Annotated in this window: 62 protein-coding genes; 36 read left to right on the top strand and 26 right to left on the bottom strand. The window is 63.7% G+C overall.

What is annotated here, in order from left to right; all coding sequences use genetic code 11:
- Positions 1-456: tetratricopeptide repeat protein (locus ACLNEE_RS13615; RefSeq protein WP_412007225.1), on the bottom strand; the 456-nt coding region annotated here is incomplete at its 3' end.
- 206 nt (positions 457-662) lie between these two features.
- On the opposite strand from ACLNEE_RS13615, the gene ACLNEE_RS13620 reads away from it, so the two are divergent.
- The 9 genes from ACLNEE_RS13620 (at position 663) to ACLNEE_RS13660 (ending at position 11,630) form a co-directional block, all read left to right on the top strand.
- Positions 663-1,946, top strand: a complete 1,284-nt coding sequence (locus ACLNEE_RS13620; protein ID WP_411423410.1) for a hypothetical protein — start codon at positions 663-665, stop codon at positions 1,944-1,946.
- Positions 1,943-3,040 (top strand): hypothetical protein, encoded by a 1,098-nt coding sequence (locus ACLNEE_RS13625; protein ID WP_411423411.1) that lies wholly within the window; start codon positions 1,943-1,945, stop codon positions 3,038-3,040. Before ACLNEE_RS13620 ends, ACLNEE_RS13625 begins: the two co-directional genes overlap by 4 nt.
- Position 3,041: 1 nt before the next feature.
- Positions 3,042-5,180: a CHAT domain-containing protein gene (locus ACLNEE_RS13630; protein ID WP_412007226.1), complete on the top strand. Its 2,139-nt coding sequence runs from the start codon at positions 3,042-3,044 to the stop codon at positions 5,178-5,180.
- Between the two features lies 1 nt (position 5,181).
- Positions 5,182-5,877: a hypothetical protein gene (locus tag ACLNEE_RS13635; protein WP_411424719.1), complete on the top strand. Its 696-nt coding sequence runs from the start codon at positions 5,182-5,184 to the stop codon at positions 5,875-5,877.
- A 1,135-nt stretch (positions 5,878-7,012) separates the two neighbouring features.
- Positions 7,013-8,050 carry an ATP-binding domain-containing protein gene (locus ACLNEE_RS13640; protein WP_412007227.1) on the top strand — a complete coding sequence of 346 codons (1,038 nt, stop codon included), beginning with the start codon at positions 7,013-7,015 and terminating at the stop codon, positions 8,048-8,050.
- Positions 8,051-8,060: 10 nt separating this feature from the next.
- Positions 8,061-9,662, top strand: coding sequence for a hypothetical protein (locus ACLNEE_RS13645; RefSeq protein WP_411424003.1), 1,602 nt, complete (start codon positions 8,061-8,063; stop codon positions 9,660-9,662).
- Between the two features lie 194 nt (positions 9,663-9,856).
- A complete protein-coding gene (locus ACLNEE_RS13650) occupies positions 9,857-10,216 on the top strand; it encodes a hypothetical protein (RefSeq protein WP_411424004.1) in 360 nt (119 codons plus the stop codon).
- 7 nt (positions 10,217-10,223) lie between these two features.
- Positions 10,224-10,796, top strand: a complete 573-nt coding sequence (locus ACLNEE_RS13655; protein WP_411424005.1) for a 3'-5' exonuclease — start codon at positions 10,224-10,226, stop codon at positions 10,794-10,796.
- A 57-nt stretch (positions 10,797-10,853) separates the two neighbouring features.
- Positions 10,854-11,630, top strand: coding sequence for a hypothetical protein (locus ACLNEE_RS13660; protein ID WP_411424006.1), 777 nt, complete (start codon positions 10,854-10,856; stop codon positions 11,628-11,630).
- Here ACLNEE_RS13660 and ACLNEE_RS13665 read toward each other — a convergent pair.
- Positions 11,516-12,037 carry an SDR family NAD(P)-dependent oxidoreductase gene (locus ACLNEE_RS13665; protein WP_412007228.1) on the bottom strand — a complete coding sequence of 174 codons (522 nt, stop codon included), beginning with the start codon at positions 12,035-12,037 and terminating at the stop codon, positions 11,516-11,518. The two genes, ACLNEE_RS13660 and ACLNEE_RS13665, sit on opposite strands and share 115 nt — an antisense overlap.
- A gap of 366 nt (positions 12,038-12,403) precedes the next feature.
- Between ACLNEE_RS13665 and ACLNEE_RS13670 the strand changes: the two genes are divergently transcribed.
- Entirely contained in the window at positions 12,404-12,820 is a 417-nt protein-coding gene (locus ACLNEE_RS13670; protein WP_411424008.1) for a hypothetical protein, read from the top strand.
- A gap of 148 nt (positions 12,821-12,968) precedes the next feature.
- Here the strand turns inward: ACLNEE_RS13670 and ACLNEE_RS13675 are convergent, their stop codons facing one another.
- The 4 genes from ACLNEE_RS13675 to ACLNEE_RS13690 all read right to left on the bottom strand — a co-directional run bounded on the left by ACLNEE_RS13675 (position 12,969) and on the right by ACLNEE_RS13690 (position 15,177).
- Positions 12,969-13,316: a hypothetical protein gene (locus ACLNEE_RS13675; RefSeq protein ID WP_411424009.1), complete on the bottom strand. Its 348-nt coding sequence runs from the start codon at positions 13,314-13,316 to the stop codon at positions 12,969-12,971.
- A 192-nt stretch (positions 13,317-13,508) separates the two neighbouring features.
- Entirely contained in the window at positions 13,509-13,886 is a 378-nt protein-coding gene (locus tag ACLNEE_RS13680; protein WP_411424010.1) for a hypothetical protein, read from the bottom strand.
- Between the two features lie 108 nt (positions 13,887-13,994).
- Positions 13,995-14,216, bottom strand: a complete 222-nt coding sequence (locus ACLNEE_RS13685; RefSeq protein WP_412007229.1) for a hypothetical protein — start codon at positions 14,214-14,216, stop codon at positions 13,995-13,997.
- Positions 14,217-14,511: 295 nt separating this feature from the next.
- The gene (locus ACLNEE_RS13690; RefSeq protein ID WP_412007230.1) at positions 14,512-15,177 is read right to left on the bottom strand and encodes a hypothetical protein; all 666 of its coding nucleotides are present in this window, start codon (positions 15,175-15,177) and stop codon (positions 14,512-14,514) included.
- 168 nt (positions 15,178-15,345) lie between these two features.
- On the opposite strand from ACLNEE_RS13690, the gene ACLNEE_RS13695 reads away from it, so the two are divergent.
- The 6 genes from ACLNEE_RS13695 (at position 15,346) to ACLNEE_RS13720 (ending at position 18,223) form a co-directional block, all read left to right on the top strand.
- Positions 15,346-15,591: a GlsB/YeaQ/YmgE family stress response membrane protein gene (locus ACLNEE_RS13695; protein ID WP_411424013.1), complete on the top strand. Its 246-nt coding sequence runs from the start codon at positions 15,346-15,348 to the stop codon at positions 15,589-15,591.
- An 84-nt stretch (positions 15,592-15,675) separates the two neighbouring features.
- Positions 15,676-15,900 carry a CsbD family protein gene (locus ACLNEE_RS13700; RefSeq protein ID WP_411424014.1) on the top strand — a complete coding sequence of 75 codons (225 nt, stop codon included), beginning with the start codon at positions 15,676-15,678 and terminating at the stop codon, positions 15,898-15,900.
- Positions 15,901-15,922: 22 nt separating this feature from the next.
- The gene (locus ACLNEE_RS13705; protein ID WP_412007231.1) at positions 15,923-16,633 is read left to right on the top strand and encodes a lysozyme inhibitor LprI family protein; all 711 of its coding nucleotides are present in this window, start codon (positions 15,923-15,925) and stop codon (positions 16,631-16,633) included.
- Positions 16,608-17,099 carry a hypothetical protein gene (locus ACLNEE_RS13710; protein WP_411424016.1) on the top strand — a complete coding sequence of 164 codons (492 nt, stop codon included), beginning with the start codon at positions 16,608-16,610 and terminating at the stop codon, positions 17,097-17,099. Before ACLNEE_RS13705 ends, ACLNEE_RS13710 begins: the two co-directional genes overlap by 26 nt.
- A complete protein-coding gene (locus tag ACLNEE_RS13715) occupies positions 17,099-17,797 on the top strand; it encodes a hypothetical protein (RefSeq protein WP_411424017.1) in 699 nt (232 codons plus the stop codon). The genes ACLNEE_RS13710 and ACLNEE_RS13715 overlap by 1 nt, the downstream gene beginning before the upstream one ends.
- Before the next feature lie 24 nt (positions 17,798-17,821).
- Positions 17,822-18,223: a hypothetical protein gene (locus ACLNEE_RS13720; protein ID WP_411424018.1), complete on the top strand. Its 402-nt coding sequence runs from the start codon at positions 17,822-17,824 to the stop codon at positions 18,221-18,223.
- A gap of 235 nt (positions 18,224-18,458) precedes the next feature.
- On the opposite strand, the gene ACLNEE_RS13725 is transcribed toward ACLNEE_RS13720, so the two are convergent.
- Both ACLNEE_RS13725 and ACLNEE_RS13730 read right to left on the bottom strand, forming a co-directional pair.
- Entirely contained in the window at positions 18,459-18,587 is a 129-nt protein-coding gene (locus ACLNEE_RS13725; protein ID WP_412007232.1) for a hypothetical protein, read from the bottom strand.
- Positions 18,588-19,376: 789 nt separating this feature from the next.
- Positions 19,377-20,180 carry a 3'-5' exonuclease gene (locus ACLNEE_RS13730; protein ID WP_411424020.1) on the bottom strand — a complete coding sequence of 268 codons (804 nt, stop codon included), beginning with the start codon at positions 20,178-20,180 and terminating at the stop codon, positions 19,377-19,379.
- Positions 20,181-20,592: 412 nt separating this feature from the next.
- On the opposite strand from ACLNEE_RS13730, the gene ACLNEE_RS13735 reads away from it, so the two are divergent.
- From ACLNEE_RS13735 to ACLNEE_RS13745, 3 genes are all read left to right on the top strand, one after another.
- Positions 20,593-21,366 (top strand): LuxR C-terminal-related transcriptional regulator, encoded by a 774-nt coding sequence (locus ACLNEE_RS13735; protein WP_411424021.1) that lies wholly within the window; start codon positions 20,593-20,595, stop codon positions 21,364-21,366.
- 160 nt (positions 21,367-21,526) lie between these two features.
- Complete coding sequence (locus ACLNEE_RS13740; RefSeq protein WP_411424022.1) at positions 21,527-22,087, top strand: hypothetical protein; 561 nt, start codon at positions 21,527-21,529, stop codon at positions 22,085-22,087.
- A 216-nt stretch (positions 22,088-22,303) separates the two neighbouring features.
- A complete protein-coding gene (locus tag ACLNEE_RS13745; protein ID WP_411424023.1) occupies positions 22,304-22,567 on the top strand; it encodes a hypothetical protein in 264 nt (87 codons plus the stop codon).
- A 134-nt stretch (positions 22,568-22,701) separates the two neighbouring features.
- Here the strand turns inward: ACLNEE_RS13745 and ACLNEE_RS13750 are convergent, their stop codons facing one another.
- The 9 genes from ACLNEE_RS13750 to ACLNEE_RS13790 all read right to left on the bottom strand — a co-directional run bounded on the left by ACLNEE_RS13750 (position 22,702) and on the right by ACLNEE_RS13790 (position 26,963).
- A complete protein-coding gene (locus tag ACLNEE_RS13750) occupies positions 22,702-22,938 on the bottom strand; it encodes a helix-turn-helix domain-containing protein (RefSeq protein WP_411424024.1) in 237 nt (78 codons plus the stop codon).
- Complete coding sequence (locus ACLNEE_RS13755; protein WP_412007233.1) at positions 22,938-23,180, bottom strand: hypothetical protein; 243 nt, start codon at positions 23,178-23,180, stop codon at positions 22,938-22,940. The genes ACLNEE_RS13750 and ACLNEE_RS13755 overlap by 1 nt, the downstream gene beginning before the upstream one ends.
- A 44-nt stretch (positions 23,181-23,224) precedes the next feature.
- Positions 23,225-23,545 carry a hypothetical protein gene (locus tag ACLNEE_RS13760; protein WP_411424026.1) on the bottom strand — a complete coding sequence of 107 codons (321 nt, stop codon included), beginning with the start codon at positions 23,543-23,545 and terminating at the stop codon, positions 23,225-23,227.
- Positions 23,545-24,138 carry a hypothetical protein gene (locus tag ACLNEE_RS13765; protein WP_411424027.1) on the bottom strand — a complete coding sequence of 198 codons (594 nt, stop codon included), beginning with the start codon at positions 24,136-24,138 and terminating at the stop codon, positions 23,545-23,547. Before ACLNEE_RS13765 ends, ACLNEE_RS13760 begins: the two co-directional genes overlap by 1 nt.
- Entirely contained in the window at positions 24,131-24,376 is a 246-nt protein-coding gene (locus ACLNEE_RS13770) for a hypothetical protein (protein ID WP_411424028.1), read from the bottom strand. Before ACLNEE_RS13770 ends, ACLNEE_RS13765 begins: the two co-directional genes overlap by 8 nt.
- Positions 24,373-25,131, bottom strand: coding sequence for a hypothetical protein (locus ACLNEE_RS13775; RefSeq protein ID WP_412007234.1), 759 nt, complete (start codon positions 25,129-25,131; stop codon positions 24,373-24,375). The genes ACLNEE_RS13770 and ACLNEE_RS13775 overlap by 4 nt, the downstream gene beginning before the upstream one ends.
- Before the next feature lie 114 nt (positions 25,132-25,245).
- Positions 25,246-25,965: a hypothetical protein gene (locus ACLNEE_RS13780; protein ID WP_412007235.1), complete on the bottom strand. Its 720-nt coding sequence runs from the start codon at positions 25,963-25,965 to the stop codon at positions 25,246-25,248.
- A gap of 244 nt (positions 25,966-26,209) precedes the next feature.
- Positions 26,210-26,590, bottom strand: coding sequence for a VRR-NUC domain-containing protein (locus ACLNEE_RS13785; protein ID WP_411424031.1), 381 nt, complete (start codon positions 26,588-26,590; stop codon positions 26,210-26,212).
- 130 nt (positions 26,591-26,720) lie between these two features.
- Complete coding sequence (locus tag ACLNEE_RS13790) at positions 26,721-26,963, bottom strand: type II toxin-antitoxin system Phd/YefM family antitoxin (protein WP_411424223.1); 243 nt, start codon at positions 26,961-26,963, stop codon at positions 26,721-26,723.
- A gap of 107 nt (positions 26,964-27,070) precedes the next feature.
- On the opposite strand from ACLNEE_RS13790, the gene ACLNEE_RS13795 reads away from it, so the two are divergent.
- On the top strand, positions 27,071-27,370 hold the full coding sequence (locus ACLNEE_RS13795; RefSeq protein WP_411424224.1) for a type II toxin-antitoxin system TacA family antitoxin: 300 nt from the start codon (positions 27,071-27,073) through the stop codon (positions 27,368-27,370).
- A 38-nt stretch (positions 27,371-27,408) separates the two neighbouring features.
- Positions 27,409-27,867: a GNAT family N-acetyltransferase gene (locus ACLNEE_RS13800; RefSeq protein ID WP_411424225.1), complete on the top strand. Its 459-nt coding sequence runs from the start codon at positions 27,409-27,411 to the stop codon at positions 27,865-27,867.
- Here the strand turns inward: ACLNEE_RS13800 and ACLNEE_RS13805 are convergent.
- Complete coding sequence (locus ACLNEE_RS13805; protein ID WP_411424226.1) at positions 27,864-28,103, bottom strand: FitA-like ribbon-helix-helix domain-containing protein; 240 nt, start codon at positions 28,101-28,103, stop codon at positions 27,864-27,866. The two genes, ACLNEE_RS13800 and ACLNEE_RS13805, sit on opposite strands and share 4 nt — an antisense overlap.
- Positions 28,104-28,306: 203 nt before the next feature.
- On the opposite strand from ACLNEE_RS13805, the gene ACLNEE_RS13810 reads away from it, so the two are divergent.
- Entirely contained in the window at positions 28,307-28,543 is a 237-nt protein-coding gene (locus tag ACLNEE_RS13810; protein ID WP_411424227.1) for a type II toxin-antitoxin system Phd/YefM family antitoxin, read from the top strand.
- A complete protein-coding gene (locus ACLNEE_RS13815) occupies positions 28,543-28,989 on the top strand; it encodes a type II toxin-antitoxin system VapC family toxin (protein ID WP_411424228.1) in 447 nt (148 codons plus the stop codon). The genes ACLNEE_RS13810 and ACLNEE_RS13815 overlap by 1 nt, the downstream gene beginning before the upstream one ends.
- On the opposite strand, the gene ACLNEE_RS13820 is transcribed toward ACLNEE_RS13815, so the two are convergent.
- Entirely contained in the window at positions 28,986-30,404 is a 1,419-nt protein-coding gene (locus ACLNEE_RS13820) for a DEAD/DEAH box helicase (RefSeq protein ID WP_411424229.1), read from the bottom strand. The two genes, ACLNEE_RS13815 and ACLNEE_RS13820, sit on opposite strands and share 4 nt — an antisense overlap.
- A gap of 103 nt (positions 30,405-30,507) precedes the next feature.
- On the opposite strand from ACLNEE_RS13820, the gene ACLNEE_RS13825 reads away from it, so the two are divergent.
- The 7 genes from ACLNEE_RS13825 to ACLNEE_RS13855 all read left to right on the top strand — a co-directional run bounded on the left by ACLNEE_RS13825 (position 30,508) and on the right by ACLNEE_RS13855 (position 37,705).
- Positions 30,508-30,702 (top strand): hypothetical protein, encoded by a 195-nt coding sequence (locus ACLNEE_RS13825; protein WP_411424230.1) that lies wholly within the window; start codon positions 30,508-30,510, stop codon positions 30,700-30,702.
- Positions 30,703-30,717: 15 nt separating this feature from the next.
- On the top strand, positions 30,718-33,408 hold the full coding sequence (locus ACLNEE_RS13830; RefSeq protein ID WP_411424231.1) for a primase-helicase zinc-binding domain-containing protein: 2,691 nt from the start codon (positions 30,718-30,720) through the stop codon (positions 33,406-33,408).
- 291 nt (positions 33,409-33,699) lie between these two features.
- Positions 33,700-34,386 carry a hypothetical protein gene (locus tag ACLNEE_RS13835; RefSeq protein ID WP_411424232.1) on the top strand — a complete coding sequence of 229 codons (687 nt, stop codon included), beginning with the start codon at positions 33,700-33,702 and terminating at the stop codon, positions 34,384-34,386.
- Between the two features lie 122 nt (positions 34,387-34,508).
- A complete protein-coding gene (locus ACLNEE_RS13840; RefSeq protein WP_411424233.1) occupies positions 34,509-34,889 on the top strand; it encodes a hypothetical protein in 381 nt (126 codons plus the stop codon).
- 4 nt (positions 34,890-34,893) lie between these two features.
- Positions 34,894-35,415, top strand: a complete 522-nt coding sequence (locus ACLNEE_RS13845) for a hypothetical protein (protein ID WP_411424234.1) — start codon at positions 34,894-34,896, stop codon at positions 35,413-35,415.
- The gene (locus tag ACLNEE_RS13850) at positions 35,412-37,007 is read left to right on the top strand and encodes a phage terminase large subunit family protein (protein WP_412007236.1); all 1,596 of its coding nucleotides are present in this window, start codon (positions 35,412-35,414) and stop codon (positions 37,005-37,007) included. Before ACLNEE_RS13845 ends, ACLNEE_RS13850 begins: the two co-directional genes overlap by 4 nt.
- Entirely contained in the window at positions 37,004-37,705 is a 702-nt protein-coding gene (locus tag ACLNEE_RS13855; RefSeq protein ID WP_411424236.1) for a sigma-70 family RNA polymerase sigma factor, read from the top strand. The genes ACLNEE_RS13850 and ACLNEE_RS13855 overlap by 4 nt, the downstream gene beginning before the upstream one ends.
- A 115-nt stretch (positions 37,706-37,820) precedes the next feature.
- Here ACLNEE_RS13855 and ACLNEE_RS13860 read toward each other — a convergent pair whose 3' ends face one another.
- Both ACLNEE_RS13860 and ACLNEE_RS13865 read right to left on the bottom strand, forming a co-directional pair.
- Positions 37,821-38,768, bottom strand: a complete 948-nt coding sequence (locus ACLNEE_RS13860) for a hypothetical protein (RefSeq protein WP_411424237.1) — start codon at positions 38,766-38,768, stop codon at positions 37,821-37,823.
- A 126-nt stretch (positions 38,769-38,894) separates the two neighbouring features.
- Entirely contained in the window at positions 38,895-39,878 is a 984-nt protein-coding gene (locus ACLNEE_RS13865) for a hypothetical protein (RefSeq protein WP_411424238.1), read from the bottom strand.
- Between the two features lie 309 nt (positions 39,879-40,187).
- Between ACLNEE_RS13865 and ACLNEE_RS13870 the strand changes: the two genes are divergently transcribed.
- From ACLNEE_RS13870 to ACLNEE_RS13895, 6 genes are all read left to right on the top strand, one after another.
- Positions 40,188-41,777 carry a DUF4055 domain-containing protein gene (locus tag ACLNEE_RS13870; protein ID WP_412007237.1) on the top strand — a complete coding sequence of 530 codons (1,590 nt, stop codon included), beginning with the start codon at positions 40,188-40,190 and terminating at the stop codon, positions 41,775-41,777.
- Between the two features lie 16 nt (positions 41,778-41,793).
- Positions 41,794-42,291, top strand: a complete 498-nt coding sequence (locus tag ACLNEE_RS13875) for a hypothetical protein (RefSeq protein ID WP_411424470.1) — start codon at positions 41,794-41,796, stop codon at positions 42,289-42,291.
- 3 nt (positions 42,292-42,294) lie between these two features.
- Entirely contained in the window at positions 42,295-43,467 is a 1,173-nt protein-coding gene (locus ACLNEE_RS13880) for a lytic transglycosylase (RefSeq protein ID WP_411424471.1), read from the top strand.
- Between the two features lie 174 nt (positions 43,468-43,641).
- Complete coding sequence (locus tag ACLNEE_RS13885) at positions 43,642-44,457, top strand: hypothetical protein (RefSeq protein ID WP_412007238.1); 816 nt, start codon at positions 43,642-43,644, stop codon at positions 44,455-44,457.
- Positions 44,458-44,476: 19 nt separating this feature from the next.
- Complete coding sequence (locus tag ACLNEE_RS13890; RefSeq protein WP_411424473.1) at positions 44,477-44,764, top strand: hypothetical protein; 288 nt, start codon at positions 44,477-44,479, stop codon at positions 44,762-44,764.
- A 129-nt stretch (positions 44,765-44,893) separates the two neighbouring features.
- On the top strand, positions 44,894-45,082 hold the full coding sequence (locus tag ACLNEE_RS13895) for a hypothetical protein (RefSeq protein ID WP_254942891.1): 189 nt from the start codon (positions 44,894-44,896) through the stop codon (positions 45,080-45,082).
- A 114-nt stretch (positions 45,083-45,196) separates the two neighbouring features.
- Here the strand turns inward: ACLNEE_RS13895 and ACLNEE_RS13900 are convergent, their stop codons facing one another.
- From ACLNEE_RS13900 to ACLNEE_RS13920, 5 genes are all read right to left on the bottom strand, one after another.
- On the bottom strand, positions 45,197-45,415 hold the full coding sequence (locus ACLNEE_RS13900) for a hypothetical protein (RefSeq protein WP_412007239.1): 219 nt from the start codon (positions 45,413-45,415) through the stop codon (positions 45,197-45,199).
- A 274-nt stretch (positions 45,416-45,689) separates the two neighbouring features.
- Positions 45,690-46,025: a hypothetical protein gene (locus ACLNEE_RS13905; RefSeq protein ID WP_411424476.1), complete on the bottom strand. Its 336-nt coding sequence runs from the start codon at positions 46,023-46,025 to the stop codon at positions 45,690-45,692.
- Between the two features lie 115 nt (positions 46,026-46,140).
- On the bottom strand, positions 46,141-46,407 hold the full coding sequence (locus tag ACLNEE_RS13910; protein WP_411424477.1) for a hypothetical protein: 267 nt from the start codon (positions 46,405-46,407) through the stop codon (positions 46,141-46,143).
- 54 nt (positions 46,408-46,461) lie between these two features.
- The gene (locus tag ACLNEE_RS13915; RefSeq protein WP_411424478.1) at positions 46,462-47,205 is read right to left on the bottom strand and encodes a L,D-transpeptidase; all 744 of its coding nucleotides are present in this window, start codon (positions 47,203-47,205) and stop codon (positions 46,462-46,464) included.
- Between the two features lie 110 nt (positions 47,206-47,315).
- The gene (locus ACLNEE_RS13920; RefSeq protein ID WP_411424479.1) at positions 47,316-47,513 is read right to left on the bottom strand and encodes a hypothetical protein; all 198 of its coding nucleotides are present in this window, start codon (positions 47,511-47,513) and stop codon (positions 47,316-47,318) included.
- Between the last annotated feature and the right edge of the window lie 296 nt (positions 47,514-47,809).

The following is a 47,809-nucleotide window of genomic DNA, read 5'->3' on the forward strand; positions in this document are numbered from 1 at the left end:
GCCCAGGGCTTTCTCCCTGATCGCCAGCGCACGCTTAGTGAGCGGTTCAGCCTGGCTGAAGAGACCCTGGTTGGAGTAGAGCAAAGCCAGGTTGTTGAGACTAGTCGCAGTATCGGGGTGATCGGGGCCCAGGGCCTTTTCGTTGATCGCCAGCGCACGCTTGTAGAGCGGCTCAGCTTGGCTGTAGAGACCCTGACTCCTGTAGAGACCAGCCAGGTTGTTGAGGCTGGCCGCAGTATCCGGGTGATCGGGGCCGAATATCTTCACTGCATATTTCAACAATCGCCCCCAGATTGCTGCTGCCTCCGCATAGCTCCCTTTGGCTTTCAGCTCCCCGGCCTGGTCGATAAGGGCCTTGACATCCCCATCGCTCAACGCGTCAGCTGCGTTGATGGTGCTGGGCGCTGGCTGCTCAGGCTTGTTGTCCTGAGCCATCGCGACCAGCGGGATCGGCAACTGCAGGGCTCCCGCAAGCACAACCGCAGCCCCACTCCGCCTCAGAGTTCGGCGCTGGAGCCTGGTGGGGAACCATTGGGCCATCTCAACACTGCGCTGCAGTCGTCTTCACCCTAGAAATCAACGCTTCAGGCGCACGTCCCCCGGACAGGGGATGCTTTCGATCCCGTTTCCTTGTCAACCTGGCGGACAAGGGAACGACGAGCGTGATCAGCAGCTACCGCCAGCTCAGAGGCCTCCTGGCAACCACGTCCGGGCCTGAGTCCGTCACGATCGGCAATCTCCACGCTCCCGCCGCCACGGCCGCTGCAGCCGCTGAGCGCCATCACCTCGCCGAACCCTGCGCCCAGAGTGACCGGTTGCTGCTGGCCGCCTGCCAGGACAACGACGACGGTGCCTTCCTTTGCCTCCGCTGCCACGTGAGCCATCCGCTCGAGCAGAAGATCCGCGGCCTGCACCGCCAGTTCGGCAGCCATTACGGGCTGGATCTGATCGAACTGGCCGGCTACGCCCTCGACGATGACGGCCGCCCGCTCGACTACCTCCAGCTGCCCGATCAACCCAAGGCGGCCACGGCTCCCTTCACGGCGGAGGTGATCTGCAGCTACGACCCCAGCCGTGGCGCCGGGCTGCCCCACTGGGCCCGCACCAAACTCCAGGCCAGCAACGACCTCAAGGCCCACCTCCTGGAGCACGGCCTGCTGATGATCTCCGACTGGGCCTTGCTGGCAGACTCCAGTGCCCGTCGCATCCGCCAGGCCTGGGACGTGTTCGGTTCAGGGGCCCTGACTGCCGATCAGGCCCAGGCCCTGCATGCCGCCTACTGCGACCACTACCGCACAGCCAAGGCAGAGCACCGCCTCAGGAACGGGCGCAGTTCCGGCTGGCAGCCCAACGCCGACTTTCTTCGGCGGATCGCCCCTGAGCAGCCCGCGGCTACCACCTGGAGCCAGCTGGAGGCCATGGCCAACACCGTGCGGCTGGTGCTTACCCAGCAGTGGCAGCGCAACGGCTGGCCCGAGGCTGGCGACCAGCCGCTCGAGGTGGCCGATCCAGCCAGCCTCGACGAGGTGTTCGAGGACGACGGTGCCTCCCCTGCCGATCAGTTGGCCCTGATCAGCACCGCTCTCGATCGCGCTTTGACTGCCGTGATGCCGGCCGTGCTGGCCCCGGCCGCCAGCGATCCTCAGCTGCATTGCCTCTGGCAGGGCTTTGGCGAGGGGCTTACCAACACCCCCTTATCCGAACGCTGTGGATGCTCCCGCGGCACCGTGAGCAAGAAGCTGCGGCCCGAGCAGCACGCCACCGCCATCGCCCGCCAGGCCGCCGGCGAACTGCTGCGCCAGCCGGCGTTCTCCGCCCTGAGCGGCTCTGTGGAGGATGTCGAACGCATGGTGGAAGCGCTGCGGAATCACCTGCTCAACCCGGAACGAGAAGGTGACATCCCCCCCCTGCGCCGCTGGGTGCACCAGCATCTGCCCGTGCCATGACCGCCTTCTCCCCAGCCCCCCCCGTGCCCATCGAGCCGCTCGAGGCCTTTCCCCTTCCGCCCGGCGCCATCGTGCTGCCGACCCAGCTCTGGGAGCAGGCGCAGGAGGATGGTGAACGGCAGCTGCGGCGGCTGGCGCTGGCGGCGCTGCGGCAGGCCATGGCCGAGCGCCAGCTCCATCTGCCCCTCGGCCCTGAAACCGACCCCACCGATCCCTCCCGCCTGCTGGCGCTCAACCGCTTCGCCGTGCAGCTGGCCGTCACCGGCCTGCTCAGCGACGAGGTGGCCGTGCCGGCAGCGCCCTGGCGTGACGCCGCCACGGCTCCCCAGCTGCTGCTGGTGGCCGCCATCGATCCGGAGAACGGCGTCGTGCACGTTCCCGGCGTGCTCACCGCCAGCGAATTCATCGCCACCGTGGGGTCTGGCGATCCCCAGGCGGAGCGGTTGGTGCTGCCCGTCGCCGCGTTCCGCAGCGGCATCGAGCGGCTGTTCACCCTCACCGCCCTGCTCGATCCAGCCGCCCTTCCCCGCCAGGCCCTGCGTCCGCAGCCCGCCGGCCCCGCCATGCGCGTGCGCGACTGGCTGGAGGGCCTGCTGCCGCCCGCACTGGGGGATCTGGGCGCCGAGCTGGTGCCCGTCACCGCCGGTGCGTTCCGGCAATCCGGGTTCCTGGCTGCTGATGGTGTGATGGGGGGCCTTGCCAAGGCTGATTCCCGCTGGCCCAGTGCTCTGGCGGTGCTCTCGATCCCCCTGGGCCTCACCGGCGATGGCGCGCTGGTCTGTGGAGAGGCCTCCCAGCGCTGCATCGAGCGCTTCCGTCTGCTGCTGATCCCGATCAGCATGCCTGCCGCGGGGCGGGAGCCCACCCCCGATTGGCTCAGGCTGCAGCTGGTGGGTGAGCTGGAGGGGGATCTGCTGCCCGATGGTCTGCTGCTCAGCGCCAGCCAGGGCAGCAGGCGCTCCAGCGTCAGCTCCGCCAATTCCTCCCAGCTCGAGCTGGAGCTGCCCGCATCCCCGGATCTGATCGAGGTCACCCTCACGCCACCGGACGGCGCACCCCTGGTGCTGCCGCCCCTGCAGCTGCCGGGCGGGTGAGATGGCCAGCATCGACCTCACCCTCCAGCCCGCCCCGGCCCCGGATCAGCTGACGGCCTTTCTGAACAGCCCCGCCGGCAACGCGGCCTTCACCGTGACGGTCCCACCGGATCTGGCCCGCCTGCACCAGCTCTGGCTGCGGCGGTTCATGGCCCATCACGATCCGGCTCCGCCGGCGCTGCCGGCAGCGGTGCTGCAGAACTACGGCGACCAGCTGGGGGCTGCCATGACCGCCTGGCTGCAGCAGAGCGACTGGGAGCCGTTGCGCCGCCTGCTGGCCCACTTGCCGGCCATGCCGCTGCGCCTGCGCTGCCAGGCCACCCCCGCCCTGATCGAGCGTCTGCCCTGGGAGGTGCTGGAGCTGGAGCTGGAGCGGCCGATCTGGCGTGTCGCTGACTCCGGCCACTTCCCCAGCGATGCACACGCCCGGCGTGGTGTGCGCTCTCCCCGCCTGCTGCTGCTGGTGGGCCGCGAGGAGGGGCTCGATCTGGAAGCCGACATCGCCGAGCTGCAGCGTCTCGATCGCCAGGGCCGCATCGCCCTGCACACCCTGCGCGGGTCGGACTCCTGCCTCAGCCGCCTGCGCGCCGCACTCGGCGACAAGCGCGGCTGGGACGTGCTGGTGTTCCTGGGCCATTCCGCCGGTGATCCCCAGGGCGGCGGCCGTCTGCAGCTCGGCGATGGCCACTGGCTCGGCGGCAGCGCCCTGGCCCAGGAGTTCCAGCAGGCCAAGGGCCACGGCCTCTCGCTGGTGCTGCTCAACAGCTGCTCGGGTCTGGACCTGGCCCACTGCTGCACCGCCGCCGGCATCCCCTGGGCCCTCTGCTTCCGCGAGGCCGTTCCCACCACCGCCGCCTCCCTGGCCTTTTCGCAGCTGCTGGGGGCGATGGAGCGCGGCCGCAGCTTCCCCGCCGCCCTGCAGCACACCCGCCAGGCCCTGCAGGAGAGCGGTCCGGCCGGCTGTCACCTGCTGCTCAGCGGCATGTGCGCCGGAGGTGCTCCTGAGCTGCATCTGCCCCTCAGTGCCCGCCGCCGCTTCCGCCTGCGGCTCGCCAGCAGCACGCGCCGCCAGGCCATCGCCGCCGCGGCGCTGCTGGCAGCGGCCGCCGCCGCTGAGCTGCTGCCGGCCAATCCCCTCAGCACCTATCTGCTCGATCGCCGCCTCCATGTGCAGCGCCTCTGGCGGGGGGCCACCGGCCAGCCCGGCCCCCTCAGGCCCTCCCTGCCGGTGCTGTTGCTGGATGAGCGCCGCGTCTACAAGGAGCTGCAGGTGGAGGCCACCCCGGGGCGGGTGTCCCGCGCCGCCCTGGCGGAGGTGCTGCGGCGCACACCGCCAGGGGCCGTGCCGGTGGTGGGGCTGGATGTGGTGCTCGACGAGCCCGCTCCCCACACCACCGAGCTGGCCGCCGTGATCCACCGCCAGCGGCGGCGGCAGGTGCTGGCCGGCTGGCTGGGAGCCGGCGCCGGGGCCAGAGCGGCCGGGGTGCGCTCCCAGCCCCTGGAGGCACTGCGGCAGGCGGGGTTGCAGGCCCGCGATCTGGGCGTCGGCACCCCCGCCGGCCGGGCCGATCGCCAGCCGTTGCCCCTGCAGCTGCTCTGGGAGGTGAACAGCCGCAACTTCGCCTCGGCCGTGAGCGCTGCACCCCAGGTGCGCATGCCGCCCGAGGCGGTGATCGACTGGTCGATCGAGTGGACACCGCTGGTTCGGCCCATCGGCGTGGACGAGCTGGGCGAGCTGCGGGCCCCGGCGCTGGTGGTGGGCACCGACGGCACGATCGATCGCGACCAGAGCGATCTGTTCACGGCCCCCGCCGCGATCCGCCCCGCCCTGGCCGTCTGGGGCGGCCCCAGCGACGTGATCCCCGGCGCTCTGGTGCAGGCGGTGCTGGCCCAGAGCCTGGCGTTGCGCCACTGGCTCACACCGATCACGCTCAGCGGCTGCACGGCCCTGGCCGCGGGGCTGGGGGTGCTGCTCGCCGCCGCGCTGCCGGAGCGGCGGCATCGTGGGGTGGCTCTGGGCGCGGCAACCCTGCTCACCCTTCCCCTCAGCCTGCAGCTGGCCACCACCCGTCTCGTGCTGGTGCCGATCGTGCTGCCCCTGGCTGCCCTCTCCGCCACTTCCCTGCTGCGCCGCCACTGAGATGCCCAGCCGTCATCCCGTCGTCCATCCCGCTGCCCTGGCCACCAGCACCGCCCTGGCCCTGCTGATGGCCCTCAGCCTGGCCGGCAGCCCTGGCGCCGCCCTGGCCGACAGCCAGCCCACGCTGCTGCAGCAGCTGCGCGAGCTGATCGGCTACAACCCGCGCCAGGCGGTGGGCGGCAGCCGCAGCGGCAGCGCCGCCAGCGTGTGTCTGATCACGCCGCGCTTTGCTGATCGGGCCGATGGCGTGCCCCAGGCTGTGGTGGCCCTGCCCAGCCCCACCCTGCTGGCGGCAGGAGCCCTGAACGAGGTGCGGCTCCAGCAGAACGGGCGCATCCTCTGGCAGCGGCGCACCTCCTCCAGCGAACCGATCGAGGGCCCCATCGCCTGGCCCCTGCCGCCCCTGCGCCCCGGGGAGACGATGCTGCTGCGCCTGCGGCCCCGGGGTGCGGCCGGCTCCGACTTCGCCGACATCCAGCTGGTGGCGGCCGGCGAGGCCGAGCAGCAACGGGCCCTCTCCCTGCTGGGCGATCCAACCTCCCGGCTGGAGGTGATCGAACGCGAGGCCCGCGCCGGCAACACCGCCCTGGCCTCCGAGCTGCTCTTCTCGCCGTTGGAGCAGCCCCCTGAGGGGCTCACCGAGCTCCAGCAGCTGCTGATCACCCAGGCCTGCGGAATCACCCCAGCGGGGCCCTAACGAGAGGAGGGCAGAGTTTCACCGCTCTGTCGATGATCGACAGCCTCTTTCACATCACCCATCTCAACAACGTGCCCGGCATCCTCAGTGAGCTAGCAATGCATAGACCACCTTAGTGAAGATGTGGCGCGCAAAATACCGACGAAGCACGGCACCATCGCATCTAGGCGATTTCGAAGCTCCTTTCGCTTCCCTAGGCGCGCATCCTTACAGCGCTCAGTTCCACATCACCCTTCTCAGGGGAATTTCTTAATCCGCTGAAATTCGACATGGACTCAGGGGACTTCTTCATGCCATGCCGCAACTCATCTAGGCGAGCGAGGCCAAGATCAATTGGCAGATAGGCCGTCCGCAGAATAACCGAACCTAATTAGCGATCTCTTCTGACATCAGGCTTAACACCAAAATACAAACAGACGTTAGCCATAGCCCGCTACATCTCTAGGGTCGGGTATCCACGATATAACCTTGGTGTGCCAAAGGCTGGTAATCGCAGAACCCCGATGACCACCAAGCGTTCCAAGGCCGTACCTAGGGCGATCGAGATGGGCGATTTAAGCTAAGACTCAGGGATAAGGGCGCCAAAGCAATTTTCGCAAGCATGTAGCGAGAAGCAAGCTAAGCATTCCAGCCTTGATCTCATGACTGAACGTGTCTGCCAAGAGAAATAAGGGCACAACGACACCTTCAAGCAATCAAACCCCCATCAATAAGCAGCTACGGTGCGACTCAATGATTCTTCCGCATGGCAGGCAATACACAAGGAATGCGTCCTCCCATTCCGCAAGTCTTAAGACTTGCCCCCCCCCCAATCACAGCCTTATAGGCTCCGTGGAAGCATCTAAGACTTTTTATCAAGATACTCCCTGCACTTAGCATTCTTCTTGGTGATATGACCAAGCCAATGCTTCACGCCAACAAAGACTCATCGTCCAAGCACTGACCGGCGATCACCAGTCCTCTACGTAGTTATCGGAGAATCCAGCTTCACGGAGCATTAGTGCTAGCACAGTCATCCAGGGGATAAACGGAGGCAACGGCAGCATCAATTGTGAAGTCTTCTATCTGCATTTGCACAAATACTTGTACCAGCAGTAAAAAACATTATGGCCAGCATCCAAAGACGGCATTAATCATGGCAAAAGAAGCATGGTATATAAATGAATCTGAATTAGATGATTATCAGGTTCAGATAATTCGACGTAGTCTTACTAGCTCTTTTATCGTTAAAGGATGCGCTGGCAGCGGGAAGACTGTCTTAGCATTATGGAGGGCAAAAGAGCTTTCTGAACAAGGAGTCTCTAGCTATTTAGTAATTGTGTTTACCAAAGCTCTAAAGCAGTTCATTCAAGATGGTATCCATGCAATCGGCGTGGACGAGTCAAAAGTCATGTACCACTGGGAGTGGCTGCATAATGGCCGACCATCTGCTGACTACATCATTATCGACGAAGTTCAAGACTTTAGTCGGGAAGAGCTACAGCAACTGCGGGATTCGGCCCGAAAGCATTTAATTCTATTCGGTGACTCGGCCCAACAGGTCTATGCCGAGATGAAAGATGATCTGATGACTATGGAGGAAATACAGGTCATGACAGGAATTCCCATGGAGAATCTAGTAAAAAATCATAGACTTCCCAAGAAGATTGCTAAATTCGCAGAGGAACTCAGTTCAGGGGTAGACCCTCTTGCGCAAAGATGCTACAAGGAAGGTCCGTCAAAGCCAATCATAATGAAATGCGGCTCCTTATTAGAGCAAATTGAAGCGATCAGGCAAATAGTTCAATCTCAACGCTACACAGATGTGGGGATACTTTTTGCCTCTAACATTGATGTGCAATTTGCAAAGGATGCATGCACAAAGATGGGATGGAAGGTTGAAGCCAAGATTGGCTATGGGAGGGACTCAATGGAACTGAATTTCACCACCACAAATCCAAAACTTATGACTTATCATAGCAGCAAGGGATTGCAATTTGAGGCGGTTTTTATTCCTAATTGCCATAATTACGAAGATTATCTTCGAAATCCCCTATACGTTGCAGCAACTAGGACCTATAGATATCTATATTTGATGTATACAGGAGAAATGGCTTCGGTTTTTAGAAACATTCCCCCTAGTCTTGTCGAGAAGATTAGTTACAACAAGAAGGTTCCACAGGCTCCATTCTGAGAGCGATCCAATGAAACTATTTATACCCTCAAATTCCAACAACTTATCTATTATTGCCTCTACACTTTCGATTGCTCCTTGTGGCGTTTACAAAACCCAAATTTTTGGTTATCGCCGGTCAAGCATGACAAGACTATCTCCTTTGGAGAATGTCTTGATTGCATTATCTGAGCATGCACCACCTTCATTCCATCGACATCCTTTTGACAACGATGATGAAGGAGGATACCCGATGTACATAGAAATAGATAGTTCGCTACTTCCCCAGTTCGTTCCAGCTGATGAGCAGAACAATGTCTTTTATACCCATCAGACCGTTTATTTACTAGATGGCTTTAGGTTGCATTTTCGCAATATTACGGAACAGACTGAATCACAAGCCAAGCTTTTAAAGACGATTGAGGCCAAGTATTATACTCTGGTCAAAGAAAGGTCTGTATTTGGCGACATAGGCCTGTCGGACTCGCCTTTAATAAACCAATCTTTTGAGTTAAATCATAGCAGTTCAGTCCACGATGCCTTCGTTCTCGATAAAGCCTTTGGGGCATCGCTATGTGGAGCTTTAGCCATTCTTCTATCCAATGAACTAGACATATCTATACCCATGCAGAAAATTATAAATATGATACCCCTTGTATTAGACCGCAGTAGCGATGGAACTAGATCTGCAGCTACTGAGGCACTTGAGGAACTAGATCATGCCATTAAGCTATATGAGAAAGACCACTCACCAAATCAGGAAATATCTAAAAGATATGGCATAGATCTTCGGTGTTTGCAAACGAATCCGAAGAATTGCGAGGCTATCGATTTGGGAGCCATGCTCCTCCCTTATTGCTTGAAGGAAGGCACAGATCAACCCTTCTTATTTAGGCTCTATCGTCTCAGAGAACTTCTCGTAAACCATTCGTCGGGTAATCAGACAAAGACTGATTCCAAGGATTTAAAAAGCTTAGGAGCACGCTTATTTGCCAGCTACGATGATGACCGATTAGCCAAGCTGTCCTCAGCCAAGCTCGAGAAAAATCATATATTATTCTATGACTGCAGCAAACAAAAGTTAGTCTATAAACTACATAGAAATAGGATGTCTCCAACCGATAAATCTATGCTCGATGTAATTTGCCACTATCTTATCTTCAAATCAAGTACGCCATTCCGGAACCCAGATGCATTCTGGCCAACGAGAAGTTCGGTGCTTGAATCAATTGTTAATGAACTGAAGGAATCCAGCCTGGTTTCAGACCATCAAACAAGCTTGGGTTTCCTTCGATCAATATATCTAGGATTGGATGATCCATTATTCTCTCTGGGTGGCTTGCCCACGCCTGGCATTGTCATGGTGTCTTTAGCGGTTCTTGTTCTCTATGGCCGAAACATCTCATCATTCATCACGAGTTGCAAGGAGTTTTGCGATGGAGATATTCTGCCTGGGCTAATTCTTTGGGGTTCAACATACGGGGCTACGAGTTTTCCCAAGACCGTTGCCGCACCCCTGTGCGAGAACCCCAGTAGCCTTAATACATTAATTAAAAGCTACAAGGAAGCTTATGCGCACCATCTTAGAGGGCGGTCAGACAATGATTTACAGTTAGATTTAATTGACACATAAATAGAACACCTAATGCTTGCATTGTATCGCACTTTATGGCCATTTGCATACATATATTTAGCAACTATCCTTCACTGGCCTGGCTCTAGGCGAACGCTGAGGCCGGTCCTTTCCTTTGCGACTCAGCGTTGCGCTTCTGAATCACGTCCCTTAGCCCAGAACGAGGGGAGGGTGTTCCGCAGAGGTCCCCACCCATGAACCAGCTCACCCTCGATCGTCTTGCTGGTAACGACCCGCGGCTCCAGGACACACCGGAGTTCGTGCTGATCGGCGCTAGGAACGATCCGAGCCACGCCGAGCGGCGCTGCCAGCAACGCGGCATCTCCCTCACCAAGATCCGCATCGCCCTCGCCTACGGCCGCCATGACCACCACCACGGCTGGGAGCGCTGGACCCTGGTGTCCCGCCGGCTGCGCCGCACCCCCTACGCGCGCTTCGAGCACGACCTGAACGGCCTGCAGCTGGTCGGCCGGCAGATCGACACCGCTGATGAAGGGAGCGCCGTGGTGCAGATCAAGACCTGCAAGTGGAGCTACCACCTGCGCCGCCACTGAGCCCGTCATGCTGCTGTTCTTCGATACGGAAACCACCGGGCTGCCCCGCAGCCGCCACGCACCCGCCAGCGATCTGGCCAACTGGCCCCGCATCGTGCAGATCGCCTGGCTGCTGACTGATCACCAGGGTCACCGAAAGCAGACGGTCGAGGCGATCATCCGGCCCGATGGTTTCGCCATCCCCGCCGATGCCGCCCGCGTGCATGGCATCACCACCGCCCGCGCCATGGCCGAGGGCCAGCCTCTCCCCGATGTGCTGCAGCGCCTCCTGGCCGATCTGCGCCGGGCAGACACCCTCATCGCCCACAACCTGGCCTTCGATGAGAAGGTGCTCGGTGCCGAGCTGCTGCGCTGCGGCCTGCCCAATCCCCTGCCCTCCCTCAGCCGCAACTGCACCATGGAGGCCTCCACCGAGCTGTGCCAGCTGCCCGGCTCCTTCGGCCCCAAGTGGCCCAGCCTCGAGGAGCTGCATCAGCACCTGTTCGGCAGCGGTATCGACGGTGCCCACCACGCCCTGGTGGACGTGGAGGCCACAGCACGCTGTTTCTTCGAGTTGCGGCGCCGCGGCGTGATCGCCTGAATCACCCACCAGCGCCCGGAACGAGGGGAAGGGGCGATCCTTCCCACACGCACCACCATGCCCACTCTCCAGTCCACCACGGCGTTCGTCACGATCGACTGCCCCACCGCCCTGAAGCGCGGCCACCGCAGCCTCCAGGGCACGCATCAGCCCGAGGCCGGCGATGTGATCCATCTCGCCTCCGGCATGGATCTGCTGGTCACGGCCCGCTACCCCCATGCCATCCACACCAACTCCCTCTACGTCTTCACGCTCACCAGCCCGCTCACATCGGCCTGGCATGGCGTCGTGGCCGGCTTCATCGGGGAGAAGTATCTGTTTGACAGCTGCCGGATGCTCGCTCCCGCGTTGGGCAACCAGTACCTCTCCCTTCAGGAATCCTGCCGGGACTATGTGCAGTGCTGGAAGGCCCTCAGCGATGATGAGCGCCAGATGTATCTCTACGGAGCCACCGCCGCCGTCTCCGGCGTTGGTGCAGTGGTGAGTGGCGCGGCCTTCGTGGCTGATCTCGCCGTCGGCGGGTTCCCCATCGTCCAGGGCCTCACCTGTCTGGCCAGCGGTGCCCTCTGCGCCCACAGCCTCGGTGAGATGAGCCAGGCCGCACAGCGGGGTGCCGCACGGGCCAGAGAGCTGCAGGGCCACATGCAGTGGATGACCACCATGCTGCTGGCCAATGGCTATGCCCCCGACACCGTGCTCGTGGGGCCCACCGTGAACTCCTACTGCTCGGTTGTGGCAGCTGGCTTCGAGCGGGTGCAGGCGTATTCCCGCCGCACCATCCGCTCCATCTCGATGAGCACCGCCAGCATCCCTGGCGCGGCCCTGGCGGCCTGAGTCCCGCTGCTCCAACCCCCAGGGGTCCAAGCCCCGATCTCGGAACCCATTTGTGCGCCGCTCTCCAGGCTGCGTGGCGTCAGAGTCACCGTGGCACCGGCCTCGCCGAGCCTCATGGCAACGCCCCGGCCGATGCCCAGGCTGGCGCCCGTCACCAGTGCCACCGTGCCCCCAGATCGCTCTGCATGGCTCTCTGCCTCACCGGGCCGGTTCAGTGTGGCCAGTGGAGCCCAGGCCAGTGGGGGTAACCATCGCGGCACCGTGCAGCCCACTGCACATTCTCCGCCTTCGGGTTGGGCTGCCGGCCCTGCAGACGGCGGCCCAGGACCGATGTCAACCTCCACGGTGACTTTGCGAGCTTCCAGCCCTCGCAGCGCCGCACTGGTGCATCGTGCCAAGGACGCCACCCAACTTCGCCGTGTTCCAGGGCCACCCCGTCTCCTGCCACTCTTCCCCGCTCACCCCTGTCGCATCCACGGCCACCATCACCCACTGGTTCTGATCCATCTGCCGGCCAAAGAGTTGATCTCCAGATGGAGCCACCACCACCGCTGGGTGCCTCGGTGTCGGCCATCACCCGCTGTGCATGGATCCGAAGGCTGGCAGTGATCTGGGGAGCCCTCGCTTTCGGGGCGGGATTCTCGCCGGCAGCCCACGATCGTGTCCACTGGGGTCGTGCCGTCCCATAACATCGCCCCGATTGCCAGGGTGGGTAGGACGCCCGTAACGGAGCAGTGCCAAGCACCCGCCACAAGTACCAACCTCCGCCATGGGTGGCTGAGCATCTGACCGCCGACGCCTACAACGAATGGCTCCGAGGCAAGGCCCAGGGGATCGTGCGTCGCGATTCGGAGAGAGGCGGCACGTACTCCGTGAGCGCCGCCAAGGCCGCCATCCATGCCGCGATCGTCGCCTGCGAGGGGGTGGACTACTGGACCGGAGAGCAGCTGGACTGGAGCCTGCTCGGGAACTACAACAGTGAAGAGTCAGGACGCCGGGGCGCCAGCTACAAGCGCGCTCGGGCGATGCAGCCGACCATTGACCACCGTGAAAGCCTCCCTGAACTCGACTTCGTGATCTGCGCCTGGCGTACAAACGACGCCAAGCACGACATGACGCACGAGGAGCTGCTGGAGTTCTGCCGCCGCGTACTCGCCCACGCAGGAGTGATGGATGTCCGCCGACAATGAAGTTGGCCGGCGCATTGCATCAACCTGATTGACACGGGACACTCGATGGCCAATGGAGTGGCGCCGAGCTTCTCGAGGCCGGGCTCATCGCGGGGAACCGTGAGCAGCCGGAGCTATCGGACAGGCATTGAGACAAGTTGACCAACCGTTATCCAAAGACGGCATAGCCCTCTCCGAATACTCGACTGACACTCGCCAGGAGCAGAAGTGCACCAACTAAGCACGAGAGGGAAACAAGTAATAAGTCCAAACGCAGAAATCTCTGGCCAAAAGAAATTATTTGGATATTGACTGGCATCGCCGAAAAAAAGCGAGAAAAGCTGACCGCACGAAGATACAAAAGCCAGCCAAGGCAGATAAACAAAACCCCCATAGCAAGATTGGGAGTCCAGTTGCGGGGACTTAAGGCAATGCTGCCAATCGCCACGACCCCAGTGCCAACCCAGAAAGCCGCGCCAACAGCAGCCAGGTATTGATGATAACGAATCAGCGGCATAGTGCCCCGAGGAAGTTGGACTGGAGTAGTAGTGGCTACTTAATCCAATTAGCAGCCTTGCGAATCCCTTCGGCAACAAGGAAGGTGCAGCCGGCCTTGATCACGGAAACTCCACTGTTCTGAATCTAGGCTTTGCCTTGGGCCATGGACCTAGCCCAGCCCAGCACGCAGCAGGTCGCTGAAGCGTTGATTTCACTTGTAGGGGGTTGTATCCCAGTACACGAAGATTGACTCCTTGGCCAGCCGGTAGATGTGGATGTTGCCATTGTCAGCAAGCTCACGCATCGCGGGCTTGCCATTGGCATCGAGATAGGCATTGGGCTGATCGGCTTGGGGCGTGAGCTCAATGCGCTGGCCATTGTTGAGCTGGATGCTCACAAAACCCTGCCGCTGCGAAAAGGTGCACAAGCCCGAGGAAGTTGCCTTATCCTCACCCTTTGGAAAGACATCACAACGTGCTTTGACCGTGTCAGCCAGCGCTGGAACTCCAGACAAAAGCCCTCCAGCACTGAGAAAGGCCATACTCAGAACAGGTACAAAGTAACGGCCAATCCTTGCAAGATTTTGCATGGGCTGCCTCCTGAAGATGCGGGGTGAACTGTTCAATCAGACTGTAGGCCTCGGTTAGGGCGTGAGCAAGCCGCCCGAGTGGTTGAAGAGGACTCTCAGGGGCTGTGTTCACCGCAACCCGCTGCGCAGCATCACCACCATGCCCCAGAGTCCAAGGCCGGTGAGCAGAGGAGCGATCAGCAGCAGATCCACCCGGATGTTGGCCTCAGGCGTGATCGCCTGAACAAGGAACTCCCAGCAGGCGAAAGTAACCCAGGACAACGTATTGGCAATCAGGGGCCACCGGCTGCGGCCCAGGGCCCAGGCCGCCAGACCCCACAGCAGGGCCACAAGCAGGATGAGAAGTGGCTGCCCAATCAACAGGGACAGTGGTGCCGCCATCTCACCTGCCTTGACAGTGACGATGTCCTACACGGCTGGCTCGCCTGGGCTGGTCGGGCGGCACGCATTGAGAAGACAGTGAAAACCACTTCGAGAACTGACGGCTGCAAGGATGATCGATCGCCACAGCCAGACTCTGAATGATGGAAATCGCCGTCTTTGCAGTACAGGCTTGCTACCAAGATGTCGACTCAGCCATGCTTCTCCTCTCACTTCAGAGAGGAGAAGTCCTGATTTATTTTTTCTATTGACGGCAATCTCTCTTGGGTGACTTCACGATCGATACCACCCGGCCGTCGCCGACGGTAACCGACATGCAGGCCTTTGTGCCGGCATTCCACCACAGGGCCGATGAGCCAAGATTGCCGGAAAATTGATAGCCACGAGATTTCAGCTCGGACTCCGCTGAGGATCCCCTCACGCCAATCAGATCGCTCAGCTCAGCAACGGGGTGATCCTTCTTGCCGCAATCTGCCGATGGCGACTTCATAATCGATACCACCCGGCCCTCATCCACTGTAATGGAAGCGCAGGTTTTTGTCCTGCGATTCCACCACAAAGCAGACGAGCCGAGATTGCCGGTAAATTGATAGCCACGAGATTGGACTTCAGTTTCAGCAGAAGAACCCCGTGCTCCGATCAGATCTGTAAGGTCCGGCACGGTGCTTTGGGCGTGAGCCACAGAGGAAAGTCCGCAAAGTGCGGCAATGGCCAGAACAGAGGAGAAGCTGGCTGCTTTCATGAACACCTTTTTACAAGGTAAGCTTAGGTATTCAGAATTTATCTCGGATAGGCTCAGCGTCAATAGAGAATCCGAGGACTGATCGAAAACTTCACTCTTTGTCGGGTTAAGGTTCTTCAGTGCAATGCCCTGCCTCTGGTGTTCGCCTTGTCTTGAGAACCCGGCCACCTTACCCCTCGATACAGTCTGTATCGGCGTGACCCGTATCGGCGCGACCCGCTGCACGGCTGACGCAGAGAGTTCGCTTGTAAAGGCTTATTCCAGGAAGGCCGCAAGCGAGCAAATGCCGCATACCCTACCGTCGCGATGTCATCACCCAGTCGCTGAGGTTTGCCCATGAACGTTCTGTGGTTTCTCCTCGTCGGCGTGATCGCCGGCTGGCTGGCGGGTGTGCTCGTCAAGGGCGGTGGCTTCGGGCTGATCGGTGATCTGGTGGTGGGCATCATCGGTGCCCTGATCGGCGGTCTGCTCTTCGGTGGCCTTGCCGGTGCCGCTGGTGGGGGTGTGTTGGGCAGCATCCTGGTGGCCACCCTCGGCGCCGTGATCCTGCTGGTGGTGCTGCGGGTGATCAAGCGGGCCTGATCGGATCCGGCTGGCTACGGTCGTGAAAGGGGCTCCCTCGATCGCCAGCCCGGTGCCCCTCCACCGTCCCCACGCCGAACGACCATGAGCCTGGAAGACAAGATCAGGGCCTCCGCCAAGGACACCGAGGGCAAGCTCCAGGCCGCCGCCGGAGAGCTCACTGGTGACCAGACCATGAAGGCGGAAGGCGAAGCCAAGCAGCTGCAGGCAAAGGTGATGGGGGCTGCCGGCGACCTCAAGGACAAGGTTCAGGGTGCTGCCGGTGCGATCGGTGATGCCATCCAGGGACTTGGCGGGAAGGCCGACTAACCCATCCCTCATGGTCCGGTCGGTGGGAGCGGTTGATCCGGTCCAGTTCCTGCCGGCCGCACTGTTGGCGGCCGTCTTCGTCTGGTACATACGCGCCGCGGCAGTGCCTCCACCGCCGGAGCAGAGCGCCGCGAACTGTGCCGCTCCCTCCTACGCCAGTGACCAACTGGTGTGTGCCGATCCGGCTCTGCTGGCACTCGATCGCAGGATGGCGCGGCTGCTGGCTGCCGCCGGCTCGGCAGCACAGGCTTCGCAGCTGCACTGGTTTGAACCCCAGCAGGTGTGGTTCCGCAGGAGGAGCCGCTGTGCCTTCTCGGAGCGCCAGGCCGCCTGCCTGAGGGCCGCCTACAGCGAGCGGATCGCACTCCTCTCCGCACTGGATGGCCCGGCGGCTGGCCAGGGTCGCCCGGCACTCACGGCGATCTGCACCAACGCTCCCTGGGGCAACGGGCCGGTGCGCCTCTACGGCAGCCACGCGAGCCCGCTCACCATCGAGGACAGCCGCGGCAGGGCGCTCGTGGTGGCAGCTCCCTCCAGCCTCGGGATGACTGGAGGCCCTTTCTTCACATCGTCAGGAAAAACGAGGGGATCCGGCTGGAACCTCTCGAGGGCAGCGCGATTCGCTGCCGGTTCCTTCACGATCAGCGCCCAGGAGAGATGGCCCCGCCTGGGCATCCTCCACAGTGAATGGCCATGGCACCCTCCCAATGGCTTCCGCCGCAGACTTCAATGAAGCCCTGCGAAAGCAGGGCCTGCCCCCTGCCTACCGCTTCGAGGCCGAGGTACACCAGGCGCAGCTGGCACTGCCTGGCAGCCTCGATGCCCTGGAGGCCTTCCGTCGCAGCCTGCCGGCCCTGTTCGAGCCCTGCCGGATCGATCCGAACCGCGAAGGATTCGCCGCCATGGTGACCTCCCAACCCGAGAGCTTCGGGCTCACCGCCAGCGCCAGCGGTGATCAGATTCACGCGGTGATCCTGCAGGGCCTGGCGGCCGATCCCGATCTGGCCTTCCACCTGCTGCCCGCGGGCGAGGAACCTCAGGCGGCCGAGGGCATGCGGCTCTTCCCGCCGGAACAGGGCGAAACAGTGGAGGACTACTGGATCTGGACCGTGCGCTGCCCCGCATTCTTCCCCGGGCCCGCCTGGCTGCTGCAGCGCCGCGACGGACAGGAGCCTCCGTACACCTACGGCACTCTGTGATGGTCGGCGCCCTGCCCTTGCTGCCCCTGGCGGCCGGCATCGCAATGGCGGCTCCAACTCTGCAGGCCGAGCCACTCGCCAGCGCCAGCCCAACAGTGGTGCAATCGGTGCCGCCCGAGCCCCGATCCAACCCCGACCTCGAGGCGGCTCTGCGAGAAGTTCTTTTCCCGGTACGCATCGACGACGGCCAGGGTCATGGCCCTGATCCCGGCAGCGCCGAGGGCGAGTGGGTGAAGGGCAACAAGATCAAGGCCGAATGTGAGCGTCTGCCGGCTCATCGCTACATCTGGGACCAGGTGGATCTCAACGGCGATGGCAGGCCCGAGGTGGTGGCCCAGGTGCTGGGACCGATGGTCTGCGGCACCGGCGGCTGCCCGCTGCTGATCTTTCGCGAGCCCAGCCCAGGCCGCCTGCAGCTCATCACCCAGATCAGCCTGTTCAAGGATCCCCTGATCGTGACCGAGCGACGCCACAACCGCTGGAAGGACCTGATCACCCGGGTGCGGGTGGACGCCGGCACCGGCTACTACGCGGAGCTGCGCTACGACGGTCGCACCTATCCCACCAATCCCAGCGTGCCGCCGGCCATCCCCCTGCACCGGCCGGAAGCGGGCACCGCCTACCTGGAGTGGAACGACAAGGATCCCCGCGCCCACCGGCTGCCCTGCGAGGACCCACCCCAGAAACCGGGGCCCTGAGCACGGACGCCGGGAGTCAGATCCATGGTCCAGCCGTCACCGATCGCCATGCGCCCCGCGCGGCTCACCGTGATGCTGTGCGCCGGCTCGGCCTTGCTCACCCTCGTGCTCGCCCTCACCAGCGTTCCCAGCTGGCGGGGGAGTGACATCCCCTTCCTGCTGTTAGCCGTGAGTCCCTACCTGGCGCTGGCGGCGCTGGCCGCAAGACTGGGGCGTTCACGGCGGTGGGCCTGGAGTCTGTTGAGCTTCAGCGTGGCGCTCTCCCTCGCCGGAATGGGGTGCTTCGTGGTGGACAGCTGGATGTTCCACACCGTGGCCGAGTACCGGATGGTGCAGCGCTTCACCGTCATCGTGGTGCCGCTGCTGCAGTTGGCAGTCGTCGCCCCCATCGCGCTGATCACCCTGGTGAGGTGCCAAGGTCTGTAAACGTCACCCACGTAGGTTGCTCTGGGGTTGCTCATTCTCACCAACAGGGATCACAAGCCTGACGTCGCTTCTGCCTTCAGGACTGGATGGCCTCCCCACGGGTGAGCTCGCACCACTTGGCTGCGCCCCCTTGGTTGGCAGATCAAAAAAGCCCATCAACCGTGACATGGTGAGTGACTACCTGTGACTCGGCTGCCCTCTGAGATGGCAACAGAGGGTCCCTAGGTCCCGGGGCTCAGATCTCCGAAGCGGTGCAGCCGCGGGTGCCCTGCAGCTTACGGGCCAGGGCTAAGGCCTTCTCGACGGTGATCATTCGCAGCTTCCTGACGGGCTTGCCGCGGAAGCCGAGGTGCTCGATGGCCAATGGAGTGGCGCCGAGCTTCTGGAGGCCGGGCTGATAGCGGTGTGAGGTGGTCTGGTATTTCTGGACAGGCTTCCTCGTTAACCTCTGAGGCTGGGCACTGCCCTTGAGAGGAGGGCTCCCACCCATCAGCAACAGCCGTCATACAGTCCAGAGCTCAAGGACAGGATTAACAATCCTCACCCGGCTCGGTGACAGTGACCGTACGCATGCCTTATTTCTGGCAAAACGTACGAATCAATTGGTGCTGGCTTGATGGACTCTCGGAGGCATGATGCAGCCGACACGCGCACCCACTGGGGGGAGCACAAGCGACCGCAACCTTTCAGCCTTCCTGAGATCTGCTGGGATCAACTGATAGCCCATGCTGCTGCCGCGGGCATGAACCGCAGCGACTGCATCGGGCTGAGCCGAAATGCTCAATTGAGATCAAGCTCCTCCTGAAGTGCAAAGAGTGCGTCATAGAGAGGTATCAGCCTGGCCAAGAGCTCTTCCTGCTGCTCGGCGGAGCAACCTCTTCTTGCCGCCTGTACAGCAAGTGGTCGGATCTGAGTCTGGAGCTGAGTAATACGTTCGTGATAGGGCAGCATGACGGAGAGGATAACTAATAATCAACTTAAGTATTGTCAGTTACCCATCATCGAAGGCCCAGGAATACCCTCCTCAAAAAGCGGGGGAGCGGAGTCAGATCTTCTTGCACTTGGCGACACTCAATAGCAGGTCGTTGATGAAACCTTCGCACTTCACCCTGGGCACAGTTCGCTACTAAAGCTTGAAGACCAAAAAGGTCATTCAGAACGATTCTCCGGTACGCATTGGCGATAGACCTCCATCGCGGATGGCGGCAAGCACGATATTGGCACAAGCTTCAGCATCAGACAGGGCATCATGGTGCTTCAGGCTTAGGTTAAGCCGCTCACAGACATTCGGCAGCTTTGTTGGACGGATGTCCCAAGTCTTCCGGGCAAGCTGGACCGTGCAGAGGTATGGGTGCGGCGGAGCCATTATATTCGCCTTATGACAACAAGCCTGCAACACACTTTTGTCAAAGGTTGCATTGTGAGCTGCGATGAATTGAGCTCCATCGAGGCATTGCTCTAGCTGCGGCCATAGTTCGCCAAAGGGAAGAGCATTAGCGACCTGGGACCACCCAATCCCATGGATGCGAGTGAAAACGAATGTTTTGCGAGGCGGGCGAATCAGGTGGTACTCACGATGAACAATCGAGCCCTCCTCGACTCGCACGAGTGCAATCGAACAGGCACTGTCCCTCCCGTGATCAGCAGTCTCAAAATCGAGTGCTACAAAACACTGCTTGCTAACTCCAGCATCGCCCAGCATTGGCGACATGGAAATGCCATGAAGAGGCCTAATGCAAGCACGAGGGTCATTTACAGCTCTTTCCACACTATTGACCTCCTGCCCTTCCAGGACTATTCTTTCTGCTTCATTTTGGGCCAATGCTTTATCGGCCTTCATCAGGAAGGTTCTTTCGTCAGGCTCAATGGCAATGCTGCCCCATCGCCGGCGATATTCCCACAGCTCCTCGTAGAGAGCAATGGCTTCATCCGGCCAGCCCAGGCCCTTGAGTTCCATGCTTCGACATGCCATGTCCATGAGAGGTTCGGCTCGTTTTGTGTGGCAATGATCGCTGTAGTTGCTCGCCATAGGACAATAAACTATTTACCTTCCGGCCCTCTCCTTGGAATTCCAGGCGCTGTTGAAATATCAGACAACTCATTTAGCTGCCATATGACTGACATGAAATTGTGGACTTAACGATGGGGGAGAATCAATTTCCAACTGGTCGATTTGCACACGCTCATTCTTTATCGCGCTGGCAGGCAATGCATCCCCCAAGTGGGGGATTTGCTTGAAGATGAGACCACCTACGGGTGTTCTCGCCGTGGCAAGGGTGCTCCATCCTATGGACTCAGAAGACTGCTGGGTTGCCAATTGTTCTCAAGGATGGCATGGCTAGGTATGCTCATGCGAGGCGCCCCCACGTATGGATCTGACCCACCTCCTGCAAAAGATTCCGGCACTTCTGGAGGAGTACCGCACGCTCCTGGAGGGAAAAACAATCGTGGCGTGCCTCGGCAATACGAGGTGGTTAGGTGCCTTCATCTGCATCAACCCGATCACCGAGCATGTGGTAGGTGCCTCAACCACCGAGGACGAGGGGTATCAGCACGTGCTGCAGCACCAGCCGGACTTCCTGCTGGTGAGCGAGACCCTGCACGAAGGAGCGGGAGTGTCTCTGGTGCGGCGTGCCGAACGGCTCAGGCCAGAGACAAGGACAATCCTGATCACGAACCGTGAATCCACAGCCGTGATCGGCGAAGCCCTGGAGGCAGGCTGCGATGCGATCTGCTTTGAGACAGAGGACTTCACGCCTGTTTTCCGGATCGTCGCCGGTGGTGGCGTCTACTACCCGAAGGAGGCCGCCGACGTCCTGCGCCAGCAACGCCGTCGCAGTGAGGAAGCAGCCACGATCGAGCAGCTTACCGATCGGGAGGTCGAGGTGCTCACAGGAGTGATGCTTGGGCTCTCGAACCGCAACATCGCTGAACGCCTTTATGTCTCCCCGGAAACGGTGAAGACCCATGTCGGCAATGTGATCAGCAAGCTGCAAGCGCGCGACCGCACCCATGCCGCCGTCCTGGGCATCGCACTGGGGATCGTCTCCTTGGAAGCGGCACTGAACACTGGCCCTGCCTTCAGTCTCTGGGGCAATCCCTCGTCTTCAGGAGCCCTCAGAAAGGCCCTAAATTCTGGCTAATAAGGCTCGCCGGCTCTCGGGATGGGGGCAATCAGAGGGTTGGGAAGGTGCCGATGCAGGCCATTGCAGCACAAGTTCCCCCGACTGGGGGAAGCCGAAGTAGCCCCGCCGTGAGGATGGTGAAGAGGTCGAGGGAGCGATCCCTAGAGCCTCTACAACAATGACCTACCTCACTTCACGTGGAATTGACCACGTTCAAGCCCGGCTTCTCAAGCAGCATGGTGTCTTGATAGAACCAATACCAACCATTGATCAAATGGTGGCAGAGTTTCTTCGCCAGCATGATGTTCACGTTCTTCCGCCGGCTTGCAACAGGACTGGTGACGCCTTGGCTGGAGCCTTTTTTGGTGCAGCTGGACCTGCGGCTGCATTTGGCGGAGCACACCTGAGAAACCAGGAAAAGATCGCGGCATTACAGGAATGGACAAGCTGGAAGCAGTGGGCTCTATCCCATGCCGAATGGCCTGACTTCAAGCATGAGATTACCCGCCGCTATGAAGACAACAAAGCAAAAATGGAAGACCTGCTAGCCAACCCCAGGTTCATACAAGAGTATAAAGAAGCGAAAGCATGCAGCGACAAATCAAATAAGGAGACCAACCAGAAGTTGGTTCTTATTCTTGCCATTGTCATTCCTAGTCTGCTTGGACTAGCAGTATTGCCGGACTTCCTCTCCCGGTTTACCCAGTCAGAAACTCCGGCCATCCAAAGGGAGTACTGATCCAACTTTGTTTGTCGGGCCGGTCTGAATACAACACTCGTGATGGGGAATAAGGACGCCGCGATTCGTTTCTGAGGTGGCGCATCGACTGGTATCGGAGGCCCGACAAGACTTCCTAACAGCACCAACCTCAACACTTGAGCGGCTGCCTGATGCCGGCAGCTATCGCGTTGAGGGGTTAGCCAACGGCAACGAACTCGGAGCTATTGACCACCAGTGATTGATGATAGCCAGATCAAGCTTGAGCAAGTCCTCAATGGCATGAATCAACACCAAGCCATTGCACCTAATGGCTATATGAAGGGGCAAGGCATGCACTCTGTATTCTTCGAGAATATTCAGGTGCTTGAGTCGCCGACCATCCATCATCTGATCCAACTGGATAGCGATCGCCGAAACGTGATGGGTTTCTTCCGCCTCGGCAGCCCACGGAAGCTGTGGGCCGTGAGCACTTCCGCTGGTGAGGCAGGGGCAGCTTGAGCCCTTCCTGGCGCTGGATTCGGTACCTCCGCCTGTGATTGACAATTTGCCCACAGACACCGGTGGAGCTACTCAGCCGTTGGCTGGAGGGGGGCCGCAAGGCCGACGACTAACAGACAGAGTGCCGCTGAGGACTACAGGCGCAGGTGTCTGCGGCTCCAGCCAGTGATGGTGGCCTCCACGTTCTCAAGGTGCCACTGCAGCGGGCCCCGGCCTTGGGTGCACCCCCAGCGGCGGTAGTGCTTCCCCGGGGTGAGTACACCCCGCAGCCGCAGCTGGCGCAGGGTTTCACGGCTCATCCCCAGCACCTCGCAGGCTGTGGCGGTGCTGACCCAGGCCCGCTGGCGGGATGTCGTTGTTGGGGTGTCCATCAGCCTCCTGCCACCGGAGCCCGACAGCGCTTGAGGGTGTCGATCAACCAGGAGCGGTGGTAGCTCTTGACCTGGCGGGGAGCACCATCGATGTTTTGCTGGCAGCGGTAGGACTCGCGGTAGTCAGACCACCGGTTCTTGTTCGCCTTGCACATCGCTGGGGCAGTGACGTCGCCATTGGTGAAGCGCCGTGAGGTCGGTGTCCCGTTCCAGGAACGGGAGACGAAGGAGAGGTGATCCATCAGGACGAAGGGCGTTGGTGGGCCGGGGCAGCTCGTTGTTCTGCTCATCGATCTGGAGGAGGTGTCACGACGAAGGGAGCCCCACCGGCGGCAGTGCCGGCATCGGAGCGGAGGACGTTGGTGGCTGTGGCCGGGGGCAGCCGCGGCGGGACAAGCCCGGCGATCACCAGCAGCAGGGTGCTCAGCTGGAACACCAGAACCAGCAGCAGCAGCCGGTGGATGTACCGCAGGCTGCTCACCGTGACGGTGGTGGTGGGCCGGCGGGTGCGGCAGAAGGCCGGCAGCTGGGATTTGCCCCTCTGGGGCCTGCCTCCTTGGGGCCGGCCGCCGCCTACGCCGCCGCGGACGCTGTGGAGGTGGGCCATCAGAACGGTGCCTCCTCGTCGACCTCGGCGGCCCAGCCGCTGGAGCCGGTGCCGGCGGGAGCACTGACCGTGGAGTAGCCATCCAGCTCATCGAAGCCGGCGGTGGGATCCACCTGTTCGTAGGGCACGAACTCGACCACCTGGACGGCCCTGGGCTGGAAGGTCATGCCGCAGCCGTTCTCGCCGTCCCAGTCGTAGATGTCGAAGGCGACGATCACCTGCGAGCCGTTGCCGATGGCGGCCCCATCCCAGGGCTGCCTTTTCGCGTCGACGATGCGGGGTCCTTCCGAGAGGGAGCCGTCGCGCCGCTGGAACTGGGGGATTTTGAAGCGCACCACTGTGAGCTCGCTGGGCTTGTCCTTGTCGGCCTTCCAGGGGAAGCCCTTCTCCGCCCGGCGCTTACGGCTGCCATGCAGGGCGATGAACTGATCCTCCATCGCCAGCAGGAAGGCCTGGGCCTTCTCGTCACCGTTGGGGAGCAGCAAGTCGGCCGTCCAGGCCTTGGGTTTGCTCTTGTCGAGCTGATGCCTGGGGGTGATCAGGTGGGCCCAGCGCACTTCAGCGAGGGGCGTGCGGAAAATGTCTTTAGCCATGGGATGAATCGGTGGAAATCTGGTGTTGATCGAAGGGGGGAAGGGGCGGCAGGTCAAAGCGCTCGCGCAGCAGGTGATGCACCGCTCCGCTGGCGGAGAGGTTGCGGGCCTCCATCAGCTCGCGGATGCGCAGGTAGACGTCGGTGCGCACCTGGGTCTGGATGAAGTGGCGGCCGGCCAGTGAGCGCGGCTGCTCGCCGTAGCGACGGGGCGGCCTGGGGCGATGGCTGCTGCTCATGGGGCCGGCGGCGAGGGAACCCTCTCCAGCGCCTGGTCCTGGCATTCCTCGATGAAGCGCTCAAGGAAGTCGCCGTGCTGGCGCAGGGTGATGCGATCACCGATCGAGCGGGCACTGCGCGGCACCTGGAAGTGCTCCCGGAACGCATGGGTCAACTCCCGGCGGGAGGCCTGCGGCAGATCCAGCACGCGGCGGTGGTAGCCGCTGATCTCCTCGGGCGTCAGGGGAACCAGGGCCGGATCGCTGTCTGCATCGGGGGTGCCAGCACTGCTGGCCTGGGGCTGAGAGAGAGCCTGGCTCTGCTGGTCTGGTGCTTCCGCTTCACCATCGGGCTCCGGCCGATCCGCAGGCAACTGCGGATCTTCAGGGTTAGCCGCTTGAAGCCGATCTGCAATAGGACAGGACTCTGCAGCCCTAGCCATTTCTGACACAGGAATGCCCAGCAGCATGGCCAGCATCAAGCCGGTCATGTCCGCCAGCTCGCCGGGTTCGTCAGCCCAGGCCTCGCTGCTGAGCTCAGCGCCGGCGGCATGCCTCACCGTGACCTGCAGCCTGGGCCGGCCGTGCTGCTCGCCCAGTTGGGCGAACCAGCCGATGCCCTGGCGAAAAGCAGGGCGGGCTGCCTCCGCGACGGCGCCCAGATCGCAGGAGGAGATGGCGGACACCTCGGCCTGAAAGCAGGCCAGGGCGTGGGTGAGTTGTTGCTCGGGGGTGGCGTCGGCCAGGACGGCCGGCGGCGCCTCAATGCCGGCCACTGGAGACCTGGGGGGTGGAGCCATGACGGATCGAATCGGGCGGTTGCCCGCTGATCCGAAAATTAGCACTGTTCACTGATAGCCGCACTCACAGCGGCTGTTAATTCCTAGCAATCAGGCTGTGACTGGCTTCTTGCCTTTGCGGCCGCTGGGCTTGGTGCCCTTTCTGTTGGCCGCCTCCCACTGGTCCAGCCAGCGCTTGGGCAGGTACTGGTCGCCCTCGATCCACAGCGGGGCCAGCTCCTCCGGTTTGTAGTCGCCGAAGCCCGTGAGCACGGCAAAGAAGCGCTTGCGGTGCTCTTCGCTGGCCTCGACCGCCAGGGAGTTGAGGGCGTCGCTGGGCTCCAGCCCGCATTCGTCGACAACGCGGCGCATCTGGTTGCGCCACTTGGACGAGAGCTCGGTGGCCTTGCGCTGACCAACGGTCGGCGCCGGGGTGGTACGGAAGGCCTCCGGCACCTCCCTCAGGCCGCAGTAGCAGGCCCACAGTTCCAGTGGCGTCCAGGCCGGGCATTCGTCGTCGCCCAACGGGATGGCATTCTCGAGCTTCTCTTTGATCGCCTGGGTCTTGACCGGGCCCCAGTCCTTCTCGGCGATGCGGCGGTTCAGTTCGCCCAGCTGCCAGAAGGCCTTCTGGCGCAGCTCGCCGGCCTTGCCCTGCTCGATCACCGAGAGGTTGCCGTAGGAGATCGCATCGAAGCCGGCCTCTTCCGCCCAGCTGCAGGCGGTGTACTGGGTCCAGCCGTTGGTTCTTCGCCAGTTCAGCAGCATCCGACCGAACGCTGCGCGGTTCTCCTCCTGGCGCTCAAGCAGCTCCGCGTAGGTGATGGCCACGTTCAGGATCCTGAATGGGATTTCCCGAACCATACGGCAAACTTGGCACTCCTAGCCACGTCCTGACACCTCTTGGCATATCAGGCCTGATCTTGTCCGAGCCTCTGCTGGATCTGCTTGGCAAGCTGCCCAGTGATGATCCTCCCTGTCGCTGCCTGGAATCTCAGAGCAAGGGTGTAGGGGAGCTCGCCCGGTTGGGTCTTTGCGAGACGCCACAGCCGCTGCTGCACTTCTGCCGGATCCATCAGTGTCCCAGCGGCACTTGCCTCGGCGCGCCAAGCAATTGCTCGGCTTCCTCCGCAGAGCGACAGGCCGCGGCCAGCCCCCCGAGCTGCTGCACCAGCCGGAGAAACGCCCGTTGCTCCGGGCTGAGCACGCCCTGGGCTGTCTTGACCTCCAGGGCCACAAACTGAGCGAGCCGCTGGCCGACCAGCTCGGGCGTGATCTCAAGGGAGCGCAGACCGATCAGGTCGCTGCTGCCCTTGCACAGCCCAAAGCGCACGAAACGGCCCTGCTGATCGACCAGGGCGCCGGTGTTGTTGCGCCAGAGGCGCACCGCTCCGCGGCCACAGGCCAGGCGGATGCGCTGCTGGATCTCGTGTTCGCTGGGTGAGGAGGAGGCCATGCCTCCTGTTGCCGGGCTGGTTGTCAGCGATTGGTAGGTATTGGCTGTCTTGCCAATACCTGACAGGTATTCGCTGAATTGCTTCGGCGGGCAATAGCTCGGACAGCCAGCCAGCTGCTGTAGGCCGTGCTCACCAGAGCGCTTCTGGGCTCAACTCAGTCACCTCGGTGGCCATGCCATCGAGGATCGACGTGCGCATCCCAGGAATCGAGACCAGATGCAGGGTCTCCCAGATTGCGCGCCAGTGAACTTCCCCCAGCAGAACAGCGTTGCCCTGCTTCCCAATGATCAGCACCGGCTCGTGGGACTGCCCCACCTCGTCAATCAGGGCTTGGAGCCGCTTGCGGTCTTCAGTGGCTGAAACGCAGGCCATGGCGCTCCTGCTGCCAGTCCGTGAAAGCGTATTGCTGCTGACGACCTGCGGAGCTGTCATGACATTGTCTGGCAGGCGGGGCTAGGGTGGCGAAAGACGGTGCCGTGATGACGTCATCCCCTTCGAGAAGCGAGAAGCTCGACCTGCGGCTGACGCCAGGTGCCAAGCAGACCCTGCAGCGGGCAGCCGCGGCAGCCCAGCGCAGCGTGAGCGAATTTGTGTTGGAGAGCGCCCTGGCCAGCGCGGCTGAAACCCTGGCCGATCGCCAGAGCTTCCAGCTGGATGGGGAGCAGTGGGAGGCCTTCGTGGCTGCCCTGGACGCTCCACCCCGGGTGCATCCGCGGCTGGCACAGTTGCTGCAGGAGCCGAGCGTGCTGGAGCGGCCAGCTGCTGGTGGCGCTGAGTGAGCTGCTACCGGATCGAACCGCTCCAGGCCAGTCATGCCGTGGAGCGTTTTGATTGCGGCGAGGAAGCCCTGAACCGCTTCCTGGTCCGCTTCGCGCTGGCGAATCAACGAGCGCGGGCCAGCCGCACCTACGTGGCGCTGGATGGCGACGTCGTCGTTGGCCTCCACACCCTGGTGGTGGGTGAGGTGGGCCCGGAGCAGGCACCAGAGCGGATCAGCAAGGGGTTGGCGCGGCATCCGATTCCGCTGATGGTGCTGGCCCGGCTTGCCGTGGCGGTTGCGCACCAGGGGAAGGGCCTTGGCGCCGCCTTGCCGAAAGACGCGATCGTTCGGACGCTGGCTGCGGCCGATATCGCCGGCATCCGCGCCTTGGCGGTGCATGCCAAAGATGAACGGGCCCGAGGCTTCTATGAGCATTTCGGCTTTCGCCCCTCGCCCACTGACCCGCTGCACCTGTTCGTACTGCTCAAGGATCTGCAGGGCATCGGCGGCGGTTAATGGTTTGGAGAGGAGGAGCGCTCGGGCAGCTCCAGCTCCACGCCACCGAGCTGGGCGAAGTGCTCATGGATGCGACGGCCCAGGCCCTGGCCACCAGCGACGGGCTGCCGGGCTTCGAGGGCGGAGCGGAGGATCGTGCGGGCTTCCTCTTCCATCGATCGGCAGTGCCGAGCGGCCTGAATGCGGAGCTGCGCTGTGGTGTGTTCGTCGAGGTTGCGGATCGTGAGCGTGGTCATTGACGACTCTCGCTTGCGCTGACGGCAATGCTGTCAGTGCTGAGGCCTCTGACCGCGCGTAGCCATCCCAGTAGGGATCAAGTCCTGTGCTGACGAGCGACTGCGTCGATGGCTGGTTGTCGTGCTCGCTGGGAGGAGGCCACGCCCCCTGCATCTGCGCCGCATACCCGGCCTAGAGTTGGTCATCTAGATGGTCAACGGCCATGGTGCAGGTGACGGTGGCGGAAGCCAAGACCCAGCTCTCCAGCCTGCTGGATGCGGTGGAGGCCGGTGAGGCCGTGGTTATTACCCGCCGCGGCAAGCCCATCGCCGAGCTGGTGCCGCGCTGCAGCGTGCGTGATCTGCTGCCCCAGCTCTCCGCCCTGCGAGAAGCGTTGCCAGAGCAGCAGGCCAGCGGCGTGGAGACCATGCGGATGCTGCGGGACGAGTCCCGCGCCTGATGCTCTACATCGACACCTGCGTGCTCCTGGCGGTGCTGATGCCGGAAGTGCACTCCGCCGCCGCGGTGGCCTTTCTGGAGGAGGCGAGTGCACCGCTGGCGATCAGCTCCTGGAGTGTCACCGAGCTCCATTCCGCCCTTGGCCTGAAGGTGCGCACCAAGGCCCTGAGCCAGGCGCAGGCCGAGACGGTGCTGCAGGGCTTTGAGCGCAGCCTGGCGCCGGGTCTGCTGGTGCTGGAACTGGAGCCGCAGGACTTCCGCAATGCCAATGCCTGCCTACGCGGCTGGAGCACAGCCTTGCGAGCGGCCGATGCTCTGCACCTGGCCATCGCCAACGGCCGCGGCGCCACCCTCTGCAGCCTGGACGCTCCGTTTGTCGCGGCGGCCCAACAGCTGAGCCTGCAGGCTGAACTCCTGGGAGCAGGAGAAAAGCCAGGCAGGGATTAGGCGCTGCCCTGCCGGGCCGCCCAGACGTGCCTGGCCCAGCCGGGTTTGTAGCCGCGCTCCTGCTCGCGCTGCAGCAGCTCTTCGTAGGTGCGGCAGCCAGCGGCCGGGTGCGTGCGCCGCAGCCGTTGCTGTTGCTGCCTGGGCTTGGGCCGGTGCCGGGCTGCACCCGTGACTTCCACCAGTTCACCCTCAACCTGCTGCAGCCCGCGGCGCTGCTCATCGCGCTCGTCGGTCAGGAACAGATGGCCGCAGTCGGGGCAGAGCTGGGCTGCGCTGGGGCAGCTGCAGAAGCAGACCGGGCAGTCCTTGATCGGGATTGAGACACCCTCGCGCCGGCGGCGGCCGGCCAGGTTCCACTCGCGCTCATCGGTGGGCAGGCCGTGGCGATGGGCGTTGCCGACGTGATCGAGGATCACGGCCTCCTGCTTCCCAGGTGCGGGACGCAGGGCACGGCCGACCATCTGCAGGTAGAGGCTCAGGGAAGCGGTGGGGCGCATCAGGATCGCCCCGCCGACGGAGGGGATGTCGGTGCCCTCGGAAATGATCATGCAGCTAGTGAGCACCTCCACCTCGCCGGTGCCGAGCCCGGCGATCAGGCGCTTGCGCTCCTCCGCTGGGGTGCTGCCGCTCACCGAGGCGCCCCTGATTCCCGCAGCGCGGAAGGCCGCGGCCATCTGCTCGGCGTGCTCGATCGTGCAGCAAAAGCAGATCGCCGTGCCGGGGTGCAGTCGGCGATGGTAGTGCGGCACCGCATCGCCGATGGCGGCCCGATCGCCAAAGGCGCGTGCTGCCTCCTCCAGATCGAAGTCGCCCATGCGGCGCCGCAGCTTGCTGTTCCGGGCACCTGGCCAGGAGAAGACCTTGGGCCTGGCCAGCCAGCCCTGCTCCACCAGCCAGGCTGCTGAGGGCCCCAGCACCAGGGCCTCGAAATAGCCGCCGGCCTCCACGCCCAGCCCCTTGCCGTCGAGGCGCTCGGGGGTGGCGGTCTTGCCGATCAGGTGGGCCTGGGGCCAGGCGTTGATGACCCGGCCCCAGACATTGCCGGCCACCAGGTGGTGGGCCTCGTCCTGAATGATCAGATCCGGCGCTGACAGCTGCCCCAATCGCCGAGCAACGGTCTGCACCGAGCCCACCGCCACCTGGCGGCCCAGCAGGCGGTGGCCGGGGGCGATCACATCGGGCTCCAGGCCCCAGGCCCGCACGGTGCCAGTCAGCTGGTCGATCAGCTCAGCCCGGTGGGCGAACACCAGCACCCGCCGGCCCTTGCCGGCCGCCCCCTGCACGATGGCGCCGATGGTCTGGCCCTTGCCCGCACCGGTGGGCATGACGGCGCAGACGCGGCGGTGGACCTTGAGAGCGGCGCGGAGGTCGGCCAGTAGCCGCTGCTGGTAGTCGCGCAGGACGATCGGGGCCATGGGCAAGGCGGCAGGCTTTGCGCTGAGCCAGGCGTCTCAGCAATGTTCAACTTATCAAGCTCTGCCGGGTGTGCTTAGGCTGTACTCAGAACGTCAGACATCCATGGCCTCCTTCGCGCCACCGCTGAGCGTCTCCATCACCGAGGCGCAGTTGGCTTGGCTTGACCAGCGCCGCTTGCACGGAACCCTCAGTCGCTCGGCGGTGCTCCGCCAGGTGATCGACGCGGCGATCGCGGCAGAACAGGCCGGCCTGGCCGTGCCCGGGCCAGTGCTGGTGGCAGCCGCTGAGCGTCGTTGATCCGCGGCGACACCCATGGCAACCGACGTGATGACTGCGGCCAATGGCCGCTGGCGGGACATCCTCGAGGCGCTTGCCGGACTGCCAGCCGAGCAGCTCAGCAACCGCCATCAGCCCTGTCCCGCCTGCGGGGGGCGGGACCGCTACCGCTTTGACGATCGCGACGGCAACGGCGCCTGGTTCTGCAACCAGTGCGGCGGCAAAGACCACCTTGGTGGCGGTGGGACCGGGATAGACCTGCTCATGCGGGTGCGCCGCTGGAGCTTCTGCCAGGCCTGCGAGGAGGTGGAGCGCTACCTGGGCCTGGAGCCGGACGGGACCGGGCGGCATCGGCCCCAGCTGGCGTCCAGCGGCAACGGCGCCGGAGGTAAGGCCCCTGCGGCCACAGGACTCCCCGGCCATGCCAGCCGGCCCTGGCGCCAACCCGAGGTGCCGCCCGCCGACGCCGCGCCGCCAGAGCTGGAGCGGGGTGCGATCGCCCAGTGGTGCTACCGCGACGCCAGCGGCGCACCGCTGTTCTGGATTCAGCGGCTCTGCCCTGGCCGCAGCGGCCGCAAGGGCTTTCTGCATCGGGTCTGGCTCGATGGCGGCTGGCACCGCCCCAGCCGCCGCGATCCCTTCTCTTGCGAGTGGCCTGCCCCACGGCCGCTCTACGGCCTCCCCGACCTAGGCGAACGCCCCGAGGCACCGGTGCTGGTTGTGGAAGGCGAGGCCACCGCCGATGCCGCCGCCCGTCTGTTCCCCGAACACGTGGTGATCAGCTGGGCCAACGGCACCAACGCCATCGCCAAGGCGGACTGGCAGCCGCTGTCGGGACGGGGGGTGACGCTCTGGCCCGATGCCGACGCACCGGGCCGCAAGGCGATGGTGCGGCTGGCCGCTCTGTTGCGCGAGCAGGGCTGCTGTGTGCAGCTGGTAGACCCTCCGGCCGATTTGCCGCAGGGCTGGGATCTGGCCGATGCCGACTGGAGCCCAGCGGAAGCGGCCGAGCATCTGCAGCAGTGGCTGCAGCCCCTGCCAGCAGATGAAGCAAGACTGGGAGGGGCATCAGACCCGGAGGACCAGGAGCCCACCTCCGCTGAGTCACCGGCTGGTGGCGGTGGCGGCGCGCCGTTCCAGTGCCTCGGCTACGACGGCGAGGCCAGCTACTACCGCTCCGGCCGCACCGGACAGGTGCTGCGGTTGAGCCGCTCGGCGCACACTGCCACCCACCTGGTGGCGCTGGCGCCCCTGGCCCACTGGGAGACCCTCTACCCCAGCCGCACCGGCGTGAACTGGTCGGCGGTGGCCAGTGACCTCTACGAGCGCTCGATCGCGGCCGGACTCTTCACGCCCGATCGCATCCGCGGCCGCGGCGCCTGGTGGGATGACGGTCGGCCGCTGCTGCACCTGGGCGATCGGCTCGTCATCCCCGAGGGGGAGCACCTGATCACCACGCCCTTTCGCTCGCGCTACGTCTACCAGCGCATGCCGCGGCTCGATGGGCCCGGCGATGTGGAGCCGCTGTCGGTGCAGGAGGCGGCGGTGATCGTGAGCATCGCCAACCGCTTCCACTGGGATGTGCCGGCCTCCGGCACCCTGTTGGTGGGCTGGATGGTGCTTGGGCCGATCTGCGGCTCGCTGCGCTGGCGGCCCCATGTGTGGCTCACCGGCGGTGCGGGCTCCGGCAAGAGCGCGATCCTCGAGCGCTACATCACCCCCTTGCTGGGCGACTTCGCCCTGCCGGTGAGCGGGTCGACCACAGAAGCTGCGGTGCGCCAGTCGATCTGCTCCGACGCTGTGCCGGTGGTGTTCGACGAGGCGGAGAGCAACGAGCGGCCGGATCAGCAGAGGATGCAGGGGATCCTGTCGCTGGCACGGGTGGCCAGCAGCGAGAGCGGGGCGGCCCTGCTCAAGGGCTCTCCGAGCGGGGAGGTGAGCCGCTACCGGGTGCGCTCGATGTTCCTGCTCAGCTCGATCGCCACCGCCCTCAAGCAGGGAGCGGACCGCAGCCGCTTTGCCCAGCTCACCCTGCGCAACCCCGCCGAGCTGCCCAAGAGCGAGCGGGAGCTGCACTGGGCCTCGCTGGATCGGGACCTGGATCGCCACATCTCCAGCGAGCTGGGCCGGCGGCTGATTGCCCGCACCGTGGGCCTGATCCCGATGATCCGTCAGGCCGAGGGGGTGTTCACCCGCGCGGCGGCGCGGCACTTCGATTCCCAGCGCCTGGGGGATCAGTACGGCACCTTGATGGCCGGCGCCTGGTCGCTGCTTAGCGATGTCGTCCCCACCCAGGAGGAGGCCGAACAGTGCATCGCCTGCCACGACTGGGAGAGCTACAGCCAGAGCACCGAGCTCAGCGATGAGCAGCGCTGCATCCAGACGATCCTCCAGCACCCATTGCGGGTGGAGTGCGCCGATCGCAGCGTCACACGCACGATCGGCGAGCTGGTGGAGCTCGCTGCCCACCAGGCCCATGACCTGGAGATCAGCGCGGAGTTGGCTGCCCAGGCCCTGGCCCGCCAGGGATTGCGGCTGGAGCCGCCCCATCTGCTGGTGAGCAACACGGCCGAACCGATCGCGCACATCCTGCGGGAGTCGGCCTGGGCCCATGGCTGGGCGGTGGTGCTGTTGCGCCTGGCTGGCGCTCAACGCCGCGGGCCGGTGCGCTTCTGCGGCGCCGGCATGGTCACGCGGGCGGTGGCGATTCCACTGGCGGTTCTCTGAGGTTCAGCGTCACAGCCATGACACCCCGCAACACCCCACCGTTATGCCCAGATCGACTGCAGCGCAGCCGATCCCAGCGACTGTAACGCTGTAACGCTTTTCGCCGGGGGAAGACACCCTCACACACACATCAACACCCATGCACACCTGCGTCAGGACACACTGCTGCTTGCTAATGCTTCCATTTAGAGAAAGAGGGTTACAACGTCACAGGGTCTGCTCAACCCCTGCTCTGGAGCGGGATTTCGGCTGTGACGCCTGCTGTCACGGCCCGTTGCAAGGGAAACGGCCATGGTGACGGCGACCTGGCTGGATCCCATCCCCGGCCTCTGGCGGGATGAGGCAGCCCATCAGTATTGGCTGGGCGATCACCTGTTTCCGGTGTCGATCACCGGCGTGCTGGCCCGCGGGTTGAGCGAGACCGCCAAACGCTCGATCGAGGCCAAGCGGCCGATCTGGGAGCCGCGCGGAACCACCGTGCACGCGGCCCTGGAGCGCTACACCCAGGCCCGCTTCCTGGTGGGCAAGAGCGCGGCCGATGCCCTGCCGGAAGCCGAGACCGTGCCGGGCCATCACCCCTACCGGGACTGGATCCTGCCGCTGCTGCAGCTGCCGCTCTGGGACGCGGTGGAGGTGATCGCCAGCGAGCGGCTCACCTGCTGTCTGGTCCGCAACGTGGCCGGTGCCTTCGATGGGGCGTATGTCTCACCGGCCCTGAGCGAGCGCCGGGGGCGGGAGGTGCGGGTGCTCTACGACCTCAAGACCCTCTCGGCCCACGGCCGGTCCTATTCCACCGCTGCCCAACTGGGCGGCTACATGGTGCTGGAGGCCGCCCAGGGGAACCACTACGAGATGGGCCAGACGATCTGGAGCAAGCCCGGCGAGGCGTTCACCAGCACCTTCTACAGCCGTGAGCAGTGCCTGAGCGCCTGGGCTGCCGCCTGGAGCCGCTACTGCCTGGCTCACAGGCCCTTCTGAGCACAGGGGGAGCCTAATTAGGAATTAACAGCCGCTGCGATTGCGGCTCTCAGAACAGAGCCCATACAGTGAAGTCCTGGCGGGCTCTGACCTGCTGGCCTCTGAATCCCCTGGCCATGGTGATGCCTGCTGCCCCTGTTGAAGCTGCCTCGGCGTCGTCAGCAGTGCCGGATTCAGCAGGCGCCATCGATGCCCTGCTGGATGCCATCACGGCTCTCAAGGCCCAGCAGAAGCAGCTGGAGCAGCAACTCGAGCCGCTGCTGGTGGCGCTCAGCGAGGCCATGGCTGCCGGCCAGCTGGATCCGGCGTTCTCCCACAACGACTGGGCCTTCTCCCACAGCCTTGGCCGGCTGAGCTACGAGTTCCCGGCGCCGGTGCAGCAGATCGAGCAGCAGCTCAAGGCCGCCAAGGAGAACGCCATCCAGCAGGGCAGTGCCACCGAGAAGCGCGGCAAGCCCTTCTGGACCATCCGCCCCCCGAAGACCCAGCCCCTGCCGTTCTGAGCTGATGCCGCCGCGCGCCCACAACTTGAGCGCTGCTGATCCGGTGGAAGAGCTGCGCGCTGCCGCCAGCACGGAGGACGACAACGGCCAGCCGATCTACGAGCCCACCGACCCGGCCCGGCCGATCGGGCATGCCAACCCACCGCGACGCACGAAGGGACAGGCGGCCCAGCCGCCGCCCCGCCCCTCGCGGCTGGAGGTGGAACGCCGCGTCGCTGAGGGGCAGTTGTGGATCGCCCAGCGCATTCCGCTGGCGTTGATCTACGAAAAAGCTCGTGAAAGCTGGGGGGTGACCAACAGCCAGACGATCAACCGCTACCTCAACCTCGCCCGCGAGCGGATGGTGGAGGAACTGATCACCGACCGGCGCCGCCACCAGGCCGAGCAGATCTTTGCTCTCAACGACTGCGCTCGCCGGGCCATGGATGCCGAGCAGTTCTCGGCTGCAGTGGGCGCCTTCCGGGTGATCGCCGAGATCGGCGGGCTGCTGCGGGCGCCGATCAAGCCGCCGGAGGCACGGCCGTGACCGGCCTGCTGCTGCCCGAGACGGATCCCTGGGGGGATGCCGGCCTGCTGCACCTGCCGGTGACCACAGCTGCTGAACCTGCAGAGCCCCAGAGCCTGCGCAGCTTCATCGCCGAGGCCTACCCCCGCTACGGCTTCCACCGCTGGGCCGAGCTACTGATCGAGCTGCTCCAGGCCGTCGCCGATGGCGAGATCAGCCGGCTGATCGTCACCTGTCCCCCCCGGTTAGGGAAATCGCTCCTCGTCTCCAAGCTGTTCCCGGCCTACTTCCTGCAGCGCTACCCGCACCTCTTTGCGGCGATCGCGTCGTACTCAGCCGAGCTGGCCTACGCCCACTCGCGAGAGGCGCGCCACTTCTACCGGGTGACCGGCCACCTGCTCGCCCGCGATTCGGCTGCGGTGGGCAACTGGCTGACGCGCCAGCGGGGCGGCTGCATCGCCGCCGGCGTGGATGGCCCCTTCACCGGCAAGGGCTACAGCCTGGGGATCATCGACGACCCCTACAAGGGCCCCGGTGATGCCGCCAGTCCTGCGATGCGGCAGAAGCTGATCGACTGGCTGCGGTCGGTGTGGCTGACCCGCGCCGAACCGGCGTTGGTGTTGGGGCCGGACGGCACAGAGCAGCCGAACCTCTCGGCCCAAGTGGTGGTGCTCACCCGCTGGGACCACCAGGACGTGATCGGCTGGCTGTATGAGCATGAGCTCGGCGAGGCACCGCAGCACTGGACCGTGCTGGATCTGCCGGCCATCGCCGAGGACCCGTTCGATCGACCCAAGCTGCCGCCCACCTGCACCCTGATCCCCGACTGGCGACAGGCGGGAGAAGCCCTTTGCCCGGAGCGGTTCCCGCTGCCGGAACTGCTGAAGATCAGAGCCCGCCTCGGTGCCTATTGGTGGGCGGCGCTGTATCAGCAGCGGCCCAGCCCGGCGTCGGGCTCGATCTTCCTGCGCCAGTGGATCCGGCCGCCCTTCCCCCGCGAGGAAGCAGGAGCGGCCGCTGGCCGGCAGCGCCTGTACGCCCTGCTGGCGCTCTCCTGTGACCTGAGTTTCAAGGGGGAGGCAGAGAGCGATTACTGCGGCTTCTGCCTGGCCGGCCTGCTGGCACCACCAGCCCGGAATGGCATCCCCCGATCGGGTGAATCTCAGGGACCGATGGCCCCGGCGGCGCTGGAGATCGAGGTGCTCTGGGCAGCGCGGCACCGCTTTGGTCTGCCGGAGGTGATCCGCTTCCTGCTGGGTTGTCTGGAGGCGCTGGAGCAGCAGTGCCTCAGGCCCCATGCCGTGCTGATCGAGGACGCGGCCAACGGCCCGGCGGTGCTGCAGACCCTCCGGCGCCGGGTGCCGGGGATGCTGCCGATCACCGCCCGCGGCAGCAAGGAAATCCGCGCCCATGCCGTTGCCCCCCTGGTGGAGGCGGGGCAGATCCGCTTCCACCACCGCGCCCAGCCGCTGGTGGAGGAGGCGATCCGCTTCCCCAAGGGCAGCAAGGACCTTGTGGATGCCTTCTGCCACGGGGCTCTCTGGCTGGAGGGCCGCTACTGGAAGGCTCAGGGCATCCAGCCGGTAGTGACGCCACTGCTGGTGAGCCGGTGAGCGTGTCGATGGTGTCCGCCGTGCGGGAACATCCCAAGCCTTCCGCAGTGGAGAGCCCACGCCCTGCCGTGCTGTTTCCTGCTGCTCTGCAGCTGGTGCTGCCGCTCACGGTGGTGCTGGTGGGTGATGTCGCAGGCGTGGAGCGGATGCTGCGGCAACGGCGCTACCGCAGGCCGGCGTGCCATGCCCGGGCAGATCAGCTGGAGATCAACCTCCACGCTCCAGTGCGTCACCACCCCAGAGCCCGGGCTCAGCCGCCTCCGCGTTGCAGACCTCGGCGACAGCGCCCGGTGCGGCCTCATGCCGTTGCCGATGCCCTGGCTCTGCAGCACATAGACCTGGCCGAGAAGATCGCCGGCAACTTCGCTCGCCGTACTGTTCACCCCAAGGAGGATCTGCTGCAGCTAGCGATGATCGGGCTGATCAAAGCGGCGCGGCGCTATGACCCTTCACGGGGCCCCTTCCGGCCCTACGGGCGCACCTATGCCAATGGAGAGATCACCCACTTCCTGCGGGACAACGGCTTCCTGCTCAAAGTGCCGCCGACGTGGCGGGAACTGCATGCCCGGGGACAGCGGTTACTGACCTCGGGGGTGGGATTTGCAGAGATGCTGGAGCGACTGGAGATTAGGCCTGAGCAATGGGATCAGGTTGTTGATGCCTGCTCAGTTCGGGTCGTTGCTTTTCCTGTTGAGTAACGCCAAGATCAGAAGCGGGCACTATCCTTTGCGCAGATAGCATACTCAAGCCCCGCCTTCTGAATCTTGATGTTAGATTGCTTAGTGGCGATTCATTCGCCAAGAGTGGTTAAGACTATTTTGGCATGGCCTCGGACCCAAATGGATCTACGGGATTTAGCATGAAAGGGTTGCACTCTCCGATACGATCAGAATACCAAGATGCCTGAACATAGTAGTCGTTGATTGCTCTAATTCTTGCATGATAGACCGAGACATGCCTTCGACAAAAAAATGACAGAAAGACAAGCAAGCCTACAGAGAGAAATGAGAGGGCAATAAGAAAGAAACCCTTAATAGATAACACTAAATCGAGAATCACAGCATAATTAGTGGTCATCGACGGTGCATGCCCGGTAGGCACAGGTAAAAAATGAAGGGGATATATAACTGTCAGCAATACCACAGGAGCCAATAAGAGAAGCGATCGAGAGAGACCGTTCATGTCTATTATGTTTCTCTGAAGCGCTCTTCTTAAACTCTTGTGTCGCCGAATAACTGACTGAACCCTGAAGGTGATGTCCTCAAATCCATCTTCAAATTCTCTAAGTCTTTGCAAAAGCATAGTATTAGGCGGCATCAACACTCTTGCAGGTATTTGAAAAGCACTTATCCCGATTGCAGTCGAAGATTGTCTTGCTGATTGCTGGCTGGCCTTTACGGCAGCATTGATCTTGATATTAAGGCTTCTGACAAAATTCTCTGGATAGTAAATCCGTGGCAGCACACGCTTCAGAAAATCAATCTTAACTTCGTCACTGGTGTTATCCAGGGAGATCAGATCTGCCCGTGCTTCGTCGAAGTCATATTCTTCATAGATTCTTTTATCGTGCCAATCAAAATTCATCGATTCTATCCGAGTCTTCAAGTCAGCGGATTCGTCAATTAATGCTTGGCCATCGTACTCCAGCCGATCGTAGTCACTACTCTCGCTGATAATCCTAGAAACAAGGAAGGCAAGCAGTACGCCTATCATTGAGGCGGAAGCTTGAGAAACTGTTGAGAAGAAGCTGTTCCAATCCACTTTTTAGCAAGTGCTCTTTTGTTGTCAATCTAACGCTGGCTATCACCTGCCCGCCGAGAGCTGATGCTTAAAGGATCTCCCTGGGCTTCGGAGAACCGAAGGAGGCGGGTCAGGTGTATGGCTGTGTTAGAAAGAATCTTGAGGAATATCTTGATATTGGTTAACCCACGCGTATTTAACAGGATCTTTCCGCAAAAGGTGCTGTACAACTGCTTGGCGAGCTTCTGGGCTTGACATCTTCAGCGCAGATCGAATCTCAAATTCCTGCTGTCTTGGGCTCGCTCCTAGATTAACTGCCTTCTCGAAATGTTGATCTCCCAATGCAGGCTGACCAGTCTGGTAGTAAACTGCTCCAAGCAAGTTATGCGGATGAAAGCTTTGAGGGCTTGCGCTAATTGCATCGAGCCCATCTTGCTTCGCACCTTCAAGGTCACTCAAATCACGCTTTGCGCCTCCTCTATTTGTGAGCACAGCGCTTCTAGCCCTACCATCATGGATCTTGGAAATTGTATCATCGCTGACATGATCAACAATCGCATTGGCACACTCACCCTGCCTAAAGTAGCGGCCGGACTTTGCTAAGTTCCAGGCATCGCCATCCTTGAGATACGATGAGTAGTAATAGTTTGCCAGCACCAGGTAAAAGTTATTATCTTGGAGCCAATTAACATGGGACTCTGTCAGGTTACCGGTCTCTTCAAGCTCTTGCAGTATCACCACCAAATATGAGGGTTCGCTTCCTTCAACTACGGCTTCAGCTTGAGCCCCGTATTTTTGCGCCAAAGGACCAAACGTTGCTATAATTTGATCTTTTAGTAATTCAGCTTTTGCCCTTGCTTCCGCCCTCCTTATTGCCTCACGCTCTTTCTCCTGTCGTTGCTGCTCTTCGGCTCGTACTCGTTCTCTGCGCTGCTTGTCAGCCAATGGACCACAAAAACCAATTATGGCGACAACTTGTGCTTGGAATTCAGGACTAGACTGACAGTCTTGCCAGCGCAACACGGTTTGTGCGCTTTCTAATGCTTTGACATAATCGCCAGATTCCAAGGCCCCGCAAATAGCCTTGCGTGCCAAATAGGATAATTGATTGGTTGGTGGATTGGTCATCATGGCGTCAACTCTAGCTCTTTCTAACGCTGTATGGACGGGTCCTCGTTAAAAAATAGTCTGGCCCCTGCTGGTCCGCGTAAAAACCCGAAGTCATTACCAGCTCAACTCTAAGCCCACTGCGTGGCAATCATTCTCGAGCAGATGGATCCTCAAGCCTCGTTCATATGCGGACCCTCATAAGAGCCTGTGCCCCTCGCTCTGGCCAACTCGCTTGCGCGGATGATCTGGCTGGAACCATGCAGATCCTGCATCGCCTTCCCCGCGGCCAACCGCGACCTCTGGCAATGGCTCTGACCCCACCAGCAGCCAGTGCCCACCACCCGCCGCCGCAGGACAGCGACCCCCAGCAGCCCCCCCTCCCCACCAGCGCTGCAGCCCCAAGGACCGGCTGCGCCCCCCTGGCTGGAGCACCCCACCCTCTCCGGCCTGAGGGACCGCCTGCAGCTGGTCTACGACTGCTGGACCCTGCTGGAGCTCCCCGACGGCACCAGCCGCCGCCCGGTTTATCTCCCTCGCGGCATTGAGGAGCCCGAAACCTGCTACCTCAAGCGCCTGGAAGCCGCCCGGCCCACCGGCTTCTACCGCGATGCCCTACGCACCTACGCCGGGATGCTGTCGCGGCTGGCCTGGCAGCAGCTGCCCGATTCCCTCAGCCGGGTGGCCACCGATGTGGATGGCCACGGCACCGACCTGGGGGTGTTCCTGTTCCTGGCCGATCTGCTCACCCTTCGGGATGGCGGTTGCCTGATCCTGCAGCTGCCGCCGCAGCACCGCTGGCCCTCAGAAGGGGACCGACTGGAGGCGCTGGCCAAGGGGGACCGTCTTTCCTTACCCCGCCTGCAGCTGGTGCCCCGGGGCGACCTGCTCAACTGGCGCCTCCCTATCAATGCCGCCCCAGCCGCCCCGGCATCGGGGCCGTTGGAGATCGTCTGGCGGGAGCCGCGCCGGCAGGCCCTACCGCCCCGCTTCGCCAGCGGCAACGCCGCGGTGCCCACGGTGGTGATCGATGCCCACGGCGGCCTGGTGCCAGATCCACAGGCCTGGCTTTATCGCAGCCTGGCAGTGACGGATGACGGCCTGGTGCTGCGCAGCTGGCAGGCCAACCCCACCCCCGGCGCCGTGGATGGATACGACGTGGTGCCGGTGGGTGAACCTTCGCTGCTGCCGCAGCGCGTTGACCTACCGGCCCTCTGGTACTCGGTGGATGGCACCGCCTTTGGCGAGGGCGATCTGCCCCACCTGGGCCTGGCCCATCAGTACCTCAACCACTACCGCTGCCGCAGCGACTACGAAGACCTCCTCTCCCGCACAGCCCTGCCAGTGGGCGTACGCACGGGGCTGGTGGATGCCTACGGCTTCCGCCGCAGTGATGGGGCTCTCGGCTCGGGTGCTGCCACTGGCGGAACAGATGCCCAGCGCCCCCAGCGCCTGGTGCTCTCGACCTCCTCCTTCATGGACCTGCCCGAGGGCGCCAAGTTCCAGTGGGTGGAGATCGAGGCGCGGTCGCTGGCCGAGCACAGGGCCTACTTACAGCAGCTGGAAGAAGCCATGCGCCGTGACGCCCTGATCCCCTCCGGCGGCCAAGGCCCCGCCCGCACCGAGCTGGAGATTTCGCTCACGGCTGGCCAAAGCTTTGCGGTGCTGCAGTCCCTGGCGGGGCAGAAGAGCTCAATGCTCAGCACCCTGCTGCGCCAGTGGACCAGGCTCACCGGGGAGAGACTGTGTGATGAACCAGCCTGCACGGTGGAGATCTGCCCGCTGGTGCCGCCGCAGCCACCGCGCAAACCCGAGCCGTCGGTTCAGGAATGGCTGGTGCTGCATGAGCGGGGGGTGATCGACGCGACCGAGCTGCGCCAGCAGCTGGGGCTGGCCGAGATCCATGGAGGCAGCGGCAGCTGAGCTGGCAAGGGAGGGCATGACCCTGTCCTCCCCACCCGCATGCAGCTGGCGCCCTGGCGACAGCGAGGCACTGCGTATTGCGCTGTCCATTCCCGTGACCAGTGCTGCCCTGGCGGCCCTGAACCGGGAGATGTCCCAGCTGCAGACCCACTACCCCACTGGGGTCTGCACAGCCCAGCGGCATCTCGATGCCCTTGCTGAGCTGGACCAGCAACTGGCGGTCCTGACGCCGGCCGATCTCAACGCCCCGGTGCGCCGCAGCCGCAAGGGCGTCGCCGGCGGCGTGGTGCCCAACCCGCTGCCGCTGAGCAAGTTGGCGGTGGTGGAGTACGCCACCGAGCTGCTGCTGGAGGAAACCGAAAGCCAGTGGGACCCCAATGCCCCGTCACCAGCGGTGGTGCTGGGGAAACAGCGCAGCCAGCACATCGGCCAGCTGGCGCTGCTGTTGCCGCGGCTGCAGAACTGGCGCCAGTGCAACCCGGACCCCTTCCGGGGATCCCTGGTGCGGGGCTGAGCAATGGAGCTGCCCCTCTCGCCGTTGAACCAGGGCCTCAATCCCCTGCGGGGTGCGCCGCTGTGGGGCCAGCTGGTCTCTCTGCCTGCCGCTGCGCCAACGATCCACAGCCGGGTGGCCCAGTCGGCGGCGGCCTCGCCTCTGTGGCTGGCGCTGCAGCCCTACGCCAACGCCCGCCTCTGCCTCTTTGAAGTCGACCGGCCCGAGAGCCGCAGCCCCGTCCCGATCCGCCGGCACGTGATCGACTGCTTCCTGGAGCAGTCCGGCATCGTCAGCGGCTACAACGACACCGCCCTCACCGACCCCGGCGATGTGCTGCTGCGCGGCTACCTCTGCCGCGCAGCGATCCTGCCGGTGAGCACCAGCAACACCTTCGACTGGCTGGCCGCCGAGCGCGACTGGGCCACCCCCGGGTTCCGCGACGAGGCACCGCTGCCCTGGGCCCCAGACCTGCTGGGCACAGTGCAAGCCCCCTGCCAGGGGGTGATGTGGCTGGGCGATCTGGCCCAGCTCACGCCCCAGGGCGGTCTGCCATCCGGCGGCCGGGCCCAGTTCGCAGGCTGCCTGGTGCAGCACTTCGGGGCGGACTACGGCCCGGGCGGCATCGGCCTGCTGCTGCAACCGCTGCTGGGGGAGGCGATCCAGCTGGTGCTCAGGCCCCACAGCGTGCTGGTGCTGCGGGATGGCGACACCTTGAACCTGATCGCCGAGCGCTACGGCACCACCGTGGCCACCTTGCGGCGGATCAACCCGCAGCTGGAGAGCACCCAGAGGATCACCGCAGTCGAGGGTGATTCGCTGGCAGTTCTGGCCGGTAGGCATGGCACCACCGAAAGCAAGCTGCGGAGCCTCAACCCGGTGTTGCAGCAGAGCGAGCCTTATGTCACCGCCGAGGGTGAAACCTTGAGCAGCGTTGCCGCAGCCCAGCAGATCAGCCTCTCGCTGTTGCGCCAGTTCAACCCGGAACTGAGCAGCTGGCCCAGCGAGGAACCGCTGCCGGCTGGCACCACCCTGCTGCTGCCCGTCTACCGCTCCACCAGCCCCATCCCGGCCGGGATGCAACTGCTGGTGCCGGGTTATCTGCCCTCAACCCAGCTACCAGCGGGGGAGTGGATCTACCTGCCAGCCCGGCGCTCTGCTCCCGTGCTTGAAGAGCTGCCTGAGCAGGCCTTTTGAGGAGCTGGCAACAGGGAGAGCGAGCGCAGCCCGGACGGGGCGCCCGCAGCACCACAGCCGTGATGGGTGATGCCCTCTTCCTTCTGCTCCTTCTCTGATCCCGCTGCGCCTTGGCAGCGACAGCCCCAGATCCAACAGCAGCCCAACCAGGGCCCCTCCTCCACCCCGCCTTCCATGGCCGCCGATCCCCTCGACGGGGATGACGACGAGGCGACTGGAGGCCTGGATCCGAGTGGCGGCGACGATCTACTTGACCACCCCGGCACCGCTGAGCCGGGCACTGGTGCTGGTGGCAGTGACAACGACGACCCCCCTGCCGCTGCTCCCAGCAGTGCTGATCCCTTGCGCGCCGAACGGCGCCGCAGCAACCAGCTCGAAAAAGAGCTGCGCAAGGCCCGCGCCCAGCTGTCGCGGTTCTCGGAGATCAACCCCGACGAGTACGCCCGCCTGCAGGACGCCGAGCGCAAGCGCGAGGAGTTCGAACGCCAGGTGGGCGAGCGCGAACGCCAGCTCAATGAGGCCAACCTGCGCCGGGTGCGCAGCGTTGAAAAGGAACGGGACGAGGCCCGCTCCCAGGTGCAGAACCTGCGCAAGGAGCGCTTGATGGAGCGCCTGTTCTCCGAGGCTGAGGGTCGGGTGGGCGGTGATGAACGGGGGACGTTCTTTGACACCTTCGTGACGCTCTGCGGCGGCCACTTCCAGCTGGGGGAGGTGGACGGCCGCGAGCGGCTGCTGCCGGTGGACGGCAAGGGCCAGCCCCTCACCGCCGATGGCGTGGCCCTGAGCGATGGCGACTACATGGAGGAGCTGCGCCGCCATCCGGTGTACAGCTTCCTGTTCCAGCAGCGGAGCGGCCTCTATTCGGCTGCTGTGCCTGAAACGGGCCATGAGCACGGGGGAGCGGTGAACCTGCAGACCCTGAGCACCGCCGAGCTCTACCTGGAGGCCGTCAAGGGCACCACCCCCAGGGCGGCTGCTCCCCGGCGCTGATCACCCCGCCGGTAGAGCGATGGCCTGGTATCTGGTGTTCTGGCGCAACCGGTCCACCGCCACGGTGGTGCCGGCCGCCAGCGCCAGCCAGGCCCGCTCCCGTGCTCAACGCCAGCAGAAGAATGGCTATGGGGTGATCGTGGCCGCTCGGCGCGCCAATGCCCAGGACAGCCAGCTGATTCGCCGTGGTGTCTGGGTGCGGCGCCGCCGGGATGGATCCAGCCCCCAGTTCGGCAGTGCTCGCTCCAAAGCCAGGGCCCAGCGGCAGCGCAGCCGTTATCGGCGGTGGCTGGGTGCCCGTGTCTGACCCAGCCATCAATCACCAGGAAGTCATGCAGCCAGCCGATCTGTAACTGCCGTGGATCGGCTCTGGCACCGGCAGCGCTGCTCCGCTTTGCTGCTGCCCAGCGCTTCCTGCCGCTGCCCTGTCATGCCCATGTCCGCCGCCCCAGAGGCCAGCGACTACGTGCTTCTTCATCGGGATACCGGCTCAGCGCTCTACACAACCCGCGCGACGGAGCAGGAAATCCATCGCGCCAATTCCAGCCTCAGCAGAGCCGGCCAGCGTTCGCGGTTTGTCGCCGCCAGGTATCTGATGCACCACAACCCAGGCCAGGAGAGCTGAGAACAGCGGCTGCTGCCTGCTTTTCCACTCGCCGGCTCACGGGTTCCATGAGCTTTCCCTGCATGGGGATAAAGACCCGGCCACCAACCGGCAGCCGGGCCTGAGCCCCCTGGCTCAGCAGACCGAGACGGTGCAGCCGGGAGTGCCCTGCAGCTTGCGGGCAAAGGCGAAGGCCTTCTCGGCCGGGATCAGCCGCATCTTCTTGACGGGCTTGCCGCGGCGGCCCAAGAACTCGACGGCACAGGGGGTGGTGCCGAGCTTCTGGACGCCGGGCTGATAGCGGTGAACCATCAGCAGGCGGACTTCGCAGACGGGGCCCTGGGGGATGGCCATGGCTGGGGTGGAGCGGAGAACACCGACCAGACGCCCCGCAGGCGCAGTGCTGGCCAGGGGCGAGCCCAGCGAGCCTCGCGTCAGCCCTGGCCAGCGCAAGCCGGAGGGGCATGCTGCGGAGGGGTTTCGCTCCGCCCGGCCAGCCACGTCCCACGGGCATGGATGCAACTCCGTGCTGAACGCCCACCGCGCCCGAGCAGTGGAGCTGCTCCACCAACCCTGGGATCGAGAGACAGGCAAGGGGGCCGCAGGTGCAGCCCCCAATCCATGGCGCTCAGACCATCTGCAGCTTCTGCTCAGACAGTGGCTGGCGCTGGAGCTCGAGCTCACAGCGCTGCAGTAGCTCCTGCTGTGCCAAGAGCCGCTCATCTAGCTCATCAATACGTGCCAGACACTGCTGGATTGCCGGGATCACTTCTTCCTCCAGCAGGGTGATCTCTTCTTCTCCATAGGGCTGCTCGATCCAGGTGCGGCGCAGTGGGCGGCCGACATGCCCCCGCAGGATGGATTCGATGGCCTTGCCGCAGGACTCCAGCAGCAGGAACGGATCCTCCTCAGGCCTGCAGAACGGGGAGGTGGCAGCGGAACTGCCTGCAGAGAGCGTGGCCATGACGATCGGCGCCAGGTGTGGCGCAGCGATGGGACCGATCCCAGCGGAGGCGCGGCCGCAGGACGGGCCTCAGACTGGAGAGGCCCGGAGCAAGTCCTCCTCCCGCTCCCAGGCGTTAGCGGTCCATCCGCGTCAGCGCGGCACCACCCAGCAGAGCCAGCAGAAGCTTGAGGGTGGAATCAAAGCCGCCCTGCAGCTGCTCCAACGTGCCGGGGCAGATCTGGCCGATCGGCCTGCCCTCCATCGCTCGCTGGCGGCAGACCCCAGCGGCAAGGGAATAGATCAGCAGCTGGGTGCCGATCACCACCGCCAGGATCTTGAACACAAACCGCTCGCGGTCAAAGGGCGGCTTGGGCGGCCGGGGTGCGGGGTTGGCTTGCATCGCTGCTTCTCCCTGGCGATCAGCCCCCAGCCGGTGACAGCACCAGCTCCGGCGTCACTTTTTTTCCTGAAACACCCCCACATAGACGGTGCCCTGCCGGTAGCGGGGTAGCACCTTGTCGCGCAGATCGGCGTTGTGCAGGCGAACGCAACCGAGGGTGGGGTGCAGGGGTTGCTGCGGCGCCCAGGCGCCGGGCCAGCCACATGCCGAGCCCCCGCCGTGGAGCATGATCCCGGCCCGGCCAACGGCCACCTCCTGGCCCTCCAGCTCCTCCATGTCGAAGGAATACCAGCCGTAGCCCATGGCGGTATCGGAGCAGGGCGGGTTGGGGTTTTGCTCGTAATCGGCGTAGAGCTGACCGAGCCTGTAGAGCCCTGGCGGGGTGTCGGTGCTGGTCTGGCTCCAGTCGGTATCCGCCCCCTGGCCGCGGGCCAGGCAGGGGATCTTCCAAAGGAATCGGCCGGTGTGGTCGTAGGCCTCCATGTCCTCATCCCGGTCATTCACCAGCAGGTAGGTGTCTCCGGGCTGGACGGGGGCTGCCAGCTGCGGGCCGGCCATGCCGGCTTCCTCTGAACCACGGGGATCGAGGCCGCCGCTGGGGACTGCTGATGCCGGGGGCGCAGCGGGTTTCTGGCTGAAGGTGAGCGCCCAGGGAGCCTGCTCGTCGAGGACCGCTTCGCTGCCGGGCAGTGCTGCGATCGCGGCGTGGAGGGTCCAGACGCCGGAGACCTGCTGAGGTTCACCGCGAAAGGCATCAAAGCGGTCCTGGAACCGCTCGGGAGTCATGGGGCTGGTCATGGGCGGGTTGCTGCTGAGCCCTGTTGCCAGTGATGGCCTGGGGCCGCCGGCTGCGGGCAAAAGAAGAGCCCCGGCCGCAGCCGGGGCCAGGGGCCCAAGGGCCTGAGCCCTCAGAAGGGCAGCTCGCTCTCGGGGAACGGGCTCACCCGCTCCGGATTGAGGAGCTGGCGCTCAAAGAGCAGATCAGCGCAGAGCCGCTCCAGCCGCTCCAGAGGAGCAGGGCGGTGGGCCGAGGCCTCTTCCCAGAGCAGCTCCAGGGTGCGGGCGCTCAGGAGCTGGAAGGCGCGGATCCGGGATGCGGAAGCCATGGCAGGCGTAGCGGAGACCCCGAAGCAGGCCGGGCGGGGTCAAGGGGCAGCCCCCTCTGCAATGCGGAGCGCAGCGCAGCCAACGCACCAGTCCGGCTGACTCGCGCAGCCCTTGAGGCCGCCCGGACCATGAGGAGGGCTGCGCGGAGCCGATCCACCGAGCGCCAGTGGGGGAGTGCCGCAGCCTGCCGGGCGATTCGAGCGCATGGCCCCAGCCGCCATTGCAACGGCCATGAAGCGATTACCTGCCGCCAACCGCTTCATCGGATGAAGCGATTAGGCTGCGGCGATGGCTT

Origin of the sequence: Aphanothece stagnina RSMan2012, from assembly GCF_046764815.1 — a bacterium.
In the GTDB taxonomy this organism is placed as follows: domain Bacteria; phylum Cyanobacteriota; class Cyanobacteriia; order PCC-6307; family Cyanobiaceae; genus NIES-981.

Bases quoted from the DNA above. Each gene is read 5' to 3' on its own strand.
- ACLNEE_RS13920 (WP_411424479.1), bottom strand. From the start codon at position 47,513: ATGGCTTCCGCATCCCGGATCCGCGCCTTCCAGCTCCTGAGCGCCCGC.
- ACLNEE_RS13635 (WP_411424719.1), top strand. From the start codon at position 5,182: ATGCCCAGCCGTCATCCCGTCGTCCATCCCGCTGCCCTGGCCACCAGC.
- ACLNEE_RS13805 (WP_411424226.1), bottom strand. From the start codon at position 28,103: ATGACCACGCTCACGATCCGCAACCTCGACGAACACACCACAGCGCAG.
- ACLNEE_RS13825 (WP_411424230.1), top strand. From the start codon at position 30,508: ATGGCCTCCTTCGCGCCACCGCTGAGCGTCTCCATCACCGAGGCGCAG.
- ACLNEE_RS13700 (WP_411424014.1), top strand. From the start codon at position 15,676: ATGAGCCTGGAAGACAAGATCAGGGCCTCCGCCAAGGACACCGAGGGC.
- ACLNEE_RS13755 (WP_412007233.1), bottom strand. From the start codon at position 23,180: ATGGATCACCTCTCCTTCGTCTCCCGTTCCTGGAACGGGACACCGACC.
- ACLNEE_RS13895 (WP_254942891.1), top strand. From the start codon at position 44,894: ATGTCCGCCGCCCCAGAGGCCAGCGACTACGTGCTTCTTCATCGGGAT.
- ACLNEE_RS13730 (WP_411424020.1), bottom strand. From the start codon at position 20,180: ATGGAACTCAAGGGCCTGGGCTGGCCGGATGAAGCCATTGCTCTCTAC.
- ACLNEE_RS13675 (WP_411424009.1), bottom strand. From the start codon at position 13,316: ATGCCGCTGATTCGTTATCATCAATACCTGGCTGCTGTTGGCGCGGCT.
- ACLNEE_RS13865 (WP_411424238.1), bottom strand. From the start codon at position 39,878: ATGATGACCAATCCACCAACCAATCAATTATCCTATTTGGCACGCAAG.
- ACLNEE_RS13740 (WP_411424022.1), top strand. From the start codon at position 21,527: ATGACCTACCTCACTTCACGTGGAATTGACCACGTTCAAGCCCGGCTT.
- ACLNEE_RS13830 (WP_411424231.1), top strand. From the start codon at position 30,718: ATGGCAACCGACGTGATGACTGCGGCCAATGGCCGCTGGCGGGACATC.
- ACLNEE_RS13770 (WP_411424028.1), bottom strand. From the start codon at position 24,376: ATGAGCAGCAGCCATCGCCCCAGGCCGCCCCGTCGCTACGGCGAGCAG.
- ACLNEE_RS13835 (WP_411424232.1), top strand. From the start codon at position 33,700: ATGGTGACGGCGACCTGGCTGGATCCCATCCCCGGCCTCTGGCGGGAT.
- ACLNEE_RS13645 (WP_411424003.1), top strand. From the start codon at position 8,061: ATGAAACTATTTATACCCTCAAATTCCAACAACTTATCTATTATTGCC.
- ACLNEE_RS13765 (WP_411424027.1), bottom strand. From the start codon at position 24,138: ATGGCTAAAGACATTTTCCGCACGCCCCTCGCTGAAGTGCGCTGGGCC.
- ACLNEE_RS13630 (WP_412007226.1), top strand. From the start codon at position 3,042: ATGGCCAGCATCGACCTCACCCTCCAGCCCGCCCCGGCCCCGGATCAG.
- ACLNEE_RS13625 (WP_411423411.1), top strand. From the start codon at position 1,943: ATGACCGCCTTCTCCCCAGCCCCCCCCGTGCCCATCGAGCCGCTCGAG.
- ACLNEE_RS13845 (WP_411424234.1), top strand. From the start codon at position 34,894: ATGCCGCCGCGCGCCCACAACTTGAGCGCTGCTGATCCGGTGGAAGAG.
- ACLNEE_RS13735 (WP_411424021.1), top strand. From the start codon at position 20,593: ATGGATCTGACCCACCTCCTGCAAAAGATTCCGGCACTTCTGGAGGAG.
- ACLNEE_RS13760 (WP_411424026.1), bottom strand. From the start codon at position 23,545: ATGGCCCACCTCCACAGCGTCCGCGGCGGCGTAGGCGGCGGCCGGCCC.
- ACLNEE_RS13655 (WP_411424005.1), top strand. From the start codon at position 10,224: ATGCTGCTGTTCTTCGATACGGAAACCACCGGGCTGCCCCGCAGCCGC.
- ACLNEE_RS13795 (WP_411424224.1), top strand. From the start codon at position 27,071: ATGACGTCATCCCCTTCGAGAAGCGAGAAGCTCGACCTGCGGCTGACG.
- ACLNEE_RS13680 (WP_411424010.1), bottom strand. From the start codon at position 13,886: ATGCAAAATCTTGCAAGGATTGGCCGTTACTTTGTACCTGTTCTGAGT.
- ACLNEE_RS13660 (WP_411424006.1), top strand. From the start codon at position 10,854: ATGCCCACTCTCCAGTCCACCACGGCGTTCGTCACGATCGACTGCCCC.
- ACLNEE_RS13905 (WP_411424476.1), bottom strand. From the start codon at position 46,025: ATGGCCACGCTCTCTGCAGGCAGTTCCGCTGCCACCTCCCCGTTCTGC.
- ACLNEE_RS13785 (WP_411424031.1), bottom strand. From the start codon at position 26,590: ATGGCCTCCTCCTCACCCAGCGAACACGAGATCCAGCAGCGCATCCGC.
- ACLNEE_RS13790 (WP_411424223.1), bottom strand. From the start codon at position 26,963: ATGGCCTGCGTTTCAGCCACTGAAGACCGCAAGCGGCTCCAAGCCCTG.
- ACLNEE_RS13715 (WP_411424017.1), top strand. From the start codon at position 17,099: ATGGTCGGCGCCCTGCCCTTGCTGCCCCTGGCGGCCGGCATCGCAATG.
- ACLNEE_RS13840 (WP_411424233.1), top strand. From the start codon at position 34,509: ATGCCTGCTGCCCCTGTTGAAGCTGCCTCGGCGTCGTCAGCAGTGCCG.
- ACLNEE_RS13750 (WP_411424024.1), bottom strand. From the start codon at position 22,938: ATGGACACCCCAACAACGACATCCCGCCAGCGGGCCTGGGTCAGCACC.
- ACLNEE_RS13880 (WP_411424471.1), top strand. From the start codon at position 42,295: ATGGAGCTGCCCCTCTCGCCGTTGAACCAGGGCCTCAATCCCCTGCGG.
- ACLNEE_RS13875 (WP_411424470.1), top strand. From the start codon at position 41,794: ATGACCCTGTCCTCCCCACCCGCATGCAGCTGGCGCCCTGGCGACAGC.
- ACLNEE_RS13890 (WP_411424473.1), top strand. From the start codon at position 44,477: ATGGCCTGGTATCTGGTGTTCTGGCGCAACCGGTCCACCGCCACGGTG.
- ACLNEE_RS13885 (WP_412007238.1), top strand. From the start codon at position 43,642: ATGGCCGCCGATCCCCTCGACGGGGATGACGACGAGGCGACTGGAGGC.
- ACLNEE_RS13695 (WP_411424013.1), top strand. From the start codon at position 15,346: ATGAACGTTCTGTGGTTTCTCCTCGTCGGCGTGATCGCCGGCTGGCTG.
- ACLNEE_RS13915 (WP_411424478.1), bottom strand. From the start codon at position 47,205: ATGACCAGCCCCATGACTCCCGAGCGGTTCCAGGACCGCTTTGATGCC.
- ACLNEE_RS13650 (WP_411424004.1), top strand. From the start codon at position 9,857: ATGAACCAGCTCACCCTCGATCGTCTTGCTGGTAACGACCCGCGGCTC.
- ACLNEE_RS13710 (WP_411424016.1), top strand. From the start codon at position 16,608: ATGGCTTCCGCCGCAGACTTCAATGAAGCCCTGCGAAAGCAGGGCCTG.
- ACLNEE_RS13815 (WP_411424228.1), top strand. From the start codon at position 28,543: ATGCTCTACATCGACACCTGCGTGCTCCTGGCGGTGCTGATGCCGGAA.
- ACLNEE_RS13720 (WP_411424018.1), top strand. From the start codon at position 17,822: ATGGTCCAGCCGTCACCGATCGCCATGCGCCCCGCGCGGCTCACCGTG.
- ACLNEE_RS13820 (WP_411424229.1), bottom strand. From the start codon at position 30,404: ATGGCCCCGATCGTCCTGCGCGACTACCAGCAGCGGCTACTGGCCGAC.
- ACLNEE_RS13910 (WP_411424477.1), bottom strand. From the start codon at position 46,407: ATGCAAGCCAACCCCGCACCCCGGCCGCCCAAGCCGCCCTTTGACCGC.
- ACLNEE_RS13640 (WP_412007227.1), top strand. From the start codon at position 7,013: ATGGCAAAAGAAGCATGGTATATAAATGAATCTGAATTAGATGATTAT.
- ACLNEE_RS13810 (WP_411424227.1), top strand. From the start codon at position 28,307: ATGGTGCAGGTGACGGTGGCGGAAGCCAAGACCCAGCTCTCCAGCCTG.
- ACLNEE_RS13900 (WP_412007239.1), bottom strand. From the start codon at position 45,415: ATGGCCATCCCCCAGGGCCCCGTCTGCGAAGTCCGCCTGCTGATGGTT.